This is a genomic window from Spiribacter sp. SSL99 (assembly GCF_009805925.1).
Classification (GTDB): Bacteria; Pseudomonadota; Gammaproteobacteria; order Nitrococcales; family Nitrococcaceae; genus Spiribacter; species Spiribacter roseus.
Map to the genome: position 1 here is coordinate 1 of NZ_MAOM01000016.1, position 56838 is coordinate 56838.

The 56838-nt window shown below is 64.3% G+C and carries 56 protein-coding genes, 1 other RNA gene and 1 pseudogene (1 of these 58 only partly in view); 14 read left to right on the plus strand and 44 right to left on the minus strand.

Annotated features, from left to right (window positions below):
• The 22 genes and pseudogenes from BA899_RS04760 to BA899_RS04865 all read right to left on the minus strand — a co-directional run.
• Nucleotides 1–476: helix-turn-helix domain-containing protein (locus BA899_RS04760; protein WP_159299924.1), on the minus strand; the 476-nt coding region annotated here is incomplete at its 3' end.
• Nucleotides 477–527: 51 nt separating this feature from the next.
• Nucleotides 528–1712, minus strand: a complete 1185-nt coding sequence (locus tag BA899_RS04765) for a glycosyltransferase family 4 protein (protein WP_159299925.1) — start codon at nt 1710–1712, stop codon at nt 528–530.
• 4 nt (nt 1713–1716) lie between these two features.
• Nucleotides 1717–2613, minus strand: coding sequence for a polysaccharide pyruvyl transferase family protein (locus tag BA899_RS10130; protein WP_370456320.1), 897 nt, complete (start codon nt 2611–2613; stop codon nt 1717–1719).
• A 55-nt stretch (nt 2614–2668) separates the two neighbouring features.
• A complete protein-coding gene (locus tag BA899_RS04775) occupies nt 2669–3298 on the minus strand; it encodes an IS3 family transposase (protein ID WP_159299927.1) in 630 nt (209 codons plus the stop codon).
• A 56-nt stretch (nt 3299–3354) separates the two neighbouring features.
• A complete protein-coding gene (locus tag BA899_RS04780) occupies nt 3355–3657 on the minus strand; it encodes a transposase (RefSeq protein WP_159299928.1) in 303 nt (100 codons plus the stop codon).
• 46 nt (nt 3658–3703) lie between these two features.
• Nucleotides 3704–3874: pseudogene (locus BA899_RS04785) on the minus strand (IS5/IS1182 family transposase); the annotation flags it as partial.
• Nucleotides 3875–4034: 160 nt separating this feature from the next.
• Nucleotides 4035–4991, minus strand: a complete 957-nt coding sequence (locus tag BA899_RS04790) for a glycosyltransferase (RefSeq protein ID WP_200833064.1) — start codon at nt 4989–4991, stop codon at nt 4035–4037.
• A complete protein-coding gene (locus BA899_RS04795; RefSeq protein ID WP_159299930.1) occupies nt 4988–5890 on the minus strand; it encodes a hypothetical protein in 903 nt (300 codons plus the stop codon). Before BA899_RS04795 ends, BA899_RS04790 begins: the two co-directional genes overlap by 4 nt.
• Nucleotides 5887–6981, minus strand: a complete 1095-nt coding sequence (locus tag BA899_RS04800) for a DegT/DnrJ/EryC1/StrS aminotransferase family protein (protein WP_200833065.1) — start codon at nt 6979–6981, stop codon at nt 5887–5889. The genes BA899_RS04795 and BA899_RS04800 overlap by 4 nt, the downstream gene beginning before the upstream one ends.
• 16 nt (nt 6982–6997) lie before the next feature.
• A complete protein-coding gene (locus BA899_RS04805) occupies nt 6998–7174 on the minus strand; it encodes a hypothetical protein (RefSeq protein WP_159299931.1) in 177 nt (58 codons plus the stop codon).
• Nucleotides 7175–7188: 14 nt separating this feature from the next.
• Nucleotides 7189–8295, minus strand: a complete 1107-nt coding sequence (locus tag BA899_RS04810; protein ID WP_159299932.1) for a CDP-glycerol glycerophosphotransferase family protein — start codon at nt 8293–8295, stop codon at nt 7189–7191.
• A gap of 274 nt (nt 8296–8569) precedes the next feature.
• Nucleotides 8570–9937 (minus strand): hypothetical protein, encoded by a 1368-nt coding sequence (locus BA899_RS04815; RefSeq protein ID WP_159299933.1) that lies wholly within the window; start codon nt 9935–9937, stop codon nt 8570–8572.
• Nucleotides 9934–10722 (minus strand): NTP transferase domain-containing protein, encoded by a 789-nt coding sequence (locus BA899_RS04820; protein ID WP_235013298.1) that lies wholly within the window; start codon nt 10720–10722, stop codon nt 9934–9936. Before BA899_RS04820 ends, BA899_RS04815 begins: the two co-directional genes overlap by 4 nt.
• Nucleotides 10715–11320: a gamma-glutamyl-gamma-aminobutyrate hydrolase family protein gene (locus tag BA899_RS04825; protein ID WP_200833066.1), complete on the minus strand. Its 606-nt coding sequence runs from the start codon at nt 11318–11320 to the stop codon at nt 10715–10717. Before BA899_RS04825 ends, BA899_RS04820 begins: the two co-directional genes overlap by 8 nt.
• 23 nt (nt 11321–11343) lie before the next feature.
• On the minus strand, nt 11344–14442 hold the full coding sequence (locus BA899_RS04830; protein ID WP_159299935.1) for a PEP-utilizing enzyme: 3099 nt from the start codon (nt 14440–14442) through the stop codon (nt 11344–11346).
• Between the two features lie 68 nt (nt 14443–14510).
• Nucleotides 14511–15227 carry a bifunctional 2-polyprenyl-6-hydroxyphenol methylase/3-demethylubiquinol 3-O-methyltransferase UbiG gene (locus BA899_RS04835; protein WP_159299936.1) on the minus strand — a complete coding sequence of 239 codons (717 nt, stop codon included), beginning with the start codon at nt 15225–15227 and terminating at the stop codon, nt 14511–14513.
• Nucleotides 15228–15425: 198 nt separating this feature from the next.
• Nucleotides 15426–15845, minus strand: coding sequence for an FdtA/QdtA family cupin domain-containing protein (locus tag BA899_RS04840; protein ID WP_159299937.1), 420 nt, complete (start codon nt 15843–15845; stop codon nt 15426–15428).
• Nucleotides 15846–15875: 30 nt separating this feature from the next.
• Complete coding sequence (locus BA899_RS04845) at nt 15876–16703, minus strand: formyltransferase family protein (RefSeq protein WP_159299938.1); 828 nt, start codon at nt 16701–16703, stop codon at nt 15876–15878.
• Complete coding sequence (locus BA899_RS10070) at nt 16651–17184, minus strand: acyltransferase (protein ID WP_159299939.1); 534 nt, start codon at nt 17182–17184, stop codon at nt 16651–16653. Before BA899_RS10070 ends, BA899_RS04845 begins: the two co-directional genes overlap by 53 nt.
• Before the next feature lie 3 nt (nt 17185–17187).
• Entirely contained in the window at nt 17188–18060 is an 873-nt protein-coding gene (rfbA, locus tag BA899_RS04855) for a glucose-1-phosphate thymidylyltransferase RfbA (RefSeq protein WP_159300027.1), read from the minus strand.
• Between the two features lie 366 nt (nt 18061–18426).
• The gene (locus tag BA899_RS04860) at nt 18427–18786 is read right to left on the minus strand and encodes a MarR family EPS-associated transcriptional regulator (RefSeq protein WP_235013299.1); all 360 of its coding nucleotides are present in this window, start codon (nt 18784–18786) and stop codon (nt 18427–18429) included.
• A gap of 155 nt (nt 18787–18941) precedes the next feature.
• Nucleotides 18942–20084, minus strand: a complete 1143-nt coding sequence (locus BA899_RS04865; RefSeq protein WP_159299940.1) for an ATP-binding protein — start codon at nt 20082–20084, stop codon at nt 18942–18944.
• A 230-nt stretch (nt 20085–20314) separates the two neighbouring features.
• Here BA899_RS04865 and BA899_RS04870 point away from each other — a divergent pair, with 230 nt between their 5' ends.
• Nucleotides 20315–21643 carry a tyrosine-type recombinase/integrase gene (locus BA899_RS04870; RefSeq protein WP_159299941.1) on the plus strand — a complete coding sequence of 443 codons (1329 nt, stop codon included), beginning with the start codon at nt 20315–20317 and terminating at the stop codon, nt 21641–21643.
• 13 nt (nt 21644–21656) lie between these two features.
• On the opposite strand, the gene rfaH is transcribed toward BA899_RS04870, so the two are convergent.
• Nucleotides 21657–22154 (minus strand): transcription/translation regulatory transformer protein RfaH, encoded by a 498-nt coding sequence (gene rfaH, locus BA899_RS04875; RefSeq protein WP_159299942.1) that lies wholly within the window; start codon nt 22152–22154, stop codon nt 21657–21659.
• 132 nt (nt 22155–22286) lie between these two features.
• Here rfaH and BA899_RS04880 point away from each other — a divergent pair, with 132 nt between their 5' ends.
• Nucleotides 22287–23309, plus strand: a complete 1023-nt coding sequence (locus BA899_RS04880; RefSeq protein ID WP_159299943.1) for an NAD-dependent epimerase — start codon at nt 22287–22289, stop codon at nt 23307–23309.
• On the opposite strand, the gene BA899_RS04885 is transcribed toward BA899_RS04880, so the two are convergent.
• The 5 genes from BA899_RS04885 to BA899_RS04905 are packed head-to-tail and all read right to left on the minus strand — an operon-like array spanning nt 23300 to nt 28598.
• Nucleotides 23300–25051: a phospho-sugar mutase gene (locus BA899_RS04885; RefSeq protein WP_159299944.1), complete on the minus strand. Its 1752-nt coding sequence runs from the start codon at nt 25049–25051 to the stop codon at nt 23300–23302. The genes BA899_RS04880 and BA899_RS04885 overlap by 10 nt on opposite strands.
• A 10-nt stretch (nt 25052–25061) precedes the next feature.
• Nucleotides 25062–25454: a glycine cleavage system protein GcvH gene (gene gcvH / locus BA899_RS04890; protein WP_144346832.1), complete on the minus strand. Its 393-nt coding sequence runs from the start codon at nt 25452–25454 to the stop codon at nt 25062–25064.
• A 12-nt stretch (nt 25455–25466) separates the two neighbouring features.
• On the minus strand, nt 25467–26702 hold the full coding sequence (ubiH, locus tag BA899_RS04895) for a 2-octaprenyl-6-methoxyphenyl hydroxylase (protein ID WP_159299945.1): 1236 nt from the start codon (nt 26700–26702) through the stop codon (nt 25467–25469).
• A complete protein-coding gene (locus BA899_RS04900) occupies nt 26689–27993 on the minus strand; it encodes an aminopeptidase P N-terminal domain-containing protein (protein WP_159299946.1) in 1305 nt (434 codons plus the stop codon). The genes ubiH and BA899_RS04900 overlap by 14 nt, the downstream gene beginning before the upstream one ends.
• A gap of 17 nt (nt 27994–28010) precedes the next feature.
• A complete protein-coding gene (locus BA899_RS04905) occupies nt 28011–28598 on the minus strand; it encodes a UPF0149 family protein (protein ID WP_235012747.1) in 588 nt (195 codons plus the stop codon).
• Nucleotides 28599–28654: 56 nt separating this feature from the next.
• On the opposite strand from BA899_RS04905, the gene BA899_RS04910 reads away from it, so the two are divergent.
• The 6 genes from BA899_RS04910 (at nt 28655) to BA899_RS04935 (ending at nt 31428) form a co-directional block, all read left to right on the plus strand.
• On the plus strand, nt 28655–28873 hold the full coding sequence (locus tag BA899_RS04910; protein WP_235011892.1) for a TIGR02449 family protein: 219 nt from the start codon (nt 28655–28657) through the stop codon (nt 28871–28873).
• On the plus strand, nt 28870–29184 hold the full coding sequence (locus tag BA899_RS04915) for a cell division protein ZapA (RefSeq protein WP_148122549.1): 315 nt from the start codon (nt 28870–28872) through the stop codon (nt 29182–29184). Before BA899_RS04910 ends, BA899_RS04915 begins: the two co-directional genes overlap by 4 nt.
• Nucleotides 29185–29217: 33 nt before the next feature.
• Nucleotides 29218–29405: non-coding RNA, 6S RNA (gene ssrS, locus BA899_RS04920), on the plus strand.
• Nucleotides 29392–29982, plus strand: coding sequence for a 5-formyltetrahydrofolate cyclo-ligase (locus tag BA899_RS04925; RefSeq protein ID WP_159299948.1), 591 nt, complete (start codon nt 29392–29394; stop codon nt 29980–29982). The genes ssrS and BA899_RS04925 overlap by 14 nt, the downstream gene beginning before the upstream one ends.
• 41 nt (nt 29983–30023) lie before the next feature.
• Nucleotides 30024–30506 carry an EVE domain-containing protein gene (locus BA899_RS04930; RefSeq protein ID WP_148122551.1) on the plus strand — a complete coding sequence of 161 codons (483 nt, stop codon included), beginning with the start codon at nt 30024–30026 and terminating at the stop codon, nt 30504–30506.
• A complete protein-coding gene (locus tag BA899_RS04935) occupies nt 30487–31428 on the plus strand; it encodes a glucosaminidase domain-containing protein (protein WP_159299949.1) in 942 nt (313 codons plus the stop codon). Before BA899_RS04930 ends, BA899_RS04935 begins: the two co-directional genes overlap by 20 nt.
• Here the strand turns inward: BA899_RS04935 and argA are convergent.
• Complete coding sequence (gene argA, locus BA899_RS04940) at nt 31425–32744, minus strand: amino-acid N-acetyltransferase (protein WP_159299950.1); 1320 nt, start codon at nt 32742–32744, stop codon at nt 31425–31427. The two genes, BA899_RS04935 and argA, sit on opposite strands and share 4 nt — an antisense overlap.
• Nucleotides 32745–32756: 12 nt before the next feature.
• A complete protein-coding gene (locus tag BA899_RS04945; RefSeq protein ID WP_159299951.1) occupies nt 32757–33437 on the minus strand; it encodes a TIGR04211 family SH3 domain-containing protein in 681 nt (226 codons plus the stop codon).
• A gap of 109 nt (nt 33438–33546) precedes the next feature.
• Here BA899_RS04945 and lgt point away from each other — a divergent pair, with 109 nt between their 5' ends.
• Genes lgt through BA899_RS04960 form a run of 3 tightly spaced genes read left to right on the plus strand, consistent with a single transcriptional unit; the run spans nt 33547 to nt 35673 of the window.
• Nucleotides 33547–34344: a prolipoprotein diacylglyceryl transferase gene (lgt, locus tag BA899_RS04950; RefSeq protein WP_159299952.1), complete on the plus strand. Its 798-nt coding sequence runs from the start codon at nt 33547–33549 to the stop codon at nt 34342–34344.
• A gap of 24 nt (nt 34345–34368) precedes the next feature.
• Nucleotides 34369–35163 carry a thymidylate synthase gene (locus BA899_RS04955; protein WP_148122555.1) on the plus strand — a complete coding sequence of 265 codons (795 nt, stop codon included), beginning with the start codon at nt 34369–34371 and terminating at the stop codon, nt 35161–35163.
• Between the two features lie 12 nt (nt 35164–35175).
• Entirely contained in the window at nt 35176–35673 is a 498-nt protein-coding gene (locus tag BA899_RS04960) for a dihydrofolate reductase (RefSeq protein ID WP_159299953.1), read from the plus strand.
• A 6-nt stretch (nt 35674–35679) separates the two neighbouring features.
• On the opposite strand, the gene rho is transcribed toward BA899_RS04960, so the two are convergent.
• The gene (rho, locus tag BA899_RS04965; RefSeq protein ID WP_069133754.1) at nt 35680–36936 is read right to left on the minus strand and encodes a transcription termination factor Rho; all 1257 of its coding nucleotides are present in this window, start codon (nt 36934–36936) and stop codon (nt 35680–35682) included.
• A gap of 73 nt (nt 36937–37009) precedes the next feature.
• On the minus strand, nt 37010–37336 hold the full coding sequence (trxA, locus tag BA899_RS04970; protein WP_069133756.1) for a thioredoxin TrxA: 327 nt from the start codon (nt 37334–37336) through the stop codon (nt 37010–37012).
• Nucleotides 37337–37505: 169 nt separating this feature from the next.
• Between trxA and cysQ the strand changes: the two genes are divergently transcribed.
• Nucleotides 37506–38354 carry a 3'(2'),5'-bisphosphate nucleotidase CysQ gene (gene cysQ / locus BA899_RS04975; RefSeq protein WP_159299954.1) on the plus strand — a complete coding sequence of 283 codons (849 nt, stop codon included), beginning with the start codon at nt 37506–37508 and terminating at the stop codon, nt 38352–38354.
• A gap of 172 nt (nt 38355–38526) precedes the next feature.
• Here the strand turns inward: cysQ and BA899_RS04980 are convergent, their stop codons facing one another.
• The 3 genes from BA899_RS04980 to BA899_RS04990 all read right to left on the minus strand — a co-directional run bounded on the left by BA899_RS04980 (nt 38527) and on the right by BA899_RS04990 (nt 43685).
• Nucleotides 38527–40278: an alpha/beta hydrolase gene (locus tag BA899_RS04980; RefSeq protein WP_159299955.1), complete on the minus strand. Its 1752-nt coding sequence runs from the start codon at nt 40276–40278 to the stop codon at nt 38527–38529.
• 234 nt (nt 40279–40512) lie between these two features.
• Nucleotides 40513–42990, minus strand: coding sequence for an ABC transporter permease (locus tag BA899_RS04985; protein WP_159299956.1), 2478 nt, complete (start codon nt 42988–42990; stop codon nt 40513–40515).
• Nucleotides 42990–43685 carry an ATP-binding cassette domain-containing protein gene (locus tag BA899_RS04990; RefSeq protein WP_235013300.1) on the minus strand — a complete coding sequence of 232 codons (696 nt, stop codon included), beginning with the start codon at nt 43683–43685 and terminating at the stop codon, nt 42990–42992. Before BA899_RS04990 ends, BA899_RS04985 begins: the two co-directional genes overlap by 1 nt.
• Here BA899_RS04990 and BA899_RS04995 point away from each other — a divergent pair.
• Nucleotides 43684–44346, plus strand: a complete 663-nt coding sequence (locus tag BA899_RS04995; RefSeq protein WP_304625084.1) for an arylesterase — start codon at nt 43684–43686, stop codon at nt 44344–44346. The genes BA899_RS04990 and BA899_RS04995 overlap by 2 nt on opposite strands.
• Here the strand turns inward: BA899_RS04995 and BA899_RS05000 are convergent.
• The 5 genes from BA899_RS05000 to BA899_RS05020 all read right to left on the minus strand — a co-directional run bounded on the left by BA899_RS05000 (nt 44273) and on the right by BA899_RS05020 (nt 49751).
• A complete protein-coding gene (locus BA899_RS05000; protein ID WP_235013301.1) occupies nt 44273–45082 on the minus strand; it encodes an endonuclease/exonuclease/phosphatase family protein in 810 nt (269 codons plus the stop codon). The two genes, BA899_RS04995 and BA899_RS05000, sit on opposite strands and share 74 nt — an antisense overlap.
• A 20-nt stretch (nt 45083–45102) precedes the next feature.
• The gene (locus BA899_RS05005) at nt 45103–45753 is read right to left on the minus strand and encodes a thiol:disulfide interchange protein DsbA/DsbL (protein ID WP_235013302.1); all 651 of its coding nucleotides are present in this window, start codon (nt 45751–45753) and stop codon (nt 45103–45105) included.
• Between the two features lie 36 nt (nt 45754–45789).
• Nucleotides 45790–46932 (minus strand): c-type cytochrome biogenesis protein CcsB, encoded by a 1143-nt coding sequence (gene ccsB / locus BA899_RS05010; protein ID WP_235011925.1) that lies wholly within the window; start codon nt 46930–46932, stop codon nt 45790–45792.
• Between the two features lie 28 nt (nt 46933–46960).
• Nucleotides 46961–48931, minus strand: a complete 1971-nt coding sequence (locus BA899_RS05015; RefSeq protein ID WP_159299957.1) for a cytochrome c biogenesis protein ResB — start codon at nt 48929–48931, stop codon at nt 46961–46963.
• A gap of 193 nt (nt 48932–49124) precedes the next feature.
• Nucleotides 49125–49751, minus strand: a complete 627-nt coding sequence (locus BA899_RS05020) for a cytochrome c (RefSeq protein ID WP_235013303.1) — start codon at nt 49749–49751, stop codon at nt 49125–49127.
• Between the two features lie 92 nt (nt 49752–49843).
• Here BA899_RS05020 and yihA point away from each other — a divergent pair, with 92 nt between their 5' ends.
• On the plus strand, nt 49844–50449 hold the full coding sequence (yihA, locus tag BA899_RS05025; protein ID WP_159299958.1) for a ribosome biogenesis GTP-binding protein YihA/YsxC: 606 nt from the start codon (nt 49844–49846) through the stop codon (nt 50447–50449).
• 160 nt (nt 50450–50609) lie between these two features.
• On the opposite strand, the gene polA is transcribed toward yihA, so the two are convergent.
• The 4 genes from polA to BA899_RS05045 form a co-directional block, all read right to left on the minus strand.
• Nucleotides 50610–53333 (minus strand): DNA polymerase I, encoded by a 2724-nt coding sequence (polA, locus tag BA899_RS05030; RefSeq protein ID WP_159299959.1) that lies wholly within the window; start codon nt 53331–53333, stop codon nt 50610–50612.
• A 6-nt stretch (nt 53334–53339) separates the two neighbouring features.
• Nucleotides 53340–55508, minus strand: a complete 2169-nt coding sequence (gene uvrD, locus BA899_RS05035) for a DNA helicase II (RefSeq protein ID WP_069133781.1) — start codon at nt 55506–55508, stop codon at nt 53340–53342.
• 30 nt (nt 55509–55538) lie between these two features.
• Nucleotides 55539–56456, minus strand: coding sequence for a LysR substrate-binding domain-containing protein (locus BA899_RS05040; protein WP_069133783.1), 918 nt, complete (start codon nt 56454–56456; stop codon nt 55539–55541).
• Between the two features lie 65 nt (nt 56457–56521).
• On the minus strand, nt 56522–56838 hold the 3' end of the coding sequence (locus BA899_RS05045; RefSeq protein ID WP_159299960.1) for a zinc ABC transporter substrate-binding protein. 670 nt of this gene lie beyond the right edge of the window; only the last 317 of its 987 coding nucleotides appear in the window; its start codon lies off the right edge, out of view — the gene reads right to left on this strand; the stop codon is at nt 56522–56524.

Sequence of the window (56838 nt, forward strand, 5' to 3'; positions counted from 1 at the left end):
GGGAGCCGAAGAACGGTGTGCGCAGGTACTGCTTGTCGATCTGCCACATCAGCGCAAGGTTCTCTGGCGTCTCGGCAGCCGGCGCGTAGTAATACTGCGAGCGGGGCAGGCCGATCAGATCGCACTGGCGACGAATCGAGAGCTCGGAGTGTTCCGGTTCGATCAGCCATCGGCCTACTCCTTGAGCTGGGCAGACTTTTTTTCAAAAAATCCAGTTCCACCTTGAGCCGACCGATTTCCTCGTAGAGCGGCGGCGCCACCCCCTCGGCGCTCGGCGTGCGGCGGGATCGCTCCGCTGTCGACTCAAATAGCTCAGGAACGTTATCGAGCAACTGCCGCTTCCACTGGCTGATCTGCGTCGGGTGAACCTGGAACTCCTGCGCGATCTCGCTGGCGGTCTTATGGCCCTTGGCCGCCTCGAGGGCAACGCGGGCCTTGAAGTCTGGACTGAGCCGTTTGCCTCGTCCTCGGGTCATGGTGAAGGCTGCTCTGCAATGGGCCGAGGATAGCCTCCGAATCTTTACTTCTCACCTGGTCCGAAAACCGGGGGCCACTTCACTGGAGATAGCCTCCTGAGACTGCACGCTTAGCCCCATGATCTCGCGCAAACGCGCAGCCGTGCGATCGTGAGTAAACTTTGCCTCGACCAGGTTACGGCCAGCTCGCCCCATCGCCTCGGCGCACTCTGGATCGTTCAAGAGGGAAAGCATCGCCGCGGCCATGCCGTCCACGTCGTGCTCCTCGACCAGAAGGCCTGTTTCACCATCAACGATAGTTTCGAGTATGCCGCCAGAACGTGTCGCCACCACAGGCAGGCCGGAAGCCCCCGCCTCCAACGGTGCAATTCCGAAAGATTCCGTCTGACCATCATCTGTTGTCACGGAATGCTGTACATAAATCCCGGAACGCGCCAACAACGCCGAGATGAAACCAGTTGGCTTCGCCCCATGGAATGTGATGGCACCCTGAATACCAAGATTATGGGCCAACCTAACGCACTCATCTAGCAACTCCCCTTCACCAACTACGTCAAGGTGTGCATTGGGGAATCTTTGATGCACTTGAGCGAACGCCTTTATTGTCTGTAGCGGCCCTTTCACTGGCACAAGGCGGCTGACGGTCACGATACGATGCGGGATCCGTTTTGCAGTACGAAACTGCTCCAGCTCAATGCCGTTTGGGCTCACATGTAGCTTGTCTTCGGGGCATCCGAGATCACGGACCCGGTTGCTCAGGAACTGCGATGGCACGACGACTCCGGCCGCGTCGCGAAAGAGGCTTCGGTAGTGGCGCCGCCAATGCCAATCGCGCGCCAACTTCGTTGCATCAAAACCATGGAAGTGGACGTAGAGAGGGACTCTAGCGCGAGCACAGGCATGTCGGACCAGAACGCCGTTCGGACCAAATTCCGCTAAAACAGCCTTTACACCATGTCGATGGAGAAACTTCCGCACCCGCTCCTCATTTTGTCTATTTACAGCCGGATCAATGTATCTGTGCCATCGATTAAGCAGACCGTTTTTAAATCGATCTAGAGGTTGCCGTCGCAACGACGCCGGCACAATATTCGATAGAACCGGACAACCAAACTGTCGCCCTGTTTCGCCTCCCCGACAGATCAGAACCGTCTGTCCCGGGGCAATATGAGTAATGTGCGCCCGAACGAAAGTCTCAGATGGCTTTTCGAAGCTGTCGGCGACGATGGCGAGCATTGAATTAGAGGAACGGACAGGTTTTTTTTACGTTGTCAACAAGGTGCGTTGGGTCTGGCACCGGACTATTCAAACCATGAGTCAGTAGCCGCCTAACTGATATATCAGCATCGGTCATACTTAGTGGTTTTCTAATAAAATCTTTCAGCCCAATCGCTGAAAGATGGTCAAGAAACTTAATTCCATCGCCGTCAATGACTTTCGCGCTCATCGGGCTAAATCGCACCCAACCGCATCTTATGCCGTAGGCGTGACAGATGATTATGCCATGCAGTGAACTCGAAACGACAGCTTGGCAGGAAAGGGTCTGCTTTATCACCTCTTCTATCGGTTGTGTAGGATCGATTAACCGAATTTCATCTCCGATAAAGTCACTCCCGAATAAACGCTCCACAATGCTGATTTCTTTAAAATGCGGCACAACCCCAAGGGCATATTTATTTTTTTTAGTATCGGGACGAAAGACCTCCGGGAGCATGAGCCCAGGATCTCCAAATGACTCGGGGCAGGGAATCGAACGCCCCCGAAGCACCTTCCGAGTAAGCGGCCCACGCACCATTAAAATGTCTTTTGGCCTCTCGAAATCATCATCATGCGAAATTAAACCACTTCCCCACACAAGGGCAGACCCAACTACTCTTATATGCCGGAATATACTACCAGCCCCAAAAATAGTGGAGATGTTAGTTTCTGGCGGCTGAAAAATTGGCAACCTACCTGTGGTTTTTGTATATAGGTAGGGCGTTATCCAGTCGCCAAAGTTACGGGGTATGTACTTGCTCCAAAAAAAGCCCGGGCCATTAATACCAAGCAGGGATGTTAACGCTCTCTCTGGCCGAGACGGTTGTCGATAGTAAAACGATCGATGACTAGAGACTTGATAACCTCTTTTGTGCAACATTTTGTTTTTCAAATAAACTCCGCAAGCGGTGACTTAGTCGACCCTGAACATTCCTTTACGCGGCCGCTGGCTTGAGGTTTGAGCGGGCATCCGTACCACCCTGGTCCAACAGCCGCAGGACGGCGGATAATATCCGGCGCAAAAAAACCACCAGCCACCGCATGAGCCAGCGGATGTTGAAGCCCGCCGCGGCCAAGATCGGGTTCATGACGTCACCCAGGGCGCCTTTGAGGAAGTTCCGGCGCATGCGATGGTCGGCTTTCAAGTGGCCGATGGGTGTGCACAGGTCCAGGATCACCGCGAGGTAGAGCCAGCCCTGAATGGTGCGCAGGTAGGTGATGTCACCCGCCCACTTCTCGTCTGGCCGTATCGCACTGAAGTCCTGAGCCAAGAGATTGGGCGCGACACCGAGCGAGTGACCCGAGTCGGTGGTATGCCGAAAGGGTTTGGCCGCGCGGGCCCGCGGCCCCTGCCGGCGCATACTCTCAGCCACGGTCTTACGGTTCATGGCCATGCCTTCAGCCTCCAGTTCCTCGCAAAGGCGAGGCGAGCCGTAGCGGCGCTTCTTCGCCTCAAACAGTTCGACCACTTTCGCGTCCCGCTTGGCCCGCTCGGTCAGGCGCTGAGAGGTGGTCTCCCGACGGCCCAGCCACGCATAGTAGCCACTGCGCGAGACGCCGAGCACCGCGCATTGGCGCGCGATGCTGTGGACCGATCAATGCTGATGAATGGCGGCGTACTTCAGTCCAGCTTCTTCGCGAAGTACGCCGCGGTTTTTTCCAGGATCGTGACCTCTTCGGTCTTATCGGCAAGCTGGCGCTTGAGCCGGGCATTTGCCTCGCGGAGCTGGCGCTCGCGGTCAGTGACGGACTTCTCGTGTGCTGCCTTAGCCCGCCACTGATAGATCTGCATGGCGTGCAGGCCGAGCTCACTGGCCGCGGCTGCAACACCGATGCGCTCGGCGAGTGCCAGCGCCTCGGCGCGATATTCCGCGCTGTAGCGGGCCTTCTTGCGCTTGGGCATGTCGTTGGGTGCTGTTGCCATGGTTCACCTCCAGTCTACTAACTTACTGAGGTGTCCACTGCCGGTGGGAAAGATCAGTAAGGATGGCTGTCTGCTCGAGTTGCTCGGCGAGCGTATCGCCATCATAGGAGTTACCGGGGAAGGATCGGGCGCCAACGATAAGGTCCTTATGAGCGGTGACCGCGAAGCTCGCCTTCAGCCCGAACTCATAGGGCTGGCGGGCCTTGCCATTGTTCAGTCGACCCTGAATAATTCTCAACCCTCTGATCATGCTGCATAAGTTGGCGATTTTATCTCGTAGTGATTGCAAGAAACTAAGACAATATGGCCAGTTTCCGGCAATTACTGCGAGCGCAAAGCACAGATTTATCCAATATGATCAGAGAGTTGGGTATTGTTCAGGGTCGACTAATTAATTGAATAAGCCTATATAGGACGATTTTTGTTTTTGCACGCAGACTGAGATCGGGATGCTTCATTACGAGGAGCACATCTTCTAAGCTCAACGTTTCATCAAATTGGATTTTTATCCTTAATTTCCTGAGCCTACTATCTTTATCGACCCAGTCACGCAATCTACATGCGACTGAATCCGAGATCCGATTTGATGTTATTGCCTTGTCAATGTCATCTCTATACTGACGATATATATCTTCAGTGTTCATTCGCTTTAATGAGGCGGCTCCACTCAAATTCGCTGAATGCCGCCTGTAATGTATAGCCTTGCTGCTCGAAAGAACGTTGCTTCCGCAGATTAGCGACCGCAGTAGTATGGGCGTGTCTTCTGTCGGGCAGCTTTCGTTCAGCGGCCCGAAAAAGGAATGCACGTTTCGCCTGAAAGCACGTGCGGCTCCGAATGTGACATGTCTCCATTGCAAAAGATCTTCAAGGGTCTGGATACCTTCTGCGCCGATCTCGGACCAACTTAACCGCTCTCCAATGACCTTGCCGGCATCGTCGATCACGTCTCCGGACATCAGAGCGGCTGTAGCGCGAGGATTATTTTGGAGGCATGTGACAGATATTTCTGTTCTCTCGGGCAAACTTATATCGTCGCCTGCAGCTAGTACTACAATCTCACCATTTACGTTCTCCAGCACCGCATTCACATGCGCTGCCAAACCCAGGTTCGATCCATTACGTCTCACCGCCACCCGATGCGGCCCCATATAACCTTCCGCCATCTGGCTCACAATTTGAAAGGTCCGGTCGGTCGAGCAATCGTCCGACAGGATGATCTCCAGTGGCTCGTAAGTCTGGGCGAACGCGCCCTCGACGGCCTCGCGGATGTATTGCTCTTGGTTGTAGGCAAAAAGGGCGAAGGTGACGAGGGGGCGGTCGGCAGTCTCGGTCATTGTGGCGACTCCATTGGCTGGAGGCGGGTGCGGGCGCCTGCGAGACATGTGTCCAGACGGCCCGCCGTGTGGGCGGGCAAGCGCAGTTGCCGTTCGTCGCCAGGGCGCAGGCGGATACGATCGAATGTTGCGGCCGCATGACGGCTTAGGGCCGTTCCCCTCAGGCCGGTTCGATCGAGCGAGGCGCGGACTGGCCGCATCCCGCCGATCGATTTCAGCGAGACGGGCGGCAGGGTGCGTTTGTCCGGGCCGGTCTTGGCCCCGGAATTGGCACGCCTCAGTATGAGCATGGCATCTGTGAGCGCGTCATGTCCGATTACTTGGGATAACGGGACTTCGCCTGCTGTGAGGTCGTGGAACTCAATGCCGCGGATATCGCGGAAAGCCGCTTGAATGAGGTTCTCATGGACGAAGGTGTAGTCGTAGCACCGCGCGCGTGGCCCACGGCAGAAGCGTGCAAAGCTCAGCTTCTCAGTCAGCGGAAGGCCGTTGAAAAGCTCCTGATAGAGCGAGGGCAGGCCTTCCCTTGGATCGCGCAGTGTCACTAGGACGACCGTCGGAATATCCGAAAGCAGATCACCGAGCCGCCGCAGCTTTTCCGGGAAGGGGTTGTCATGCTGTTCAACAAGGAACATCTCTTCGGAGAGGATTAGATTACCCCCCCGGAGATGTTCGCCAATCTCATCGAGCGCCGAGCGCACGTCGGCATCACCGGCGGCGAGGCGCCCGCAGCTCGCTTTGTGTGGAGTCTGCGCGGAGCTCCCGACGTTGTCTTCGCGTGGCTGAAAGGTGCCCCCGTAGTGCAGTCGCGGCAAATCGGCCTCTTGCATAGCGATCTGCAGCGAGGTCGCCGCTGTCTTCGGCGGCCCAATATGGAGATAGAGCTTGCCTGTGATCATGCTAACGCCTTTTGTACTTGCTGGGCCGCCTCCGGCGATAGATGCGGCCCCATCGGCAAGCTCAGGACCTCCCCCGCGAGCTGTTGCGCCAGGGGGAAGGCATCGGGCGCAAGATGGAGATCGGCGTAGGCCTCCTGCATGTGCGGCGGGATAGGGTAGTGAATCAACGTACCGACGCCCGCCCCGGCAAGACAGCCCTGCAGGGCATCGCGCTCGGAGCTGCGCACCACATAGAGGTGCCAGACCGGTTCCGCCCACTCGGGCACCTGCGGCAAGGTCAGGCCGGTGTCGGCCAGTGAATCCATGTAGGCAGAAGCAAGAAGGCGACGACGCTCGGTCCATTCGTCAAGATGCGCGAGCTTGACGCGCAGGATGGTGGCCTGCAGCGGATCGAGGCGAGAGTTTACGCCGCGCTCAACGTTCACGTATTTCCGGTCGGAGCCGTAGTTGCCGAGCCGGCGGACGCGCGCGGCGATTTCCGGGTCGTTGGTGGTGACCGCCCCCGCGTCGCCCATCGCGCCGAGGTTCTTGCCGGGGTAGAAGCTCCAGCAGACCGCGTCACCATGAGCCCCGATCCGCCGCCCCTTGTAGCGCGCGCCGTGCGCCTGCGCCGCGTCCTCGATCACGCGGAGGTCATGCGCGCGGGCGAGCGCGAGAATCGGGTCGAGGTCCGCAGGCTGGCCGTAGAGGTGGACGGGCATGATCGCCCGGGTCTCGGGCGTGATCGCCGCACCAATGCGAGAAGGGTCGATGTTGTACGTGACCGGGTCGGGCTCGACCGGTTGGATGATGGCGCCCACCGCGCTGACGGCGAGCCAGGTGGCGATGTAGGTGTTCGACGGCACGATCACCCCATCACCGGGTCCGATGTCGCAGGCCCGCAGCGCGAGGATGAGCGCGTCGAGACCGTTGCCGGTGCCGACGCAGTGCGCAGCGCCGCAATAGCTAGCCCATTCGGCTTCAAATGCCGCAACCTCGTCACCGCCGACATAGCGGCCGCTATTGAATACACGGTAAATGGCAGATTCGATCTCGGGTCGGAGTTCGGCGTAGCCGGCGTGTAGATCGAGGAAGTTTATCGTGCTCATCATTATAACGGCGACGGCTTCACGTCTGACGGTCGCCCTGAGTGACCATTCCTTGGAGATTGTTGGACATGCTCATCACTCCGGCACTGCTGGGCCAGATGAGGACGGTGAGCACCTGCGTCCGTTTAATCGAGATTAGGGTTTTCTGGAGCAATTCCCAGCCGACCAGGCGCATTGACTTGATCAGTTCAAGCACTTCGAAACACCCCACTAGGCCAGCTCTCTCGCGAGCAAAGATAGGATCCTTTCCGAAGGAAGTTGCTCCTCATGTAGCGGCCAAATCTCGTCTTCGAGGAACCGACGATGCATATCGGTGACGCCGACCCCCTCCTCTTTCAGGGACAAGACAAAGTTCTCTATGTCGGCGGGGGAGACGGCCTTGCGATGCGCACCGAGTGCCTTCTGACCGAAGGCGTTGATCAGGTCTTCCTGAGCTTGATCACCCAGAAGATACAGGCACGGTTTCGATACCAGCAGATACTCGACGAGGAAGGAGCTGCAGTCATGGATCATAGCGTCGGATTGCTGGAACAGCTCGACGTATCCGCCCTCATCCAGTTGGGTATGCACGGACTCTTCCCAGAACCGAAAATAACGGTCCGTACGGGCTTTGCCCCAACTCTCCTCCTGGTAGAGTTTTTCCTTCAACATTGGATGGGGCTTGAAGGACCACTGCACCTCTTCGGCGTGGCGCTGTGACAGCTCGACCATGAAATCCGCGTAAGTAAGGAAATTCGACAACCTACGGCCTTTTCGGGAGATCGTGTGGTGCGGTGCGAAGATAACCCGTTTCTTCGGGCTCGTCTGGTCTTTCCATGCCGATCGCGAGCCGACCGAGCTTTCCAACAGCGGCTCGGAGGCAGGATAACCGGTCAACACACAGTTCGAAGCATCATTGTCCGCCACCACACGAGCCTTCTCCACCGCGTCGCGGTGAGGCATGAAGATCCTCCACATAGAATTGTGGAAAGTCATGTTGTAGGCCGCATCATCCCCTGCGTGATCAGTCGCGAGAAAGTAGTAGGGCACATAACAGGAAAGATAATGGAGAAAAGCTTGCTCGTAATACTCGTCCCGGGTGACTTTGTTGGCGTTGGTGAAGAAAACGATGTCCGGACGAAGCTCATCTAGGTGAACCCATGCCAACCGCGATACGTCATAGGCGGATGTGACCGGATAACCCTGCTCTAGAAAATAGGCTTTCACGACCTCCATTCTCTCCAGCGCAGCATCCGGACTGTCGTTTTTATACGGACACACCAGAACTTGGGGGTCGAATCGAGCGTCTTTCATCATGGCTCGGAACACGGTATCCACCTTCCAGACGCTGTGGTGAGTCACCAGGAACAGGACCTTGAGTGGCGACCTTCCCACAACGCGTCGGCGCTCATGCTCATGAACCCGGGCAACGCGCCGCACAATAAATCGCTTGCGTGCTTTACCGCGCCATTTCCCGATGCGCCTTCTCAGACTAAGGATACGGTCCGCGGCCGGCGCCGGAAGAAGTCGTATCAAAACTCTATTAAGATAAACCCTGATCAATGTGCCAACTCTTAAGATGTGACCCGAATGACCAGAAGACCGCTTCCCCTCAACTGGAATGCTCGACGAGCACATCGATCGCTCGCGCCCGCAGGAGAGGGTGCATGAAGTGGTAGGCGCGTCCCCGGGGTTCTACCCCTTCCGCTCCCGTTGACGACTGGCGGATCGGTTTCCCCGGCATCTGCTCTTCGTCGAGCAGTGCATCGAGGGTCAGGGCTCTCATCCATGGATCAAAGAGACCTAGGATCGTGCGGTAGACGATTGCGTGGCGATGGCTACCAAGCTTGGCGATACGATCGACATCCATTTCAGGGCGCTCGAAGTGCTTCTCGATAAGCACCTCACCGGTGTCGATTCCGGGATCCTGATAGATCGCGGAAACACTTGGGTAACCATGCAGCAGAACGGACCAAAAAAATCCGTCTGCACCGCGAACTCCGGGAAGTCGGCCGGGATGCATATGGAGCCAGTTCCCGCCTGCTCTCTCGAACGTCTGCGGCCGGACGATCCCCCCCCCCGTAAAAAGGATTCGCTCTGGCCGACAGTCGGCGATCTCGGCAACCAGGCGTTCGTCGTTGATGTTGCCGGTCTTCACCTCCACTCGGGCGCTCCTGTTCCGGAAGGCCTGAGCAGACGATTCAGGCAGTTCCGCTGGCATTCGCCTGAAGATTTCAGGCCTCACACGCGAAGACACGGTCCTATCCCCCGAACCGAATAGACGCAGAAGTGAACGGGCGGAGGAACCGATCCGCCTCCGGACCCTGCGCTTTAACGGGATAACCGGGACCGCCCGGATGAGGCGTGCCGGCTCCAAGCCGCGGTTCTGAAGGACCGAGAGATAGGCGGCGGCCACAGGAGATTTGTTCCATGCGACGACCACCGAGTTCCAGTTTCTCATCGCGACCGCCTGATTGACCGAGGGGGTACGTTGGTCAGTTCCCCCATCGCGGACACGTCGCGATGCATCCACGACATTGAGCAGGCCGCCGGAATCGGCGAGCTGCGGTAGCCCGATAGAAGCGACTAAGGATTTAACCCACTCGACTTCGGTTGCGCTCGCTGGGGATGGCGCGTCCCGCAGGTGCCCGTCCGCCAGCTTAAGGAACGTGTTGACTGCCTTGATATCGCGATCTGCCTCGATCCGGTCCAACAGCCAGGTGGTGACCGCTCTCAGCGTTCGTGCGCTCACAACTACGTCGCCATCCGCCGCTCTGGCTATCAATCGCTGGTCCGTGTAGCGGTCCTGCAGCCTGCGCTGAACATCGATCAGAAAGCAGATGCGGTCCAGCAGGTCCCGGTCGGAATGTCGATAATCCTGCGCTAGCAGATCCTCGAGAAAGACCGTCATCTTTTCTGTATTTTTTGGTGAAGCATTTGAGCTTATTGCCGAATCGGGCTGCTGCCAGCGTGCGATCAATCCAGCCTGATTAGTTCGGTGAGTTTTCCCTGTTGCTGCAGTGCGGAGAAGAGCTCCAGTTCCTCGGCCGTGTCGATCTCCACCCATCCCCCATCGGTAAATGCAGCGCGCGCATCCCAGCCGGAGTCAATCAAGTGCTGGAGAAAGCTAGTCATGTACATGTTGTCGAAGTCCTTTCCGTCATAGAGTGCATCGCGATCCATGGCATGCCAAGCATCGAGGAAGGCACGAACCTGATCACCCCGCACCTTAATAAGCCCCATGTACTGCCCCTGCACGTCCTCGTACCCTTCCGGCTTCTTACCGAGCTCGACGATCCGGTCTCCCTCCAGGAGCTTGAGCGTTTCCGCATCTTCGAGGGGCTCTTCCATGCGCGCTTCCCACAGACGACGCCACTGCCGATCCACGGCAATGGCTAGGGGTGCCCGGCTCTGGAGAACGGCCTCCAGGACTCTCGGCTCGTAGACAATATCCCCGTAGGCCACAATGAGGTCCTCGCCCGGATTCATCTGCGACTCGGCACAGAACAAGGTCGTTACCATGTTTGTCGTCGCGTAGCGCGGATTCTCGACCACAGTGATGCCACGGACATGCAGCCGATCCGCGCGATAGCCGCTAACGAGAGCGATGTTCTTCAGTCCTGCAATGCGTAGGACGTCGAGCTGCCGATGCAGCATGGGCCTACCGCATAACTCGACCATGCACTTAGGACGGTCCGCCGTGTACGGGCGCAGACGAGTCCCCTTTCCAGCCGCCAGGATGATCACATTGACCATCTCAGTCATTGAGTAATCTCCCGATTAGCGTGAGATCAGCCTCCGCAAATGGCGTCTCTCGTTCCGGATGCCACATGATCGCCAGCCAAGGAAGCCTTTTGTGCACCGCCGCCTCGATGCAGCAGTCCTCCGACCAGGCAAGCGGTCGGAGGCTGGCAGCAAGGTCGCAGGCGGGAATGCCCCAGTCATGGAAACTGTTCACTTCCCAATGGGTGGCGAGAAGCCTGTCATCGCCTGCGGTCTGCAGCGGATGTCGCGTGGCCACATGACCGTCGACTGGCACCAGGCGCCCGCCACAATGGTGATTGATCATCTGCAGGCCGCGACAGACTCCGAGAACCGGCATTCCTGCCGCGGCCGTCCACTCCAACAGTGCGGTCTCGGTCCGGTCGCGCTCTGGTGCGGGCCATCTGGCGTCCACCATGTGCGCGATGTCATTACCTCCGGTAAGGATCAATCCGGAAAGACCCTGCCGTTCTCCCCAGTCCGCGGGATTCGACAGGCCGTTGGGAATCGGAACCGGATCCAGCTCAAGAGCTTCCAGCAGCGGGATCCACCTCTGGTCGAGGCAGTCGCGGCGTTCGCCGTGCTCGGCGATTGCCTTCACCCGCTGCGTCAGACCGATCCGCCTCACTGGACGACGTGGATCTGTTGATTGCCGGCATGCAGCTCTAGCACGCTGGCTCCGGAGAGGGCCTTGTAGCGCGTCTCGCCGACGCCGATGGCGGCTGGCAGACCGAACTCGGCAGCACGGATCGCCATGTGAGAGTTAGCACCGCCGTAGAGGGTGATCAGTCCTGCAATCTCTTTTCCAAACAGCCAGTCATAGCCCGGATCGGCCTGAGGAATCAGGGCGATCTTGCCAGTGAGATCGGGGTCGTCCGCACTGGCTGCAAGATCGACACAGGGCGCAACCACCCGGCCGCTGCCGATGAAGTTCGCCTGGCTGCTCGGATAGGTGAATATCGAGAAATCTCCTCGTTCGCGAATCAGCGGGGGCAACTCAATGACAGCCGATCGATGACGCCAGGCAGCCCCTTCGTCCGCCCGTCCGCGCAGCCAACTGCCAGGCTCCTCGACCAGGGCGGCACCGGTGCGGAGCTCGAGGAGGTCCTCGATGCCGATCTGGCTCAGTGCGTCACGGTCGACGCCATGCTCTCGGCCCCAAGTCTGTAGGGCATCTAGTCCAAGAGAGAGATTGCGGCTAAACGCGAACTTCGCGTATTCGCGACCCTCTATGGCCTCGCGCATGAATTGCTCGATGCGTTCCGGATCGTCCTCTAGCCCCGCCTGCCCTAGAGCCTCCGCAAAGCGCGATCGAACCCGCTGCCATAGCCGGCCTGGCTGTGGGCCCGAACCGCCCGCGGGCTCCCTCTGCGCCCGGGCGACGATAGGCCGCAGATAGCGCTCCGGATCCGCCGCATAGCTGCTGGAGGTGATGTCATAGGTCCCCGGCCTCAAATGACCATAGCGAGCGACGAACGCATCCCAGTGCAGCTCCCCTACAGCCGTCGCCCGGGCGTCCGCAGTGAGACCATGGCTGACCGTGCGAATGCTGGCTAGAAAGTCGTCCATATGCGACTGATTGATGACCCCTTGATAAACAGCCGAACGCAGCAGCGTGACCGCAACAAACGCATTCCGGGCTAGGTGAGCGAATGCCAGCGTTCCACGGGCACGGCAATCCTCCAGCAGCAGGTAGGCCTGTTCTAGAGGAGGAAGGTCCGCACTCCGCAGTTGCTCGAATCGGGTCTCGAGTACGGCGATGCTGTCCAGATCCCCTACATTGCGGGTCATTCCCTCCCGCGTGAGCGTGCGCAGCCCCTCTCGCAGCTCGCCGATTTCCTGACTGGTGAATGCTCCATGTTCGGCCAGCCGCTGCTCCCATCGCCCGAAATCCAGGGCGAAGCAGGTCGGCACAACCTCGAATTCGACCTTGTCGTGCAGATCCGGATGCCGGGCAAGCCAATCCTGATAGAAGTCCACGAGACGACCGGCGAGCCGATCCTCTAAGGCCGCAGGCACCAGGGAATTAAAGCTGGCACGAACGTCGACGTAGGGACGGCCAGCAAAGGTCACCAGCAGCGGCTGCGGGCGCACGTCACGATACCCGTATTCCGCCCGTTGGGTCGCCCATACCTCATCCATGATCAGCCGACGATATAGACTCATCGCCAGGCGACCCGGCTTGGTACCGATGATCTCTGCGGGGTTCCAATCCGGCATCACACCGAACAGGGTCCTGCGACCGACGACGAAGGGAGATGGCCTCTGCAGGGCCTCGAATCTGCGTTCAGATTCCGCCAGCAAGCCATAGACTGCTTTATCTTCCACGTCCCAGCTCGAATGCTCGACGGCAATGGGGCGCACTTGAAGGATGTGAATGCTGCCGGATGCGCTCATTGCGAACTCCACATCCAAAGCATCGTAGTCGACGAGCAACTCAATCTCTTCTAGCGCAGGGACCAGTGCCTCGAGACCCGCGGGAAGGCTCGGCAGGTCACGGCCACGGTCGCGCCGGATCACCAGCGTCTTGTGCTCCTCGCTGCTACCGCTGGTGATGGTCTCAGTGCTCCCAGAGATGTCGTCGTAATTGACGGCGTAGTAAGGGGCGCCATGCGCCAGCGTGCGCGTGAATACAACTCCGCTAAGGGTGACATCCGCGACCATGGGCTGCACCAAGACCTGATTGTCCGGATTTCCGTCCGCATAAGACGCAACAACTTGCTCGATCGCCGCCCGGAGCTCGTGATTGGCTTCTCGCGGGACACTCAGAACCGAAGTGTATGCGCCGGCGTTGGCGCAGGTGAAGCCGTCTTCGCTCAATGCGCTGCTGCGCACGACCAGAAGGGGATCGGCAAACGCCCTTTGGATTCGCGCGAGGATGGAATCCGAACCTCGCTCCCAATCGGTGACAGTGAACGCCACTTGATCCTCGATCTGACTGTGACGGACAAGACCGCGCAGCCGATCCAATGTCTCGGCCTTAGTACCGAGCACAAAATGCGCCAGATCGCGGGGCTCATTGAGCTCTGCCCATCCCCCAGCGACATCCACAGCTTGCACAGATAAGCCGCGCACGCGAAGCCATTCAATCAGCTCGGAGAGATTCGCCCGCGCGAGCATCGTGGGCAAGGAATCACGCAGGTGACCCAACGCCGCAATGCCGTCACCGGAAAAGCGCACGAGTCCGATGAACTCGGCGTCCGCCAGATCCGGGTCAATCGATACGCCTAGGCGAGTGATCGCTCCATCCGCTAGATTGACTTTTTCGCAGTCCAGAATATCTTCGGCCGGTCGCCCCCGATAACGATCCTTCCAGCGACTGTCCACCGCCACGGTAACCGGCGCGTCGCTTGCCCCCAACGCGGCAACCGCGTCACTTCTGTAGAGTATGTCGCTGTAGGAGACGAACAGGGATCGCAAGTCCGCCATATCCGCCCGTAGAAGTGATGCTGCCGAACCAGTCTCCTCCCACTTTGGATTCTCGATATAGCGGAAATCCGGATAGCGCTCTGCGATGGCTTCCAACTGATAGCCACCAACAAACTGGACCTCCAGTTCCCGGCCAGCGAAAGCCTGTAACAGCCAGTCCATCACCCGGGCTCCAGTGCCCGCCTCACGCAGGGCACTGTGCGTATCGCCCCGCTGCGGGCGCCCTGCCCCCAGAAAGACAAGCGCCTCAGTAGAGGTCGGCGCGCCTATGCCTGTTTCACCCGCCTCAGGCATCGTAGAACTCCATGGGTAGAAGTCAGAACATTGCATCTACATCGATCGAACTTTTCCGTTTGCAGGAATCATTCGTCTCGAGAGGGCGTGGTCCAGGAGTAGTCCTGTCGAGCAACGGCCAAGTCGAACTTAATCGGCATCGCTACCGGTGATTTCCGGGCGACAATGAAAAGCTTATCAACGTCCGAATACCTCAAGAACTTTCGCACCATTTTATACCTTTCAATCTTGAAATAATTCGACATGATTCGAATCTTCTTATCCATATCCCCGTCGTCGCCTGTCCCGCCATCGCCTCGACCAAAGACATTGTGACTTTCGAATAGCATATATCCATCTACCTCAAGCAGGTTCGAGATACGCTGCATATGCTTCTCGAATCCAAGGTTAAGATTCCCGTCGATTGTGTGATGATTAGACAGTGAGAGAATGACGTCGAATTTTCTATCACTATCAAACTCCTCAAAACCCTCCTCGCAGAATGCGACATTAAGAATCGAAAGGTGATCCGCAGCCTCTCTCGCGATCTTGTTAAGATACGGATTTAGTTCTATACCAGTAACGGATTTTGCAAGCTTCGCGCACCAAATGGCCACGAAACCAGTATTACTTCCGATATCAAGAACATTCGAGCCTTTCAATATTTCATCAACATCATATTGAGCAAATCGAAAACCTGTAGGCTTTGCGCCGGAAATACCCAAACACTCCAATCCCTGATAGAAGTATCCTTGAACATATGCACCAGCCCAGTTCTCTTTCTGATCTTGTAGGTGCGCAATCATTCGACGATGAAGCTACTTTTTCCCTACTCTGTAGCTGGTGACGCTATCCCTCAAACGTAAAAAATAGATCTCAAGACGCCGCATCACAGAGCGCCTAATCAGATTTTGGATCCGCATATTGAAAGGCCTAAATTAATTTCCGCGTGATCTTGCTGCGACCCTAGTGCGTCGCATAATGTTTGAAGTCGACGAAAGGGATCAGGGGATGACTCCTGCCGTGATGGCAGCAGTGAACTCGTCATAATCCCGAATATAATCCGCCTCGTCGTATGGCTGTGACGCCAGCACCATGCAGACGGCGCCTTGACTGAAGGCATCGATTTCGCGCCAGATTAGGCGGTTGATATAAAGGCCACCGCGTGGGTCGCGCAGCCAGTGTTCACGGCGCTCGCGTCCGTCGTCAACAGTGATCCGGAAGCTGCCCGAGAGGGCAAATATGACCTGCTCGAGGTCATGGTGCGCGTGCCCGCCGCGCTCTGAGTCAACCGGGACATTGTAGAGGTAATAGACTCGGCGGATTTGGAACGGTACGTGATTGCCACCCTCGACGAAGGTCAGATCGCCTCGGGGATCGCTCACCGCAGGTAAGTCAATTAACTTGCAGTCTTCAATCGACATATTCGCTCAGATTAAGCATGCTTAGGTGAACTAGTGCTGATATTTCACTAACTCAACGTCATAATCGATTGTAGAAACCATCACGCTCTTATCTTTTTTCGAGACGATCGTGCCTGGCAATAGACATGATCTGCGATCGGTAATGCGACAACGCATGATCGCATCACTGCAATACGTGGCCGTCTGATATACCGGAAAAAATAATGCTCTCACCTGTTTCTTAATCTGAAACGCCGTCTGGTGGGGGCTTATCTCTCTGGGAATCGAAGCAAGGCTCTTACGGGAAAAGTATGTTGAGCCAATCGCGCTTTGCTCAACTACCTCTAAATCATTTTTTTGAAATATTAAAATATCATCCTTTAATAGCGCTGCGCCTTCCTTTTGATAGACGTCATAGAGCTCAATTGCCGTAATCTCATTATGGAGGTCAAATCTACGCTGGTCGACAATTGGTCCAGTATCGATACCTTTGTCGATTTTATGCAGCGTCACACCTGAAACAGATTCTTCATTGAGTATCGGCCAAATAGAGGTAAAGCAGCCTTTGTAAGCCGGCAAGTATGAAAAATGAATATTGAATAAATTCGCATTCGCAAACCGGTCAATATCAATTATCTTGTCGTACTCCAGCGATAAAAAAATCAGTCCTGCAACTTTTTGCGCTTCCTCTAGACTGACAATTCGACAACCAAGCTGCTTCACGAACTTTCGCAATGATGGCTGCCAGCTATCGTGACCACTGTCAGAAGCAACCGGGCAGACCATTACGTCATACAGTGGAGAATTAATGAACAAATTCAACGCATCAACCGCTATCCGGTTTTTGCCTGCAATGCACAACGGTCGCTTGATGGTCATTACCGCCTTCCCGCGGCGGCATTACGACTGCCGGATTGCCAACCACGGTGGCACCGTCCGGCACGCAGCAAGTGACCACCGCACCTGCTCCAACCATCGCGCCCTCGCCGATCGTAAGCCCTGGCAGGATCACTGCCCCCCCCCCGATCGATGCGCGGGCTTTAACGCGCACCCCGAGGAAACGCTCTGGGTACTGCTTACTGCGCGGAAACTTGTCGTTGGTGAAGGTGACGTTTGGCCCGATGAAAACGTCATCTTCAAGGCAGACGCCGTCCCAAAGCTGGACGCCGGACTTTACCGTCACGCGATCACCGACCACGACATCGCCCTCAATGAACACCTGCTCGCAGATATTGCAGTCGGCACCGATACGACTCCCACTAAGGATATGAGTAAAACCCCATACCCGAGTGTTCGCCCCGATCGTGGCGTCGGGCTCCACCCGTGCGTATTCGTCGATGGAGGCGGTTGGATCAATCATCTTTTAATGGGTATCCAGCGCGAGATCGGTGAGATACTGGCCATAGGTCGTCTTTTCGAGCCTGCTGGCTCTCTCAGCGATATCCTCCGGGCTTAGCCACCCGTTATTCAGCGCGATCTCTTCAAGACAAGCGATCTTGTAGCCCTGCCTCAGCTCAATGGTCTCGACGAAAGACGCCGCAGCCAGCAGCGATTCATGCGTCCCGGTATCCAGCCAGGCAAACCCGCGGCCCAGCGGTTCGACGCTAAGGCATTGATCATCCAGATACGCCTGCATGAGGCTGGTGATCTCCAGCTCACCACGACCGGAGGGCTCGACCTGCTTCGCGAGCTCCACCACCCGGTTATCGTAGAAGTAGAGTCCGGTGATGGCGTAGTGACTGCGCGGTCTGGCGGGCTTTTCTTCGATGGCCTTAACGCGTCTGTGCGCATCAAACTCCACCACCCCGAAGCGTTCGGGGTCCTTCACCTGATAGGCAAAGACCGTCGCCCCATGCGACTGCTCGGCCGCGCGGCGGAGCATCGGCGTGAACCCCTGCCCGTAGAAGATGTTATCGCCAAGGACGAGGCACACCCGATCATTTCCGATGAACTCCTCGCCAATGATGAAGGCCTGCGCCAACCCGTCCGGCCTCGGCTGCACGGCATACTGCAACCGGATCCCGAACTGACTGCCATCGCCGAGCAGGTTCTGATACTGCGCCTGATCCTGCGGCGTGGTGATGATCAGGATATCCCGAATGCCGGCGAGCATGAGCACGCTGATCGGGTAGTAGATCATCGGCTTGTCGTAGATTGGCAGGAGCTGCTTGGACACACCGAGCGTGACCGGGTGCAGCCGCGTGCCCGCGCCGCCGGCGAGGACGATGCCTTTAATGCCTTGAGCTTCGCGCATTATGAGGAAGTCGGACAACCGAGGAGCGCGACGGCCCGCATGGCGCCGTGCTCGCGCTCGGGGCGAGTCGAGCGGTTTGGGTGTTGGTCAATCATGCTTTGCGTTGGAGGCTTTGGACGGGTGGATTGGGGTTGTAGGACAGCGGATTTGCCCAATCCTCTCCGGCATTGCCGGTCCAATCCCCTCAAATCCCACGCCCCCCACTCGAGGGTGATCGAGCCGGCATCGCCGGGTCTTGGCTTATCTTGGGGTCGCTGAGACGGAATCCACGACCCTTGAGTCAGCCGGAGCGTGACCTTTGGCGCGGCCTGTGGGCCCTTGCCGGCAATCCCGAACATTTTACCGTCATCATCGCCGCTCGACCTCCGCATCTGCTGCTACACGCCGTCGCAGCTCCGCGATCTCGGCCTGCAGCGCCTCGTACTCCGCCTCCTTGCGGCGTAGAAACCGCCAGGTCATACGGGTTTTCTCCTCGATGCCCTGGGGCGTGAGCAGATAGGCGTAGCGCATCTTGCGCGGGTTGTGCTGGAAGTTCTGGAGCTTGACCAGCCCCTTGTCCATCAGCGCATGCAGGCAATAGTTGGTCCGGCCCAGGCTCACACTCAGCTCGCGGGCCAGGGCGCGCTGGCTCAGGTTGGGATTGGACTCAAGCGCCTGGAGCGCCCGCAGGGACAGCGCATCGTCGAGCGAAGCGGTCTTGTTAGTCACTGTTTTTACTAACTTTTCTGGGGTGGAGGCGGGTAGTCAGGCACGCTACCGCCGTGTCGCGCTCATCGTTTTTTTGAGGCAACAGTTCAGAGTTTGAACGAAGTCACAGGCTCGAGTCAAAGGCCTACGCCACCGGTGCTTGAGCGTGGTGCATGCTAACCGCCAACGCGCTCGAGAAACCCCAGCGGGTCTGCCGAAAACATGCCGAAATGCTCCGGGGTGAGAATGACGGGCACGGCGCCGGGGGTTTGTTCAACAAAGGCGCTGAGGCCCTTGCGGGATTTTCGCCGCCCGGATTTGACTTCAATGGCATAGAGCGCGCCGCGGTATGCATAGACGAAGTCCACCTCGGCCTTGCCCTCGCGCCAGTAGTACAGAGCCCCGGGCTGCTGGGCGAGCTCAGCGCCGACGGCCAGTTCGAAGACCCGGCCGCGCTGCTCGGGGTCGTCCAGTATCCGAGCGCTTTGGTGCATGGCGTAGAGCGCGGGGCAGGCGGGCAGCATTTTCGGGCTGGAGCTGCGGCTCCGCCAGGCCTTCGCTGAGTACTTGGCCAGCGCATGAAACATGAACGCACTCTCGTAGAGGCTGATGTAGTGCTTGATGAGATCGGTATTGCCACGATCCTGGAGCTGGCCGAGCAGTTTGGTGTAGCTGATCTCCTGGGCGGGGTAGTGGCAGAGGATCTCAAAGGCCTGCCGGAAGAGCGCCGGCTTGCCGACGCGCTCGAACTGCAGAATGTCCTTGCCGATCACCGTCTCCACGATGGCGTCTTTTAGGTAGGCATACCAGCGATCGTGATCTCCCTCGAAGGCGACGGCGCCGGGGTAGCCCCCATAGGCGAGATAGTGCTCGAGGTCATAACCGAAGGCGGTCTCCAGCTCGTAAAAGCGCCAATGGCCAAGGCGCGTTAACTCAAAGCGCCCGGCAAGGGACTCTGTCACGCCGTCCTGTATTTGTACGGCGCTTGAGCCGAGCAGCACGACCCGCAGGCGCTCCTCCGGTGCTCGGCGGGCCTCGGCGTCCCAGAGCGCTTTCACCGTCTCGGGCCAGTTGGGGATTTTCTGAATCTCATCGATGGCGAGTAGCGCGTTAGGCCCAAGAAGTCGCGCGTGCTGCCATTGCTCGCGCAGCCACTGGCTATCGCCTGCAAGCAAATCATCGGCACTGGCGTAGTGTGCCGGCGCCGTACGCTGATCGATAAGCTGTTGGATGCCCGTGGTCTTACCCACCTGACGCGGGCCAACGACAACCTGGATTAGGGGAGCAGCCTCATCGAGACGATCGGTCAGCTCAGTCACAAAGCGCCTTCTGTAATGCACCGGTACAGACCCATTGCAATAGATTGGTCTATTAATTTTAATAGATCGAGCTAGCAAAACAACCCAGCTCGGCGCGGCTCAACCAGCACCTCGGTTGAGTCTATACGCAACTTTACCGGCCAGCGGATAGCTGCCAGGTCCGCTGTTCGCGGACCCACTGCGACGGCGCTCACAACATCGACCTCAGGCGCTCGCGCATGCTGGGCGACATGGCGTCATTCGTGGTCCGGCCCAACGGCATCCTGCAGTACGATATGTTCATCAACGGCAAGCGCTTCCGTGAAGGCACCGGGCTGCCCGACACGCCGGCCAACCGTCAGCGCATGCGGCGCAACGTCCGCCGCCTCAACGCCGAGCTCGAGACGGGGGCGTTCAACTACGCGAAGTGGTTCCCCAACAGCAAAAAGATCGAGGCCGCCGAGCGGCTGCTGCGTGAGAACCGCAGCGATGACCCGGGCCAGCGCTTCGGCCGCTATGCCTGGAGCTGGTACGAGATGTGTAAAGGCGACTGGAAGCCCGCCTATCGCACCCGGGTCGCCCGCAATCTGCGGGGCCACATCGTGCCCTTCCTGGGCGACCACCCGGTGGACCAGATCGATGAGCGCGCCCTGCGGCTTTTCCGGCAGAGTCTGCTGGCCGAGACGCGCCCCAACGGCCGACGGGCGTTCAGCAACAGCCGCATCACCAACCTGATGGCGCACCTCTCGGCCATCCTCAACCTCGCCGAGCGCGAGCTCGACATCGATAACCCGATCAAATATCTGCCCCCGCTGCCCGACGACCGCAAGGACCCCAGACCGCTCACCGTGGATCAGGTGCATGCGTTCCTGCGGGCGGTCGATCCGCGCATGCGGCTGTACTTTGAGGTGCGCTTCTATACCGGACTTCGCACCGGCGAGGTCAACGGCCTGCGGCTGCGCGATCTCGATCTGCCCCGCAACCGGCTGCGCATTCGCGTGGCCCTGACCGACGGCATGCTGCAGATGCTCAAGACCCGGCGGTCACGCCGCAACATCCAGCTCTCCTCACGACTGGGTAAGGCACTGGCGGATTACGTGGCTGAGCATCATGGTCCAGCCATGCTCGCGCTCCTGCGCGGCGGTGTCCCCGAGCAGCCCGAAGGGGTCGAGCCCGGTACCACGGAAGTGCGTGACCGCGCCCGCCGGCATCGCGACCCGCACGACCCGGGAGATTTCGCGGATGATCCACGGCTGGTGGTTCCCGATGCGAGCCAGCCCGAGCATCCCCTCGATGCCCTGCTCTTCACCGACTCTGAGGGCCGGCCCCTCGACCCGTCACGCGTGTCGAAGGAATTCTGGCTGCCGACACTGAAGTGCCTCGGGCTGGAGCGGCGTCGCGTCTACGAAACCCGTCACACCGCCGCCGTGCTGCATCTGGCCGCCGGCGAGAATCCACTCTTTGTCTCCCGCCTGCTTGGCCACGCGGACTCGGCGATGCTTTTCAATGTGTACGCGCCTTTCGTCCCCAATATCATGGGCCGGGACGGCGAGGCGTTCGAGGCGTTGATGGCGCGTTGAACGGGACCTCCTGCTAGCCCCGCGCCACCGACGCCTCCGGAAAGACCATGGTCTGCGGCTGTTTCATGACCTCAAGCAGCAGCATGACCCGATCCTCACCACGCCGGCCGTAGAAAAGCCCTTCATGACCCGTGAACGCCCCTTCCTGGATCACCAGCCGATCACCTTTCTGATAGTCGGCCTGGGGCGTCGGGATACAGCCCACTTCGTCGACGTTGCGGCGCAGGCAGTCAATGACCGGCTCTGGAACCGGCGGGACGTGATCGCCCCAGCGGACCATGCCGGCCACGCCCCGCGTCGAGCGGATGGGCGCCCAGTTCTGGGTGACGTCATCAAGGTGGATGAACAGATAGCGCGGGAACAGCGACTCGATGAGGGTCGTCATCGCCCCCCGGCGCTTGCGCCGCACACGGTGCTTGGGCCGGAATACCTCAAACGCCTGATGGTCGAGGTGCAGTTCGGCGCGCTCATCCTCGCGCGGTTTACAGTAGATGGCATACCAGCGTTTCACGCGTGCCTCCTCGTTCAGTCCGTGAACATGTCGAGACACGAATATGCCCACCGACGAGCGGTATAACAACCCCTGCGTATGACAGGTGTATGTCACTGGCGGGAGAGATCATCACCGGGTATCGTTTCGGCCATGAAGATTCTTGTGACCGGCGCCGCGGGATTCATCGGCTATCACACCTGCGAACAGCTCCTTGCCCGCGGCGATACCGTGGTGGGGCTCGACAACCTCAATGATTACTACGATGTCAGCCTTAAAAAGGCGCGCCTGGCGCGTCTGATGGCCCACGAGGGCGACGGGCCCGGCGGTTTCCGGTTTGAGCGGCTGGATCTGGCCGATGCGCCGGGCATGCGGGCGCTGTTCGAGCGCGAGGGCTTTGATCGGGTCATCAACCTGGCCGCCCAGGCGGGGGTGCGCTACTCGCTGGACAACCCCCAGGCCTATGTCGACAGCAACGTGACCGGGTTCGTCAACGTGCTTGAGGGCTGTCGGCACACCGGCGTCGGGCACCTGGTCTATGCCTCCACCAGCTCAGTCTACGGCGCCAACACCCACATGCCGTTCACCGAGCATGAGCCCGCCGACCATCCGCTGGCCATTTACGGCGCGACCAAGCGCGCCAACGAGCTGATGAGCCACAGCTACGCGCACCTCTTTGGCCTGCCCTGCACCGGGCTGCGGTTCTTTACCGTCTATGGCCCCTGGGGCCGACCGGACATGGCGTTGTTCCTGTTCACCCGAAAGATCCTCGCCGGCGAGCCCATCGAGGTGTTCAACCACGGCCACCACCAGCGCGACTTCACCTTTGTCGAGGACATTGCCGAGGGCGTGATCCGCGCCTGCGACCAGCCGGCCACCGGCAACCCGGACTGGGACAGCAACGCCCCTGACCCGGCCACCAGCGCCGCGCCCTGGCGGCTGTTCAATATCGGCAACAACCAGCCGGTGCAGCTGCTCGACTACATCCGCGTCCTCGAGGAGTGCCTCGGCCGACGCGCCGAGATGCAGATGCGCCCACTCCAACCCGGCGACGTGCCCGACACCTGGGCGAGCGCCGACGACCTCAAGGACGCCGTCGGCTATCAGCCCTCTACCCCGGTGGAGACCGGGGTACGCCGCTTCGTGGACTGGTACCGGGACTACTATCAGGTCTGATCCGTCAGCATACTTTCCAGATCGGTGCCAATCCCTTCCAACCGCTCCACCGCCTGCGCCTGCTCGGCGGCCAGATCGTCGCTACCCGGCGCGCCCAGATACTCCAGATAGATCTTGAGCTTGGGCTCGGTGCCGCTCGGCCGGATGCTGACGTGGCACCCGCCGGCCAGATCCAGCTGAATCAGATCCGATGCCGGCAGCGGAATGGGCTCGGCATCACGGCCGTCCGGGGCATAACGCTCGGCGGCCCGATAGTCGTGCACGCGCTCCACCGCCAGGCCGGCCACCGCGGCCGGTGGCTCGCGGCGCAGGACCTGCAGGTGGCCGTTCATGCGCTCGCGGGCATCATCGCCACTGAGCTTCAGGCTGACCTGGCGGTTCACTGACAGCCCATGGCGGCGGTAGAGGCCCTGAAGCTGGGCATGCAGCGTGGTCCCGGCGGCCTTGGCGGCGCGGGCCATTTCGGTGACCACCGCCGCCGTGGCGATGCCGTCCTTGTCGCGCACCCGCCGGGTGGGGCAGAAGCCGATGGCATCCTCGTAGGCGAACAGCAGGTGATCGCCGTCCTGCTCACGTTCCAGCGCCCGCTTCCACAGCCACTTGAACCCGGTCAGCGTCTGCTCGTAGCCCACGCCATGGTGGGCGGCCAGACGCCCCAGCAGGCGCGAGCTGACCACGGTGTTCATGACAAAGCCGCGGGCCGCGTCGGCCTGGCGCATCAGGTAATCCCCCATTAACGCGCCGGTCTGATCCCCCATCAGCACCTGCCAGTCGCCGTGCCCGTCGGGCAGGGCCACGGCCAGCCGGTCGCCATCGGGGTCGGTGGCAAGCGCCACATCCGCATCGACGGCCGCGGCCCGGGCGGTCAGCTGATCCAGCGCCCCGGGCTCTTCCGGGTTGGGAAAGCGCACGGTGGGGAAGTCGCCATCCGGCGCGGCCTGAGCCTCGACCTCCGCCAGCTCAATCCCGCCCTGATCGGCCAGCACGCCGCGGACCAGATCACCGGCCACCCCGTGCATGGCGCTGTAGGCCACCCGCAGCGGCGGAGTCGGGTCGGCCACGGGCCGGGCGACGGCCTGCCGGTAGGCAGCGCGCAGGGTATCGCCGTGCACCCGCCAGTAGGGGCAGACCTCGCTGGTCTCGGCTTCAGCCGCGGTGATCTGCGGGATCTCGACCCCGGCGGGCAGGGCGCCCAGGGCCTGAGCGATGCGCTCGTCGGTGGGCGAGACGATCTGTACCCCCCGCGCGCCATAGACCTTGTAGCCCAGATACTCCGGCGGGTTATGGCTGGCGGTCAGCACCAGCCCGGCGGCGGTCTGCAGCTCAAGCGCGGCGAACGCCACCAGCGGCGTCGGCGCATAGGTGTCAAACACATGCACCCCGAGCCCGGCCCCGGCAATGGTCTGCGCCGCGGTTTCCGCCAGCGCGGCCGAGCCGTGGCGCGCGTCATAACCAATCACCACACCCCGCTCGGCGGCGTCGGGCACCTCGGCGCGCAGCAGATCCGCCAGCACCGCGGTCACCCGCTGGATCAGGCGGTGGTTCATATGCGCCGGGCCGGGGCCGGCCAGGCCGCGCAGCCCCGCGGTGCCAAAGCCAAGCGGCGGGTCAAAGCAGTCGCGCACGTCACCGCGCTGGATGCGGGCGTCCAGCTCGGCCCGGGTCTGCGGGTCGGGGTCGGCATCGCGCCAGGCCCGGGCCCGGTCGAGCAGGGAAGGGGGGTTGTGGCCGTCCGTGGTCATGGTGTTTCGGTTATCCCGCCTCGTCGATCAGCTCAGCATAGCCGTCGGCGTCCAGCAGTTCATCCAGCGCGGCCTGATCCACCACGCGCAGGCGGAACAGCCACCCCTCGCCATAGGGGTCGGTGTTGACCTGCTCGGGGTCGTCCGCCAGTTCGTCGTGGGTGGCGACGATCTCGCCATCCAGCGGCGCATAGATGTCCGAGGCGGCCTTCACCGACTCCACCACGGCGCAGGCCGCACCGGCCTCGACGGCGCCTTCCTCGCCGGGCAGCTGGATGAACACCAGGTCCCCGAGTTCGGCCTGGGCGTGATCGGTGATGCCGACGGTGACCATGCCGTCGCCATCATCGCGCACCCATTCGTGGCTGCTGGCATACCGCAGGTCGGCAGGAATCTCGCTCATGATGATCGCCTCTTAGTCCTGACACAGCGGCGGGACATCGCCGGCCGCTCCGGTCCCCTGTTTGAGTAGCAGCCGCCGGGCCGGGGGGAACAGGTCCAGCGCGGTCAGGCCGATATTGCGGATCGCCGCCAGTGGCGGCCAGTCATTGGTGAAAAGCCGCACCAGCCCGTCGGTGAAGGCATAGGTGCGCCGGTAATCGCCCTCGCGCGAGCGGGCATAGGCACTCAGCACATCGGCATCGCCGGGGTCGGGGGCCTCGCGCAGGGCCTCGACCAGGGCCGCGACATCGCGCAGGGCCAGGTTCAGGCCCTGGCCACCCACCGGGTGCAGGGCGTGTGCGGCATTGCCGAGCACCACCGCGCGGTCGGCCGCGAAGTCGGTGGCGGTGACCGCGGTCAGCGGGTAGAGCGCCCGACTACCCACCGCCTCCAGTCGGCCCAGGCGCCAGCCGAAGGTCGACTGCAGGCGTGCCAGGAAGGTCGCGTCACTGGTATCAAAGGCCATCCACTCGGCGGTCTCGGTGGGCAGCGGCCAGACCACCGAGACCGCCCCGTCGGCGGCCGGCAGCACGGCCAGCGGTCCTTCGGGCGTAAACCGCTCATAGGCCATACCATTGTGGGCCCGTTCGGCCCGCACATTGGCGATGATCGCACTCTGGCCATAATCGCGCTCGCGGGTGTCGATGCCCAACGCCTCGCGCGTCGCCGAGCGCATGCCATCCGCCACCACCAGCAGCCGTGTGGTCAGGGTGTATTCACCCCGGTCATCGGCGATGCGCACCCGACGGCCCACCAGCCGGGCGGGCTGGTCACTGCCGTCGCCCGCGTACTGGGGGTACGTGTCGATGATGCGGGCCGGGCAGTGAACCGTCGCGGCGGCGGCCATCGCCGGGCGCAGCGCCTGTCCCAGCACCCGGTTGGGGGCGACATGCCCCAGCGCCGGCAGCCCCTCGGCCTCGGCGGTCAGGCGGGTGAAGCCGCCATGGCCACGGTCGGAGACATGGATGCGGCGGATGGGCTCGGCACCGGCCTCGATGGCGGGCCACAACCCCAGGTGGGTGAAGAACCGCCGTGACGTGGGCGCCAGCGCGGTGTGGCGCTCGTCAAAGCTCGGCTGTCCGTCGGCTTTGGCCGGTACCGGCTCGATCACCGCCACCGACCGGCCGCTGTCGCGCAGGGCCACCGCCAGGCTGGCGCCCACCAGGCCGCCACCGGCGATCAGCACATCAAAGGTGTCATCCGTTGTCATGGGCCATGGCCGCCTCAATCGCCTCGACGGTCTTCGGCACCGCCGCGGTCAGGTTGTCGTGGCCACTGTCGGTGACCACACAGTCGTCCTCGATTCTCACACCAATGCCCTGCCAGCGGGTGTCCACCGGGCTGCCCGGCGGGATGTAGAGCCCCGGCTCCACCGTGACCACCATGCCCGGCTGCAGGGTGCGCCAGTCGCCGTCCACTTTATAGGGCCCGACATCATGCACGTCCATGCCCAGCCAGTGCCCGGTGCGGTGCATGAAATAGCGCCGGTAGTCCCCCGAGTCGATCAACGCCTCAACATCGCCGGTCAGAAGACCCAGGTCCACCATGCCCTCGACCAGTACCCGGGTGGCGGCCTGGTGGGCGGCATTGAATGACTCGCCCGGGCCCACCCGCTCGAGGGCCGCCTGCTGGGCGGCCAGCACCACCTCGTAGACGGCGCGCTGCTCGGCGCTGAAGCGGCCGTTGACCGGTAGCGTGCGGGTGATGTCGGCGGCATAGCCCGAGAGCTCCACCCCGGCGTCCACCAGCAGCAGGTCGCCGTCACGCAGCGCGTCCTGGTTGGCGATGTAGTGCAGCACGCAGGCGTTGGCGCCCCCACCGGCGATGATCGGGTACGCCGGCTCGCCATTGTGACGGCGAAAGTCGTAGAGCAGTTCCGCCTCGACCTGATACTCCATCATCCCGGGCTTTATCGTGGCCATGAGCCGGGTGTGCGCATCCGCCGAAATCCGGGCGGCGGCGCGCATCTGCTCCACCTCGGCCGGGGACTTGATCAGGCGCTCGGCATGCAGGAGTGGGGCCAGCGCCTCCACCGCCTGCGGGGCGCGCTCACCCACCTGGGCGCGGGCCTGACTCAGCCAGGCGATCAGCCGCTGATCGAACGTCTCATCGGCCCCCAGGTCACCGACCAGCGAGCGCCGGTCGGCCAGCAGCCCGGGCATCATCGCATCGAGTTCATCGATGGGGTAGGCGGCATCGGCGCCGTAGTCCGACTGCGCGGCGGCCTGGCCGATGGTGCGGCCCTCCCAGGTCTCGCGCAGCGGGTCGCGTTCGCGCGAGAACAGAATGAACGCGCCCTCGGCCCGTCCCGGGGCCAGCACCGCCACGGCATCCGGCTCGATGAAGCCGGTCAGATAGCGGAAGTCGCTCGACTGGCGGAATGGATAGTCCACGTCGCGGTTGCGGGGACACTCGCCGGCCCCGGCGATCACGGCGATGGCGTCATCGCCCATGCGGCTCATCAGGGCGTCGCGGCGGCGGGCGTATTCAGTGGCATCCATGGCGTGGCCGGCTCCGCTCAATGCAGCACATCGGGGTCGGCGCGATCCCCGGCGACCGCCGGCTGGGCCGAGGAGGGCAGTGCGGTGTGCTCGCGCACCAGCAGGGTGGCCGCGCGCAGGTACTCCACCAGCTCGGTGTAGGCGATCTCGTTGTCCTCGTCCAGCTCGGCCTCGGGGTCGATGCGGGCGATCTCGGTGAGGTCGTTGATCACCTCGTTGGCCTCGCGCGGCAGCTTGGCCGGGTCGTGGCTGCCCGCCACGCCGATGCCAAACAGAAACCCCTCGCACCAGTGGCCGAGGGCCGTGGCGCGGTCGCTGAGGGGCGCGTCGTCATCGGGCAGCAGCGGCTCAAACTCGAGGCTGTCGTTCTCCAGCCGGTCGCGGGTGTCCTGATAGAGCGCGCTCAGCGCCTCGAGCACCTCGCGGGCCGGCTCGCCCTTGGGCGACAGGCCATCGAGCACCTGGGCGATCCACTGCGCCGGCTCGGGCGTTTCGGTGCTGCAGAAAAGACCGCAGAGCATGCCCTGCGCCTCGGCGGCGGAAACCTCGGCCTCGACGCCCGCCAGCGCCGCGACCACATCGGTATAGCGTTCGGATTCATTCATGGGCATCAGTCTAGCATTGCTGCTAGACTCAGCGGCAGTCTAAAAGGATGGGACAAGTGGTTGATTCCGTTAGCGAACAGGCAGCACAACTCGAGCGCCGCGTGGAGCGCCTGATTCAGCTCTGCGAGCAGCTGCGCGACGAGAACCGCGTGCTGCTGCGCGCCCAGGAGTCCCTCAATGCCGAGCGCGCCGCCCTGCTCGAGAAAAACGAGACCGCCCGCGCCCGCATCGAGGCCATGATCAGCCGCCTCAAGACCCTGGAGCAGGACGGATGAGCGAGCCGGTCAAGGTCAGCATTCTCGATCGCGACTTCATGGTCGCCGCCCCGCCCGAGCAGCAGGCCGACCTGCATGAATCGGCCCGGCAGCTGGATGCCCGCATGCGCGAGATCCGCGACAGCGGCCGGGTGGTGGGCACCGATCGCATCGCCATTATGGCCGCGCTCAACCTCATGCATGAGCTGCTCGAGGCGCAGAGCCAGGTCCACCACGACACCGCAACGGCCGAGCGGTTGCAGGCGCTGGATGCCCGCATCAGCGACTACCTGGCCGATGTCGACATCCCCGCCGAGCTGCGCCGGCGCTAGACGCGGCCCGACCCGGTAGGCAGACTGGGCATCGGGTTCCTGTGATGTTCGACACCGGGCTTTTGCATTCTTGACCCTACAATCATGCGCCTCAGGGGAGGTGGCGTAATGCCGTTGGTGTGCAGGTCCGCCCCGGGCGGAAAGCCTAAGACGTCATTCGACCTCCCCGACCTGAACCAAAGGGTTCAAGGGCGTTGCCCGAACGGCATGATGGGGACCCACCCTGACACCAAGTCGGACCTGCGCCGCCGGTTGCGGGCCCGACGCCGTCGCCAGCGCGGCCGGGCCGCCCGCCGGGCCGCCGCGCTGGCCACCCGGCGGCTGACCGCCCTCGACCGGTGGCAGCGCGCCCGGCACATCGGCATCTACTGGCCCGCGGACGGCGAAATCGACACCCGCCCCCTGATCGCGGCCGCCACCCGGGCCGGCAAGCGCGTCTATCTGCCGGTGATCCGCTCATCCAACGGGGATCTGGCCTTCCGCCGCCATCGGCCCGGCGACCCCCTGCAACGCGGCCGCTTCGGCCTGCCGATCCCGCCCCGCGCCGGGGCCCCACAACGCCGGCTGGCCGGACTCGACCTGCTGATCATGCCGCTGGTGGGCTTTGATGCCGCCGGCCATCGGCTGGGCATGGGCGGCGGCTTTTACGACCGCACACTGGCGGGGCGCGGCCGGTGCCGGCGCCCGCTGCGGGTGGGCCTGGCCTATGCCTGCCAGCAGCATCCGGCCATCCCCTATGACCGGTGGGACCAGCGCCTCGATCGGGTCGTCACGGATCGCACGGTGCATGTCTGGTAGCATGTGCGATTAAACGTTGAACATTGCGGATGGACGCAGCAATGGCTTACTGGCTCATGAAATCGGAACCGGATGTCTATGGCATCGATCACCTCGCCGCCGAGCCGGACGGGGTCGAGCACTGGGACGGCATCCGCAACTATCAGGTCCGCAACCTGTTCCGCGATCAGTTCCAGCCCGGCGATCTCGCGTTTTTCTATCACTCCAACACCAAGGTGCCGGGCATCGTCGGTGTGATGGAAGTGGTGAGCGGGGCGTACCCGGACCACACCGCCTTTGACCCCGACGAAAAGTACTACGACCCCAAAAGTGACCCCGACAACCCGCGCTGGCTGATGGTGGATGTGCGCTATGTGCGCCACCTCGACCGGCTGATTTCGCTGGCCGAGCTCAAGGCCGACCCGGCACTCGCCGACATGCGGCTCGTCCAGCGCGGCAACCGCCTGTCCGTGATGCCGGTCACCGAGGCGCAGTGGCAGCATATCCTTGAAATGGAAAAGCAGGATGACCCCAGCAACCGATAACGCCCCCACCTTCGTTAGTCGGGGGCGCGCCCTGATCGATGCCCTGCCGCTGACCGCCGCACTGTTCGGCGTGGCGCTGGCATGGCTGAGCTGGCCGGATGTGGCCAACAGCGATGGCGAGGTGCCGCCGCTGCAGCCCATCGAGACCCGCACCGCGGTGGCGCTTGAGCGCGCCTTCACCGGTTATGGCTATGGCTGGCCGGCGCAGCAGGTGCCGCCGGTCAGCGTCCAGGCCTTCCCCCCGGATCTGGCCGAGACCGTCACCGACACCAAAAAGTCGCTGTTCTTTCGCACCCTGCTGCCGCTGGTGCTGGCGGAAAACGCCCGCATCGAGGCGCAGCGCGAGGATCTGGCCCGGGCCGCGCAGTCGGGCCTGCCGGACGAGCGCCGGCGCGAGATCCTGAGCCGGCTTGCCGACGAGTACGGGGTCGAGGGGGATCCACTGGCCGATGCCACTGCAGCCGCGCTGAAATCCCGGGTCAACACCGTACCGCCGGCCCTGGCCCTGGCGCAGGCGGCCAAGGAAAGCGGCTGGGGCACGTCGCGCTTCGCCCGTCAGGGCAATAACCTGTTCGGCGAGTGGACCTGGGATGCCAGCCAGGGCATGACACCGCGCGACGCCGCCGCTGACGCCGATCACTATGTGCGGCGGTTCACCAACCTGCGCGCCTCGGTGCGCAGCTACCTGAACAACCTCAACACCCACGACGCCTATGCCCGGTTCCGCTCACTGCGCGCCCGGGCGCGGGCGGCGGGTCGCGCGATGACGCCGACGGAGATGACCGGCGGGCTCGAGAAGTACTCGCAGCGTGGCTGGGATTACGTCAGGGAAGTGCGCGCCATGATCACCACCAATCAGCTCAGCCAGCGGGTGGCCAATGTGCGCCTCACGCCCCTGGCCGAGCGGGTGGCGCAGCGCTAGGCGAGGGCCTTGACCAGCACCTTGGAGCCCCGACTCAGGTTGTAGAACGCGCGCCGCTCCGCCGGCAGCGACTCGGTCGCCGTCGGCGCAAAGCCCTGTTCCCTGAACCAGTGCGCGGTCCGGGTGGTCAGCACAAACAGCCGGTCACAGCCCGCCGCCAGGGCATCCCGCTCAAGACGGGCGAGCAGCTGACGGCCGCGGTGGCCGTCGCGATAGTCCGGGTGCACCACCAGGCAGGCGATCTCGGCGGCGCTCGTCCCGTCAATGCGGTGCAGTGCCGCACAGGCCACCACCGTGCCCTCGCGATCCATCACGGTGAAATCGTCGATCTCGGTCTCCAGCCGCTCGCGGGTGCGCCGCACCAGGGTGCCATCCGCCTCCAGCGGCGCGATCAGCGCCAGGATCCCGCTGATGTCGTCGATGCCGGCGGCGCGCAGGCGCTCAAAGGCCTGGGGCATGATCAGTGTGCCCACGCCATCGCGTGAGAACAGCTCCCCCAGCAGGGCGCCGTCACGCTGGCGGGGCAGCAGATGCACCCGCGGCACCCCACCCCGACACGCGGCGATGGCCCGGTTGACCTGGGCGTGAAGCGGCCCGGCATCGGCCGGAGCGGCCTCGAAGCGCTCGCGGGCCTCGTCCAGGGTCAGTTCCCCCAGTGGCGTGCCGTCGGCATTCATCAGCCCCTCGCCCTCGTGCAGGAACAGCAACTTGTCGGCCTGCAGCCCCCGGGCCGCCGCCACCGCCACGTCCTCGGCATACAGGTTGAACTGCTCGCCGGTGGGGGAGACGCCCAGCGGGCTCATCAGCACCACCGCGCCGTCATCCAGGCGCTGGCGCACGGCGGCGGTATCAATGCGCCGCACCTCGCCGGTGTGCAGATGATCGACCCCCGCGCGCACCCCCAGCGGCCGGGCGGTGACGAAGTTGCCACTCGCCACCTGCAGTCGCAGTCCGGCCATGGGCGAGTTGGCGAGGCCCATTGAGAACAGCGCCTCGATGGCCAGACGCACGCTGCCCACGGCGTCCACCACCGCATCCAGCGCTTCGGCGTCGGTCACGCGCAGGCCGTTGGCGTAGCGGATGGCCGCGCCGCGGGCGTTGAGCCGTTCCTCGACCTGCGGGCGGGCGCCGGGCACCAGCACCAGGCGGATCCCCAGGCCGTTGAGCAAGGCCAGATCGTGGACCAGCGCCGCCGCGGTGCCCTCGCTGAGGGCTTCGCCGCCGACGCTGATGACGAACGTGCGGCCCCGGTGCGCGTGAATGAACGGCGAGCTCTGGCGGAACCAGTCCACCCAGGCGTCAAGGCGGTCGGTCATGATCGGCGCCCCCTAGAGCTCGCTCCAGTTGCTGCGCCGCCGCCAGCGGATGCGGGTGACGAGGATGCCCAGCAGCATGCCAAAGACGATCACACCGGCCCCGGCGATGAACCAGTCGCGGCTTTCCTGATCGGCGGCCCGGTTGGCCTCGCGGCTCAGGTCGTTGACCTGGCGCTCAAGATCGAGGACTTCCTTGCGCAGGGCCTGGTTTTCGTCGGCCAGCTGCAGGCCTTCGTCGGCCTCCTGCAGGCGCTCGGTCATGCGCTGGTTGTCCTCGCGCAGCCGCTCGTTCTCGCTGCTCAGGTTCTCGACCTGCGACTCGAGGGCGGCGACCTGTTCGCTCAGGTCCTGGTTTTCGTCGCGCAGCGCGTCGCGCTGGCTCACCGCCCGCTCAAGCCGCGCGGCGGCGCCGGGCTCGGCATCCAGGTAGACGCTGCGCACCCAGCCCTGGTCGTTGCCGGCGCGCACCCGGGTCCAGGTCTCGCCGCGCTGCAGCACCTCCAGCTGTTCGCCGGACTCGAGCAGGCGCAGGATGCGGTAGTCATTGCCCTGGCCGCTGCGCAGGGTGATCTCGAGGGCGTCGGTTACATAGGCGGTGGTCTGCGCCAGCGCCATGCCGCCGCCGGCGATGGCCGCGGCGATCAGCCCACCCAGCGCCAGCGCCCTGCCCATTGCCCGTTTCGAATGCCGCACCCAAGCCTCCCTGGTTCAATCAATCATCAGACCGGCAGTCTAGCTGACGCCTTGGCCACGGGACACCCGGCGCCTTTGCCATTGCCGCCGGCTGGGTCACAATGCGCGCATGATCCGTTATCCCGCCATCGATCCGATCGTCATCTCGCTGGGGCCGCTGGATATCCACTGGTATGGGGTGATGTATGCCATCGGCTTTGGTCTGGCCTGGTGGCTGGGCCGGCGTCGCGCGACCCGCCCCGACAGCCCCGTCGCCCCGGCGCAGATGGACGACCTGCTGCTGTTCGGCGCCATTGGCGTGGTCGTCGGCGGGCGCATGGGCTATGCGCTGTTCTACAGCGGCGGCGATCTGCTGGCTGATCCGCTGTCGCTGCTGCGCCTGTGGGAAGGCGGCATGGCCTTTCACGGCGGGCTGATCGGGGTCATCGTGATGATGGCGGTCTATGCCTGGCGCCACCGCATCGCGCCGCTGGCGCTGGGGGACTTCGTCGCGCCCCTGATCCCTCCGGGACTCGCCGCCGGGCGGCTCGGCAATTTCATTAATGGCGAACTCTGGGGCGCGCCCACTACCCTGCCCTGGGGCATGGTCTACCCACCGCTCGGCCCCGAGCCCCGTCATCCCTCGCAGCTCTATGAGTTGGCCCTCGAGGGACTGGTGCTGTTTGCGGTGGTCTGGATTTACTCGCGCCGGCCGCGGCCCATGGGCGCGGTCACCGGGCTGTTCCTAGCCGGCTATGGCGTCGCCCGGCTGGCGGTGGAGTTCATCCGCCTGCCCGATGCGCACATCGGTTATCTGTGGGGCGGGTGGCTGACCATGGGTCAGCTGCTCTCGCTGCCCATGATCATCGCCGGCCTCGCACTGCTGGCCTGGGCCTGGCGCCGCCCGGCCGCCTCCCCCTCGTCCTAGCCCAACCCGGAGCCCATCACCGCCATGCAGCAGTATCTCGACCTCCTCCGCCACGTCCGCGACCATGGTGTCGAAAAATCCGACCGCACCGGCGTGGGCACGCGCTCGGTGTTTGGCGGGCAGATGCGCTTTGACCTGGCCGACGGCTTCCCCATGGTGACCACCAAAAAGCTGCACCTGCGCGCCATCATCCACGAGCTGCTGTGGTTTCTGGCGGGCGAGAGCAACATCCGCTATCTCAAGGACAACGACGTCCACATCTGGGACGAGTGGGCCGACGCCAACGGCGATCTGGGCCCCATCTATGGCGTGCAGTGGCGCTCGTGGCCGACCCCCGATGGCGGGCAGATCGACCAGATCGCCCGGGTGGTCGAGCAGATCCGGCACAACCCCGACTCGCGCCGGCATATCGTCACCGCCTGGAACCCGGCCGAGGTGGATCGCATGGGACTGCCGCCCTGCCACGTCCTGTTCCAGTTCTATGTGGCCGAGGGGCGGCTGTCCTGCCAGCTCTATCAGCGCAGCGCGGATCTGTTCCTGGGCGTGCCGTTCAACATCGCCTCCTATGCGCTGCTCACCCACATGGTAGCGCAGGTCACCGGGCTCAGGCCCGGGTCGTTCATCCATACCCTGGGGGACGCGCATCTCTACCTGAATCATCTCGAGCAGGCCGACACGCAGCTCGCCCGCGAGCCGTTGCCGCTGCCCACCCTCGAGCTCAACCCGGCGGTGGATGATCTCTTCGACTTCCGCTTCGAGGACATCCACGTCTCCGGCTATCAGTCGCACCCGCGCATTGCCGCGCCCATCGCCGTCTAGGAGCGTTCAGCCATGCAGATAACCCTGGTGGTCGCCATGACCGAAAACCGCGTCATCGGCCGGAACAACGACCTGCCCTGGCGGCTGCCCGATGACATGCGCCATTTCGTGGCGCTGACGCGGGGCAAGCCGATCGTCATGGGCCGCCGCAACTACGCCTCCATCGGCCGGCCGCTGCCGCGCCGTCAGAACATCGTCATGACCCGCCAGCCGGACTGGTCGGCGGAAGGAGTCGAGGCGGTGCATTCGGTGGAAGCCGCCATCGCGGCGGCGGGGGATGTGCCCGAGCTGATGGTGATCGGCGGGGCCGACATCTATGCGGCGTTCCTGCCGCGGGCCGATCGCATTGAGTTGACCCGGGTGCGCACCGAGCTGGAGGGCGATACCTGGCTGCCGGTGTTCGAGGGCCCGGAGTGGACCCGGACCGCCCTCACCCATCACCCGGTGGATGCCGAGCATGCCTGGGCGATGGACTTTGAAGTCTGGGAGCGCCAGCCCGCGGCTGACTAGCGCTTTCTAGCGCTTCATGGCCTGGAAGAACTCGTTGTTGGTCTTGGTGTCCTTGAGCTTGTCGAGCAGGAACTCGATGGCCGCCAGCTCATCCATCGGATGCAGCAGCTTGCGCAGGATCCAGACCTTCTGGAGCTCGTCCGGGGTCATCAGCAGCTCTTCGCGGCGGGTGCCGGAGCGGTTGATGTTGATCGCCGGGTAGATGCGCTTCTCGGCGATGCGCCGGTCCAGGTGCACCTCCATGTTACCGGTGCCCTTGAACTCCTCGTAGATCACGTCGTCCATGCGCGAGCCGGTCTCGATCAGCGAGGTGGCGATGATGCTCAGGCTGCCGCCTTCCTCGATGTTGCGCGCGGCACCAAAAAAGCGCTTCGGGCGATGCAGGGCATTGGCGTCGACACCACCGGTCAGCACCTTGCCGGAGCTGGGCACCACGGTGTTGTAGGCCCGCGCCAGCCGGGTGATGGAGTCGAGCATGATCACCACGTCGCGCTTGTGCTCAACGAGGCGCTTGGCTTTTTCGATGACCATCTCGGCCACCTGCACATGGCGGCTCGCCGGCTCGTCGAAGGTCGACGACACCACCTCGCCCCGCACCGTGCGCTCCATCTCGGTCACCTCTTCGGGGCGCTCATCGATGAGGAGGACGATGACGTAGGCTTCGGGGTTGTTGGAGGTGATGGACTGGGCGATGTTCTGCAGCAGCATGGTCTTGCCGGCCTTGGGCGGCGAGACGATCAGCGCCCGCTGGCCCTTGCCGATGGGCGCGCTCAGATCGATCACCCGGGCGGTCAGGTCCTCGGTGGACCCGTTGCCGCGCTCCAGCGTCATACGCTCCTTGGGGAACAGCGGCGTGAGATTCTCGAACAGGACCTTGTGCTTGGCCGATTCGGGTTTCTCGAAGTTGATCTGATCGACCTTGAGCAGCGCGAAGTAGCGCTCGCCATCCTTGGGCGGGCGGATCTTGCCCGAGATGGTGTCGCCGGTACGCAGGCTGAAGCGCCGGATCTGACTGGGCGAGACGTAGATGTCGTCGGGCCCGGCCATGTACGAGCTGGTGGCGGTCCGCAGGAAGCCGAAGCCGTCCTGGAGGATTTCGAGGACGCCGTCGCCCCAGATGTCCTCGCCCTTTTTGGCGTGCGCCTTGAGCAGGGAGAAGATGACGTCCTGCTTGCGCGAACGGGCCATGTTTTCGATGCCGAGGGACTGCGCCAGCTCGACAAGCTCGGCGGCGCGCTTATGCTTGAGTTCGGTGAGATTCATTTTTGCTTGAGGGGCCGCCCGACGGACGGCCGCTGCCTTGGTGGGAGGGGCGCACCCGAGGGGGTCCCGCAGGTTAAAGGTTGCTGTCGATGAACGCGGAGAGCTGCGCCTTCGACAGGGCGCCCACCTTGGTGGCCTCGACCCCGCCGTTTTTGAACAGCATCAGCGTCGGAATACCGCGGATCCCGTACTTGGGCGGGGTCTCGGGATTCTCGTCGATGTTGAGCTTGGCGATTCGAAGCTTGCCCTCGTAGCTACCGGCAATCTCCTCGAGAATCGGGCCGATCATCTTGCAGGGGCCGCACCACTCCGCCCAGTAGTCCACAAGGACCGGCTGGTCGGCATTGACGACTTCGGATTCAAAATTGGCGTCGGACACGTGGACGATATTGTCGCTCACGGAGCATTCCTCCAAAGGGATATCGGTCGCTGATCGAGATCGGGCCGGTCGAACGGATCGCCCGTCAAATCAATGAAAATGGCTAAGGGGACATCGCCCGAAAAGGCTTGTACGTCGAAGGCTAGTCCCCTGATTCGCCGGTGTCAAATGACGTGTATATTGGGGCGTCATGGACACTCAGACACTGCCCCGCCTGGCCGAACAGGCCGTCGCCATCGCCGAGTCCGCGGGCCGCACGATCCTTGGCATCTACGCCAACGGCTTCGACGTGCAGGCCAAGGCCGACGACTCGCCGCTGACCACCGCCGACAACGCCGCCCACGAGCTGATCGCGGAACGCCTGAAGGCGCTGACCCCCGACATTCCGATGGTCTCCGAAGAAGGCGGCCTGCCCGACTATGCCGAGCGTCAGGGCTGGACCACCTACTGGCTGGTGGACCCGCTGGACGGCACCCGCGAGTTCGTCAAGCGCAATGGCGAGTTCACCGTCAACATCGCCCTCATCGAAGCCGGCCGCCCCATCTTCGGCGTGGTCCACGCGCCAGTGCTTGAATGCACGTGGGAGGCCGTCCACCGCCCGGCCCGTGACGGCGAAACCGCCCTAGGCTGGGCGCGGCGCCACGACGCTGACGGTCAGCACGCCATCCAGACCCGGCGCACCCCACCCACCGACCTGACCCTGGTGGTCAGTCGTTCGCACCGCCACCCGCAGGTCGAGGCCCTGCTCCAGCGCCTGCCCGCCTATCAGACCCGCTCCATGGGCAGCTCCATCAAGTTCTGCCTGGTCGCCGAGGGCGAGGCGGACTGCTATCCGCGCTTCGGCCCCACCTCGGAGTGGGACAGCGCGGCCGCCCAGTGCATCGTCGAGGCCGCCGGCGGCGCCGTCATCCGCCCCGATGGCACGCCGCTGCGCTACAACACCAAAGCGTCGACGCTTAATCCCAACTTCGTGGTCATCGGCGACCCGCAGTGGCCCTGGGCGGATGCGCTTGACGGGTTGCCGGTGGAGGAGCGGTAGACGGCGTCCCGAGGTCGCCCGATCCAGGGCAACGGGATCGCCAATGCAGGGCGCGCCACCGGATCCGGGGATTGCCGATTCCGTCCCCTTTCACCGTGCGATCTCGAGGCGCCCCGCATCGTGTGAGCGCGGGGAAAGGGGATGGAAGCGGCACACCGCCACCCCGACGGTGTTACGGCATCAACACATACTCACCCGGCGCCTCGACATCCGGGGCGTAGCCCTGACTCGGCGCGCCGAGGCTCGGCGGTGCCACGGCCTGCCCTGAGCGCTGCGCCAGCCAGTCCTGCCAGGCCGGCCACCACGAGCCTTCCTGCTGCGGCGTCTCGCGCTCGAAGCGCTCCGCCGGATAGGCGGGCTCCAGCGGCTTGAAGTGCGTGATCTGATAGTGCCTGCGCGGATGACCCGGCTCGCTGACAATGCCGGCGTTGTGCCCGCCCCGGGTCAGCAGGAAGGTCACGTCGGTGCGCGCCAGGCGGGTGATCTTGTACACCGAATGCCACGGGGCGATGTGGTCCTTCTGGGTGGCCACCGAGAAGATCGGGATATCGATGTCGGCGACGGAGACCGGCTGCCCGTCGATGTCGTAACGGCCCTCCACCAGATCGTTATGCAGGAACAGACTGCGCAGGTATTCGCTGTGCATGCGATAGGGCAGGCGCGTGGCGTCGGCGTTCCAGGCCATCAGATCAAACGTCGACTCGCGCTCGCCCATCAGGTAGTGGCGTATCATCCGCGACCACACCAGATCTTGGGAGCGCAGCAGGTGGAAGGCGCCGGCCATGCGGTCCCGGCCCAGGTAGCCGCGCGCCCACATCACATCCTCGAGGAACGAGACCTGGGATTCGTCGATGAACAGATCCAGCTCACCCGGCTCGGTGAAGTCGGTCTGCGTCGCCAGCAGTGACAGCGTGGCCAGCCGGTCGTCGCCGTCGCGGGCCATGGCCGCCGCCGCCAGGGTCAGCAGCGTGCCGCCCAGGCAGTAACCCACGCCGTGCACCTTCTGATCGGGGACGATGTGGTTGACCGCGTCCAGCGGGTCGTTCACGCCCAGACGCCGATAGTCGGCCATCCCCATGCCGCGGTCCTCGGGCCCCGGGTTTTTCCACGACACCACGAACACCGTGTGACCCTGACCGACCAGATATTCGATCAGTGAGCGGCCCGGCTGCAGATCGAGGATGTAGTACTTCATGATCCAGGCCGGCACGATCAGCACCGGCTCGGGGTGGACCGTATCGGTGGTGGGCTCGTACTGGATCAGCTCCATCAACGCGTTGCGATGGACCACCTTGCCCGGCGTCACGGCCAGATCGCGGCCGACCTGATAATCCTCGTCGCTTGCCTGCGGCCGCCCGGCGAGCTCGCGCTGCACGTCCTCAAGCCAGTTCGAGCCGCCGCGGAGCAGGTTGGCACCGCGCTCGTTGACGGTCCGCTCGAGGACTTCCGGGTTGGTGGGCAGAAAATTCGACGGCGAGACCATATCCAGCATCTGCCGGACGGTGAAGTTGACCACCTCCTCGTGATGCGGATTCACGCCCGGCACCCCGGTGGTCGCCACATGCCACCACTGCTGCTGGAGCAGGAATGCCTGGTGGATGAACGAAAACGGCCAGTTCCCCCAGGCCGGCGCCTCGAACCGCTGGTCATCGGGCAATGGCTCGATACAGCGGGTCTGCTCATCATCGGCAAGGCAGTGACCGGAATAGGCGGCAAGCCGCAGCGCCTTGCGCAGGGCCTTTTCCTGAAGCGCGCCCTGGCGGCCGGGGTTGAGCGCGAGATGCCCGGCCCAGTCAAAAAAGGCCAGCTGCAGGGCGGTCGGCGAAATCCCGCCGGTCATGCGCCCGATCATGGCGTGCAGCAGTCGATCCCAGGCCACAGGGTCGGTGACCTGCTCGGAGAAGGCGTGGTCCAGTCGTGTCATATCGCTTCCCTTCGTGCGGCTCTACACCATTGGGCTCGGGGGAGCGGCAGTACGTTCCATTCGTCGGTGTGGTGGTGTGCGGTGGCGCACCCCGCATTGGCGATCCCGTTGCCCTGGATCGGGCGACCTCGGGACGCCGTGGTGTGTGGGATCCACTGCGTGAATCGCCGCGCGTCCCGCGCGAGCCCGATTCAGGGTAATGGGAGCGCCACCGCTACCGCCCCGCGCGGTGTTTCATCCCCCTTCCCGCAATAACCGCATGGGCGACGCCCGATAGTAGCGCCGCGCCCCCAGAGCGCCGGCGGCCCAGACGGTGACCAGTCCCACCAGCGCGCCCACCACCAGGGTCAGCGGCCGGAACGGGTAGTCCAGGCTGAACAGCACCTCGGCGACCACCATGCCGGCGGCCGTGGCGGCCAGGCCGGCCAGACTGCCGGCCACCAGGCCCACCAGCCAGAACTCCAGCCGTGCCATGCGCCGGATGCGCCGGCCGCTGGCGCCGAGGGCCCGCAGCAGGGCGCTCTCAAAGCGGCGCTGCTCGCCGGTGATCTGCAGGGCCGCCAGCAGCACCAGCACGCCCGCCGCCAGGGTCAGCAGGGCCATGAGCTCCACCACGCTCGATCCCTGATCGATGATGGTGCGCACGATGCGCAGCACGCTGCTCACATCGATCGGTGTCACGCTGGGATAGGTCCGGACCAGGTCGTTGAGGACCTGCCCCTGGTCCGACGGCAGATGAAAACTGGTCAGCCAGGTCGCCGGCAGGTCGTCGAAGGTCCCGGGCGAGGCCAGCACGAAGAAGTTGACGTTGAAGCTCTCCCAGCGCACCTCGCGCAGGCTGGTGACCCGGGCGGTGACGCGCTGGCCGCCGGAGCTGAAGGTCATGCGATCGCCCAGCTCGACACCGATTTCCTCGGCAAAATCGGTTTCCACGGACAGCTGCGGCGACGGGTCGTCGACATCACCCCACCACTCGCCGGCGACGATGCGGTTGTCCGACTGCAGCTCGGTGGTCCACGACAGGTTGAACTCGCGCCGCGCCAGGCGGCGGGCCTGGGCGCTGTCGTAGTCGCCGGCCTGTACCGCCGCGTCGTTCAGTCCGGTCAGCCGCGCCCGAACCATGGGGTAGAAGCGCGTGTCGATCTGCGCCTCGGCCAGCCGCGAGCGGACGCCGTCCAGCTCATCGGGCTGGATGTTGATCAGGAACTGGTTGGGGGCATCGGCGGGGATTTCGCTCTCCCAGGCGCTCAGCAGGTCGTTGCGCACCACCGCCAGCAAAAAGAGGCTCATCAGGCCCACGCCCACCGCCACGATCTGGATGACCGCGGTCACTGGCCGGCGGGTGAAGCCGGTCAGCCACAGCAGGCGTCGATTGCCACCGCGCCGGGACCAGGCCCGGGCGCCGTAGACCACCGCCGCGGCCACCGCGGTCAGCAGGGCCAGGGTGGCGGTCACCGCGCCCAGCACACTCAGCGTCACCCGCGGATCGCCGGCCTGCCAGGCCATCAGCGCGATGATGACGCCGGCCGCCGCCAGCAGCGGCACGCCGGCGCCCAGCAGCCCGCTGCCCAGGTCCTGGCGCAGCACCCGCATGGGCGGGGCATTGCGCAGGCGCGCCAGGGTGGGCAGGGCGAACCCCACCAGCGCCGCGGCGGCAGTCAGCCAGCCGGTGGCCAGCGGCTGCCAGCCCGCCGGCGGCAGTCGGGTGTCGAGCAGTTCGGCCACCAGCGCCAGCATGCCCAGGTGCAGCAGATAGCCCAGCCCGGCGCCGATGGCGCCGGCGAACAGTCCCAGCCACAGCAACTTGCCGATCATCAGCGCCAGCACCTGTCGCCGGGTGGCACCTATGGCGCGCATCACGGCCACGCCGGTGATCTGGCGCTCGGCATAGTGGCGCACGGTCAGCAGCACCGCCACGCCGGCCACGATCACCGTCAGCAGCGCCGCCAGGCCCAAAAAGCGCTTGGCCTGCTCGATGATCTCCGAGGCACCGCGGCCCTGCTCGCTGGGGCGCTCGATCTCCACGGCATTGCCCTCGCGGGCCACCAGCTGATCGGTGAACCCGTCGAGCGCCGGGCGGGGACCCGCAAGCAGCAGTTTATGCCGGACCCGGCTGCCCTCACCGATCAGCTCGGTGGCGGCCAGATCGGCGTGGTTGAACATCAGCCGCGGCGCCAGCCCGCCAAAGCCCTGACCGCGATCGGGCTCAAAACTGAGGATCCCTGCCACCTCCAGGGTCTGGGCGCCGATTTCGAGGGTATCGCCCACCGAGACATCCAGCAGCCCCAGCAGGCGCGACTCGATCCAGGCCGTGCCCGGGGCGGGAATGCCATCGGGGACGACCTCTTCAGCCCCCGCCCGGGGCTGGATGCGCAAGCTGCCGCGCAGGGGATAGCGGTCACTGACGGCCTTGGCCGAGACCAGCCGGCTGGCGGCATCATTGAGGACCACGGTGGGGAAGACCGCCGTGCGCGCCGTGGTCAGGCCCCGGGATTCGGCGTCGGCCTGCCAGTCATCGGGGATGCTGCGCGGATATTCCACCGCCCGGTCGGCGGCCAGCATGTCGGCGGCGCGGGCCTCGGTGGCGCCGGCCACCCGGTCAGCCAGCCACGACACGCCGGTGACGGCGGCCACGGCAATGATCAGCGCCAGCGCCAGCAGGCGCAGTTCGCCGCCGCGCCAGTCCCGGTAGAGCAGCCGCAGCGCCAGCATCAGCCGGCCTCCGTGGCGAGCGCGCCATCGCGCAGGTAGCGCACCCGGGCGCAGCGCGCGGCGACGGCATGGTCGTGGGTGACCAGGATCAGGGTAGTGCCGTAGTCGCGATTGAGGGCGAACAGCAGATCAATGACCTGCTCGCCGGTGTGATGATCGAGGTTGCCGGTGGGCTCATCGGCAAACAGGATCTGCGGGCGGCTGACGAACGCCCGGGCCAGGGCCACGCGCTGCTGCTCGCCGCCCGACAGCTGGGCGGGGTAGTGGGCGGTGCGATCGGCCAGGCCCACCCGCTCCAGGGCGGCGGCGGCCTGCGGGCGGGCCTGGCGCTCGCCGGCCAGCTCCGCGGGCAGCATGACGTTTTCAAGGGCGGTCAGGCCGGGCAGCAGGTGGAAGGCCTGAAACACGAATCCGACCCGGCCGCTGCGCAGAGCGGCGCGCTGGTCCTCGTCCAGCTCGGTGAGATCCTCTCCGGCCAGGCTGACCCGGCCGCCGCTCGGCAGGTCGAGTCCCGCGAGCAGGCCCAGCAGGGTCGACTTGCCCGAGCCCGATGTCCCCAGAATCGCCAGGGAGTCGCCGGCATCAATGCTAAGATCAAGGTTTTCGAACAGGCTGATCCGGCCTTCCGGGGCCTCGAAGCGCATCGCCAGGGCGTTCGCTTCAAGCATCGGCGGGTCTTGACGGGAGGATTCCATGGGTTGGGGCATACGCGGTCGACTCCTGCATGCGTCGTGTTTACTGTGGCTGACCCTGCTGGTGATGGGGCCGGCCATGGGCGCCGGCGCCGCTGATGAGCGGGTCCTGGTCCTGGGCGACAGCCTTTCGGCCGCCTATAACATGCCCACCGAATCGGGCTGGGTGGCGCAGCTGTCCGAGCGCCTCGGCCCCGAAGGGCGCGTCATCAACGCGGCGATCAGCGGCGAGACCACCGCCGGCGCCCGGGCCCGTCTGCCCGCGGCCCTCGAGCGCCACGAGCCGTCCATCGTCATCATCGCCCTCGGCGGCAACGACGGCCTGCGCGGCATCTCGCCCGTCGCCATGCGCGACAACCTGCTCGCGATGATCGAGCGCTCGCGGGCGGCCGGCGCCCGGGTGCTGCTGGCCGGCGTGCGCCTGCCTGCCAATTATGGCACCGCATTCATCGAGCGGTTCCGCCAAGTCTACCGCGATGTCGCCGAGCGCACCGGCGTGCGCCTGATTCCGATGCTGCTCGACGGCGTGGCCGAGGACCCGTCACTGATGCAGTCGGACGGCATTCACCCCAATGCAAAGGCCCAGCCGATCATCCTTCAGACGGTATGGTCGGGGCTCGCCCCGCTGCTTGAATCGGACCCTGAAGGCTCGCCGGCAGACTGACCGTCATGGTCATCGGCAGATGATCGGACAGCGGGGCGTCCAGCACTTCGACCGCCTCCACCGCCAGACTGGGGGTGACCAGGATATGGTCGATATTGCGGGCCGGCCGCCAGCTGGGATAGGTGGGCTCGGTGCTGGCCGGTTCGCGCAGGCCCGTCTCGGCGCATAGATAGCGCAGCTCGGGACTGCTCGAGTGGCAGTTCAGATCCCCCATGACGATGGCATGTGACTCATCGGCGATGCACTCGGCGATGTAGGCCAGCTGATTGAGCCGCGCGCGCTGGCTCAGCGCCAGGTGCAGCAGCACCACCAGCAGATCATCCCGCGCGGTGGAAAAGCGCACCATCAACGCCCCGCGGCCGGGGATCCGCCCCGGCAGGCGGTGCTCGCTCACCGTGGTCGCCGGGCAGCGCGCGAGCAGGCCATTGCTGTGCTGGGCGAGCCGCCCCAGCGGCCGGTTGGTCTGGATATAGCGATGCGGAAAGGCCGCGGTCTCGGCCAGGAATGCGGTCTGATCGACGAAGCCGCTGCGCAGGCTGCCGGCGTCCAGTTCCTGGAGGCCCACCAGGTCAAAGCCGCGGATGGTCTCGGCGATGCGCCGCAGGTTGGGCATGCGCGCGGTATCCGGCAGCACATGACGCCAGCCGCGGGTGAAATACTGGTGGTAGTAACGCGTCTCGATGCCGGCCTGGATGTTGAAGCTCATCAGCCGCAGCCGGGCCGGCAATCGATCCATGGTCTCGGGCCCCGGGGGGTTCAGCCCTCACCCGCTTCGTCGGCCACCAGCGAATCGGCCACGTCCAGCATGCCCCGCTGGCCACCAGCCTGGCGCACATCCACGAAGTACTGCCCGGCCACGCCCAGCGACGGCGTCCCGCGTACCCCGTAGGCACCGGCCAGACGCTCGGCGCGGTTGAGGCTGGAGCTGACCGCGAACGAGTTCAGCGCATCCATCACCTCGGACTCGGTCACGTCGGCCACGCTGGCATAAAAGGCCGCCACATCAGCATGGTTCTGAAACTGGCGACCCTGCTCGTGGATCGCATCAAACATGGCCCGATGGGTCTGATCGAGGATGCCCAGCGCATCGGCGGCGTAGTAGGCCCGGGCCAGCACGGCCCAGCTGTCGCGGCCGAAGGTGATGGGCGTGTGCACCAGATCGACGCGTCCTTCGTTCTCCGCCACCCAGGCGCTGAGGACCGGCTCGAAGTCGGCGCAGTGCGGACAGCCATACGAGAAGAACTCGCGCACCTGCACGGCGTCGCCCGTGCTGTCGGTGGGCTGGGGGTTGTCGAGCACCGAATAGCCCTGCTGGGCGGCGGCCGGCCCGGTGATCAGTGCGGCCGCCAGGCCAAACAGCAGCAGCGCTGCCGGGGCCCAACGGCCCATCGAGAAAATCAGTCGCATGAATCGGCTCCGTTGAAAGTCATGACGTCCATCATCCTACAGTTCGCCGTAGGAGTGCAGTCCCGAGAGGAACATGTTGACCCCCAGAAAGGCGAAGGTGGTGACGAACAGCCCGATCACCGCCCACCAGGCCATGGGCGTGCCGCGCAGGCCCTTGGTATAGCGCAGATGCAGCCAGGCCGCGTAGTTGAGCCAGACGATCAGCGCCCAGGTCTCCTTGGGGTCCCACGACCAGTAGGCGCCCCAGGCCTCGGCCGCCCACAGGGCGCCGAGGATGGTGGCCACCGTGAAAAACGCGAAGCCCAGGGCGATGCTGCGATAGCTGACATCGTCGATCTGCTTGAGGGTGGGCAGCCGGTCGGCCCATTTGCTGTCGTCGGGCACCCGTGCGCGGATCAGATACGCCACACCCAGCATCGCGGCGATGGCAAAGCAGCCATAGCCGATGAAGTTGGTGGGCACGTGGATCTTCATCCAGTAGCTTTTCAGCGCCGGGACCAGCGGTTCGATCTGCGAGGCGCCCCGGTCAAAGTGGTACCAGAGCAGGAAACCCACCGAGGCGGTGATCACCAGCAGCACGAAAAACCCCATGGAATAGGTCTGCTGGGCCTTTTCGTAGTAGAGGTAGATCAGCGCGGTGATGACCGCGAACAGCACGAACACTTCGTAGAGGTTGCTGACCGGGATATAGCCGATGCCCCCGGCGAACAGATGGGTCTCGTGCCAGCGCACCAGCAGGCCCACCAGCCCGGCGCCGGCGCCGAACCAGGTCAGCGTCGAGGCCACCTGGCCGGTGAAGCGGTGGCCGGTGAACAGCGAGACGCCATAGACCAGTGTCGCGGCCGGGAACAGCGCGCTCATCCACATGATCGCGGACTGGCTGGAGAGCAGGTACTGCAGGAAGAAATCCGTCTGTGCGGCCCCCAGCGCCGGGTAGCGCATGACCGCGAACAGGCTCAGCAGGCAGACCGCGGCCATGTAGATCTTTGACTCGCCCCAGTGCCAGCCGATGCCGATCATCACCCCGGCGGTGAACAGGGTGATCACCACCTCGTAGCCGTTCATGACATCGCCCAGCACCTGGAAGGTGCCGGCGGTGGCCACCGCGACCAGGGCCGCCCAGGCCCAGTCACTCACCGTCAGCCGCTGCCACAGGGACGGGCGGCGCATCTGACGCATCATTTCTTCGCGGGACGCTACCATTTCCTTAACCTCGATCCGTGTTGTCGCGCTCGAGCTGTTGGTCGACCGCATCCGCCAGTTCTCCAAACTCCTTCGCAAAGGCCTCGGGCTGGCGCTGATTGGCACCGGCCATCAACAGGTCGGCGCCACCGTTGTCCCGCGGGGTGATCAGCGCCCAGACGCGCCGATGCGAGACATAAAAAAGCAGAAACACCCCGATCGTGAGCATTGCCGAGCCGGCATAGACCACATTCTTGCCCGGAGCGCGGGTGATTTGAAGGCCCGTGGCCTGACGGTGATCAAAGTGATCGATACTAAAGATCACCGGCGCGCCATAATCCGAGACGGTGGAGACCGCGTTCATGGCGTCCTCGAAGAATGCCCGCTGATCGGCATCGGTCTGCACCATCGACAGCTGCACACCCTCGCGCGCGGCGAGCACCTCGCGGTAGATCTCGAACAGGGTGCGCTGAAGCACCGAGCGGGAGAACTCCAGCAGCATCTCAGGGCGGTTGGAGCCGGCCACACGGTCTTCGAGCTGTCGGTTGACGGCACCGAAGCCCCCGTCCAGCAGGGTCGCGATCATGTCATCGGCGGTGCCCGCCACCCGCGCACCCAGCTCGGGGTTGGCCACGCCCATCTGCGCCAGCAGCCCATCGGCGGCCCGCTGCGAGGCCTGTTTCACGCGGTTGGGATCGTCCAGTGCGGCGTAGAAGTCGAGAAAGGTCTTCATCGAGGCGTCGTCATCGGCCGGCACATGCAGGTACTGGAACGGCTGCCCGGGGCTGCTGCGCACGCCGTGCAGGTAGTACCAGCGCCCGTCGATTTCCACCGGCGCCATGTAGGTATGAAACTCGCGCGCCTGGCCGGCGTCGTCGCGCATGGTGTAGTTGAACGACGGCCCGACGTTACGGAACTCGTCCCGGGCGCCGGTCCGCTCGACGGCCCGCGGGTCCGGATTGACGTTGAAAAGCTGGAAGTCGTCGATCTCGAGGGTGCGCTCGATGCCGCCCAGCTGCAGGCGCAGGTTCTCGAACACCCGGCCGTCCACGGGCATGGAGGCGCCGGAGCCATCGAGGATGTGTCCGGTCAGGTCCAGCGCCGTGCCGCCATCGGTGAACGAGGCCTGGTAGAGCGTATGGCCGCGGTGGGTGAGCGGCTCATTGACCGAGATGGTCTTGCGGATGGGGTCTTCGAGGGTGGGGTCATGGATGACCAGGTCACTCTCGTAACTGCTCGGCATGCCATTGGGGTAATGGTCGATGCGAAAGTCCTCGAGATAGATCTCGAATGGCAGTTCCTGGACGAGATAACCGTCGCGGACCTGGAGGAAGGTCACGCTGCTGTTGCTGTCCTCGGGGATGGTGATGTTGCCGCGGAACGAGCCACTCTCGGGCGGCAGCCAGCTCTCACCGGGCACCTGGGAGACCGGCAGATCGCGGGTCTCGATGGCCAGATCGCCAGTCATCTCGCGGATCTTGAGGTTGATGTTGCCGTCGATCAGCGCGCCCACGGCGATCACCACCACGGCGACATGGGTGAGCACATAGCCCGCCCGGGTGGCGCCACCCTTCATCCCGGCCAGGATCACCGTGTCACCGCGCACCTCGCGCCGGGTGCGGTAGCCATAGCCGCGGAACGCCGAATCGGCGAGCATCTCCGCGGATTCCGCATCGGCCCCGACCTGCCAGCGCCGGTGGTTGGAGAGCGCCAGCAGCGAGCGCTCGCGCACATGGGTGCGATAGCGGGTGACTTCGCGCCAGACGCCGGGAATATGCCGGCTGACACAGACCCCGGTGGACAGGATGAGAAAGCCGAGAATGCCCAGAAACCACCACGCCGAGTACACGTCGTAGAGGTTGAGCATGCGGAAGACCTCGAACCAGAAGGGTCCGAACTGGATGAGGTATTCGTTATAGGGGTTGTTCTGGGGCAGGACGGTGCCGATGATCGAAGCGATGCTGACCACCACCAGCAGGGTGATCGCGAGGTTCATCGACCCCAGGAACTCAAGCCAAATACTGCCGGAGCGCCGCCTGTCGCGTCGCTTTCCGCCCGTAGGGCTATCTGTCACTGTCGCAGCATTCTGGACCATTGAATGCCCACCTGTTCGCTATCGACGTTATATTACCGCGCGTCGGCGGTGGGTTTAACCATCCGCCAACGGGGGATTTGCCATCGGTCGCGAACTATTCGGCTGCAATATCCGTCGGGTAGAGGCCGCGCACATAGTTAGCGACAGCCTGGATCTCTTCGTCATCGAGCTTCGAGGCGATGTCGTTCATCAGCCCGGCCTGACCATAGCCCGAACGTTTGCCGGACTGGTACAGCCCGAGCTGCTCGATGGTGTATTCGACCTTCTGGCCGCTCAGCCGCGGATAGCCGCTGCTGGGCACGCCCATGCCCCCGGGGCCGTGACAGCTGACACAGGCCGGCACGCCCTTCTCGGCGATGCCACCCATGTAGATGCTGCGCCCGGTGCTGAGCAGCTCTTCGGGGGTCTCACCCAGCTCGGCGTCGAGCTCCGAGAAGTAGACCGCCAGATCGGCCATGGTCTGCTTGTCGAGCCCGGCCGCCTGGCCCAGCATGATCGCGTTCTCGCGCTCGCCGGATTTGTAGAACTGCAGGTGCTCGTAGATGTAGTCCGCGTGCTGCCCGGCCAGGTTGGGGTAGTTGGGCACGACACTGTTGCCATCCGCCCCGTGGCAGGCGACACAGGTGGCTGAGGCGGCCTCACCGCGTTTCGGGTCGGCGTTTTCGAGCTGGGCCTGGGCCGCCCCGCTCATCAGGCACAGCGCGGCGAGCGCGGATAACAACTTAACGATCATGATGTCCGACAGTTCTTGGATAGAATGGCTTTATACCAACGCCCCCCGAAGGGGTCAATTCAGCGGTCTTGGTTGAGACAATGACACTAGATTACCGCCGTGCGCAATTCCTTCTGTCCGCTGCACAGCTCGAGCAACTGCCCCCCGACCAGGGCGCCGAGGTAGCCTTCGCCGGGCGCTCGAACGCCGGCAAGTCCAGCGCACTCAACGCCATCACCGACCAGAAGCAGCTCGCCCGGGTCAGCAAGACGCCCGGGCGGACCCAGCAGATCAACGTCTTCCCGCTGACCGACGATGTCACGGCGACGCGCCTCATGGATCTGCCCGGCTATGGCTACGCCAAAGCGCCGCCCTCGGTCCGTAACCACTGGCAGCAGGTGCTGCCGCAGTATCTCGAAGGTCGCGAGAGCCTCCGCGGTCTGGTGCTGATCATGGATATCCGCCACCCGCTGGGCCCGCTGGATCAGCAGATGCTGGCCTGGTGCGATGCCGCCGGGCTGCCCGCGCATATCCTGCTCAGCAAGGCCGACAAGCTGCGCCGCGGCGCGGCGGGCAACACCCTGCAGGCGGTCCGACGTGACGCCGGCGGGCACTGCGCCATGGCGACGGTGCAGCTGTTCTCGGCACAGACGCGCCAGGGTGTGGACGCCGCCCGTGAGCAGCTCGACCGCTGGTTGCAGACATAAAAAACCCCGGCATCCAGGGGGGGGGTGGATGCCGGGGACGTTTGGCCCGGTCATAGGGGGGTGAATGACCGGGCCAGACTGACCCGCGCTCAAGGGAGGGAGTCGCGGGCCGCGCCGGGCACTGACGCATCTATAATGACAGCGCCGGTCACGGCGAAGTTCAGTGCGCGGTGTCCCAGTCGTCGCCGACTCCGACCTCCACCTCCAGCGCCACGTCGAGATCCGCCGCATCGGCCATGAAACCGCGGATCCGCTCGCCGATCGCGGCTTCCTCGCCCGCCGGCACTTCCAGCACCAGCTCGTCGTGAACCTGCATGACCAGCGTCGCGTCGGGCTGCTCGCGGGTGATCCAGTCGTCCACCGCAATCATGGCGCGCTTGATGATGTCGGCGGCCGTCCCCTGCATGGGGGCGTTGATGGCGGTGCGCTCGGCATACTGACGGCGCTGGTTGTTGCGGCTGTTGATCTCGGGCAGGTAGAGCCGCCGGCCATAGACCGTCTCGACATAGCCCTGCTCGTGGGCCCGGGCGCGGGTCGCATCCATGAACGCGCGGACACCCGGGTAGCGCTCGAAATAGCGATCGACGTAGCTCTGCGCCTCACCGCGCTCGATGCCCAGCTGGCGGGCGAGCCCCCAGGCCGACATGCCGTAGATGAGGCCAAAGTTGATGGCCTTGGCGGCGCGGCGCTGGTCGTCGCTGACCGCCGCGGCCTCACCCCCGAACACCTCGGCGGCGGTGGCGGCATGGATATCCAGGCCCTCGGCAAACGCCCGGCGCAGTCCGTTGTCGCCGGACAGATGCGCCATGATGCGCAGCTCGACCTGCGAGTAGTCCGCCGCCATCAGCCGATAGCCCGGCGTGGGCACGAAGGCGCGGCGGATGCGCCGGCCCTCGGGCGTGCGGATGGGGATGTTCTGCAGGTTGGGATCCGAAGATGACAGCCGCCCGGTGGCCGCCACCGCCTGATGGTAGGAGGTATGCACCCGCCCGGTTCCGGGGTTGATCAGCCCGGGCAGCTTTTCGGTGTAGGTCGAGCGCAGCTTCGAGACGCCGCGATAGTCGAGGATCAGGCGCGGCAGGTCATGACCCTGGGCGGCGAGCTCCTCGAGGACCGACTCGGCGGTGGAGGGGGAGCCCTTGGGGGTCTTGGCCAGCACCGGCAGGCCCTGGCGCTCGTAGAGGATCTCCTGGATCTGCTTGGGCGAGCCGAGGTTGAAGGGCCCGCCGGCGGCTTCATGGGCCTGCGACTCGAGCCGCTGCATGGTCTCCGCGAGCTCGCGGCTCTGGGTGGCCAGCAGTCCGGCATCCACCCGCACGCCGGTGCGCTCGATGCGCGAGAGCACCGGCAGCAGCGGCAGCTCGATGGTCTCGTAGACCGATCGCGGCCCGCTGCGCTCGGCCAGCGACGGCCACAGCGACTCGTGCAGGCGCAGGCTGATGTCGGCGTCCTCGGCGGCATAATCCACCGCCTGATCCAGGCCGACCTGATCGAAGGTGATCTGCCGGGCGCCCTTGCCGGCCACCGCCTCATAGCCGATGGGCCGATAGTTGAGGTATTTCTGCGCCAGCGAGTCCATGTCGTGGCGCGCCGCCGTGGCATCCAGGCAGTACGACTCGAGCATGGTGTCGTGGACCACGCCACGCAGGGTGATGCCGTGATTGGCGAGCACGCTCATGTCGTATTTGAGGTTCTGCCCCAGCTTGCCGGCCTCGGGGTCCTCAAGCAGCGGTCTGAGCCGCTCAAGCGTAGCCTCACGATCCAGCTGACGGGGCTGATCCGGGCCGGTGTGCGCCAGCGGCAGATAGGCCGCCTCGCCGGCGGTGACGGCAAACGACACACCGACGATGCGGGCACGCATGTAATCAAGGCTGTCGGTCTCCAGATCCAGGGCAAAGCAGGGTGCCGCCGCCAGCCGCTCCAGCCACTCGTCAAGGCGGTCCTCATCCTGGATGCACTCGTAGTCCGCCTGGGGGTCGGCCGGATCATGCCGGGTGACCGCCGGCGGCGGGTCGTCGCCATCGCCATCGGCTTCGACCTCGCGCAGCCAGGTGTTGAACCCGAGATGGCGGTAGCGGCGGGCCAGTTCGTCGCGATCCGGGTCCGCCAGCCGGATGGCGAGTGGCTCAAGCGGCAGATCGACGTCGCAGTCAATGGTCGCCAGCTGCCGCGAGAGGTCCAGCTCGTCGAGGTGCTCGCGCAGGCTCTCGCCCACCTTGCCGCCGATCTCCCCGGCATGGGCACGGATGCCATCGATGGACTGGTACTGGGTCAGCCACTTGGCGGCGGTCTTGGGCCCCACCTTGGGGACGCCCGGGATGTTGTCCGAGGTATCGCCCACCAGGGCCAGATAATCGATGATCTGCTCGGGCGGCACGCCGAACTTGTCGATGACCGCGTCGCGGTCGAGGGTGGTGTTGGACATGGTGTTGAGCAGGGTGACCGCGCCGTTGACCAGCTGCGCCATGTCCTTGTCACCGGTGGAGATCAGCAGCGTCAGCCCCTCATCCCGGCCGCGCACGGCGAGGGTGCCGATGACGTCGTCCGCCTCGACGCCGCCGACTTCGATCAGTGGCAGGCCCATGGCCCGCACCACCGCCTTGAGGGGCTCGAGCTGGGCGGCCAGATCATCCGGCATGGGCGGGCGGTTGGCCTTGTACTCGGCGAACAGTTCGTCACGGAATGTCCGGCCCGGGGCGTCAAAGACGACCCCCATGTGCACCGGGCGATAGTCCTCGATCAGTCGGCGCAGCATGCTGATCACCCCATAGACGGCGCCGGTGGGCTCGCCCGCGCTATTGGTCAGCGGCGGCAGGGCGTGATAGGCGCGGTACAGATAGGACGAGCCGTCCACCAGCAGCAGGCGCTTGTCGGGGTCACTCATGGCAGTCTAGATCCGTTCGAGGTTGGCATAGGCGGCGACGAGCCACTTGGTGCCCGCATCGTTGAAGTTGACCTGGATGCGGGCGTTGGGGCCGTTGCCCTCGCAGTCGAGGACCACGCCTTCACCGAAGCGGCTGTGCTGGACCCGTTCCCCCAGGCCGAACTCGGCCTGGGTGGCGGGGCTCTCGCCCAGGCCGCTGCCCGCGGCATCCGGGCCGGTCACCGAGAAGCGCGCCCGCACCTCGTCCACCAGCGCCGGGGGCAGCTCGCGGATGAACCGCGAGGCAATAGCGAAGTCGTCACGACCATGCAGGCGGCGGCGCTCGGCATAGGTGATCAGCAGGCGCTGACGCGCCCGGGTGATGCCGACGTAGGCCAGCCGGCGCTCCTCTTCGAGCCGGCCGGGTTCCTCCACCGACATGCGATGCGGGAACAGCCCCTCCTCGAGCCCGGCCAGGAACACCACCGGAAACTCCAGGCCCTTGGCCGAGTGCAGGGTCATCAGCTGCACGCAGTCCTCCCAGGCACCGGCCTGGCCTTCCCCGGCCTCCAGCGCGGCGTGGGCGAGGAACGCGGTCAGCGGATCCATCTCGGCCTCGGCGGTGTTGTCCTGCTCGAAGTTGCCGGCCGCAGTGATCAGTTCGTCGAGGTTTTCAAGCTTGTCCTGGGCCCGATCAGATCCGTCCTTGCCCAGATGCCCGCGCAGCCCGGTCCGGGTGATGACGGTCTCGATGCGGTCGGCCAGGGCGGCGTCGGCGGTCTCGCGGTCGAGGCCGTCGATCAGCTCGACGAAAGCGCGCAGGGCGTTGCCGGCCCGGGCCGGCAGCCCGCCGGGCCGGCTCACCAGTTCGCGGGCGGCGGCCCACAGGCTGACCCCCTGATCGCGGGCGGTCAGGCGCAGGGTCTCGACCGTGCGGTTGCCGATGCCACGGGTGGGGGTGTTGATGATGCGCTCCAGCGCGGCACTGTCATCGCGATTGGCGAGCAGGCGCAGATAGGCCAGGGCGTCCTTGATCTCGGCGCGCTCGAAAAACCGCAGCCCACCGTAGACCCGGTAGGGGATGCGGCGCGCCATCAGGGCTTCCTCAAACGTGCGCGACTGGGCGTTGGAGCGGTAGAGGATGGCGACGTCGCTGCGCGCCAGGCCCTGTTCCTCGACCATCGCCATGAGCCGCTCGACCACGAACCGGGCCTCGTCCTGCTCGTTGAACGCGGCGTACAGGGCGATGGGCTCGCCGGCCTCGCCTTCGGTCCAGAGCTTTTTGCCCAGCCGGTCGCTGTTGCGCGCGATCAGGGTGTTGGCGGCGTCGAGGATGGTGCGGGTCGAGCGGTAGTTCTGCTCAAGCCGCAGCACCCGGGTGTGCGAGTAGTCGTTGCGGAAGCGCTCGAGGTTCTCCACCCGCGCGCCACGCCAGCCATAGATCGACTGATCGTCGTCACCGACGATGAACACGTCCGACTCGGGCCCGGCGAGCAGCTTGAGCCACTCGTACTGAATGCCATTGGTGTCCTGGAACTCGTCCACCAGCACATGGCGGAAACGCCGCCGGTAGTGGCCCAGCAGCTCGAGGTGGTTCTGGAGCATTTCCACCGTGCGCAGCATCAGCTCGGCGAAGTCCACCACCCCGGCGCTGCGGCAGGCCTGTTCGTAGGCGGCGTAGACCCGCGCCATCTCGCCACTGTAGGGATCGGCACTGTCCAGGTCCTCGGCCCGCTCGCCGGCGTCCTTGCGGGCATTGATGAAGCCCTGTAGCTGACGCACCGGCCAGCGGTTTTCATCGACTTCAAGATCGCGCATGACGCGCTTGACCAGACGCCGCTGGTCCTCGCTGTCGAGGATCTGGAAGCCCTGGGGCAGGCCCGCTTCCTGCCAGTGCAGGCGCAGCAGCCGGTGACTGAGGCCGTGGAAGGTGCCCACCCACAGGCCCGAGCCATTGATGCCGAGCAGCGACTCGATGCGCGCGCGCATCTCGGCGGCGGCCTTGTTGGTGAAGGTGACGGCCAGCAGGTTCCACGGGGTGGCACCCTCGACCCGCACCAGCCAGGCGGCGCGGTGGGTCAGGACCCGGGTCTTGCCGCTGCCCGCGCCGGCCAGCACCAGGGCATGCCCCTGCGGGGCGGTGACGGCCTCGCGCTGGGCGGGGTTGAGCGGATCGATGAGATCAGAAACATCCATGCCGCCGGAGTATATCAGCGCGCCCGGTGACTAGGGGGTCGGCAGCGCCCTGACCGGCGGCAGATCACGGATGAGCTCGGCGAGCGCACTGACCACCGGTTCGCGGGCACAGCCACGGCGGCGATAGATGGCCAGCTCGCGCACCGGCGGGCTGCCGGCGAAGGGCCGCACCGCCAGCCCGTCGGTGGCATTGCCCGCCGCCTGCACCGCCAGGGTGGGCAGCAGCGTCACGCCGGCACCGGTGGCGACCATCTGGCGCAGGGTCTCGAGACTGGTGGCGCGGAAGTCCTGATGCTGCTGGGCGCCCACCCGCGAGCAGAAGTCGAGGGCCTGATCGCGCATGCAGTGGCCTTCCTCGAGCAGCAGCATGGGCGTGGCGTCCAGGTCGTCCCGGCTGATCTCGGCCCGGGCGGCCAGCGGATGCGACTCCGGCAGCGCCACCTCGAACGGCTCCCTGAAAAGCGGCTGCGCGATCAGCCCCTCGTCAGGCACCGGCGCGCCCATGATGGCGGCGTCGAGGGTGCCCTCGCGCAGCCGGTCGATGAGCCCGCGGGTGCGTTCCTCATGGAGCAGCAGCCGCAGCTTGGGATAGCGCGCCTGCAGGATCGGGAACAGATGCGGGATCAGATAGGGCCCCAGGGTGGGGATGATGCCGATGCGCAGATCCCCGCTCATCGGGTCCCCCGCGGCGCGGGCGACGCTGACCAGATCGTCCACCTCGTCGAGGATCTGCCGCGCCCGCTCGGTGATCATGCGGCCGATGGGCGTGACCAGCACCCGCTTGCTGGTGCGCTCCACCAGCTGCACCTCGAGATAGGCCTCGAGCTTCTTGATCTGGGTGCTCAGGGTGGGCTGGCTGACGAAACACGCCGCCGACGCCCGGCCAAAATGCTGATGGTCGGCGACGGCGACGAGATAGCGCAGATCGCGAAAGTTGACGTGGTTCATGGGCGCATCCCGAGGGATATCCGGAAAACCCCTATTCTAGCGCGGGATTACCCCGGATGCGCGAATCAGCCCGCCGACAGGCAGGTCACCAGGCGCTCGCTGAGCTGATTGATCAGCGTCGTGTAGTAATCCCCGTCCGCGGGGATCTCGCTGCCCAGCGGATCCAGCACGCCGGTGCGGGCATCGGTGCCACTCAGCACGGTGTCCACCATGGCCGGGTTGAACTGCGGCTCGGCGAACACGCACTGCACGTCCCGCTCGGCGACGATGTCGCGGATCTCGGCGATGTGCGCCGGGCCCGGATCGCGGGCGTCACTGAGTGAGATGGCGCCGACGGTGTTCAGGTCAAAGCGGCGCTCGTAGTACTGATAGGCGTCGTGGA

Bases quoted from the DNA above. Each gene is read 5' to 3' on its own strand.
- BA899_RS04765 (WP_159299925.1), bottom strand. From the start codon at position 1,712: ATGCTCGCCATCGTCGCCGACAGCTTCGAAAAGCCATCTGAGACTTTC.
- BA899_RS10130 (WP_370456320.1), bottom strand. From the start codon at position 2,613: ATGTTGCACAAAAGAGGTTATCAAGTCTCTAGTCATCGATCGTTTTAC.
- BA899_RS04780 (WP_159299928.1), bottom strand. From the start codon at position 3,657: ATGGCAACAGCACCCAACGACATGCCCAAGCGCAAGAAGGCCCGCTAC.
- BA899_RS04790 (WP_200833064.1), bottom strand. From the start codon at position 4,991: ATGACCGAGACTGCCGACCGCCCCCTCGTCACCTTCGCCCTTTTTGCC.
- BA899_RS04795 (WP_159299930.1), bottom strand. From the start codon at position 5,890: ATGATCACAGGCAAGCTCTATCTCCATATTGGGCCGCCGAAGACAGCG.
- BA899_RS04800 (WP_200833065.1), bottom strand. From the start codon at position 6,981: ATGATGAGCACGATAAACTTCCTCGATCTACACGCCGGCTACGCCGAA.
- BA899_RS04820 (WP_235013298.1), bottom strand. From the start codon at position 10,722: ATGACTGAGATGGTCAATGTGATCATCCTGGCGGCTGGAAAGGGGACT.
- BA899_RS04830 (WP_159299935.1), bottom strand. From the start codon at position 14,442: ATGCCTGAGGCGGGTGAAACAGGCATAGGCGCGCCGACCTCTACTGAG.
- BA899_RS04835 (WP_159299936.1), bottom strand. From the start codon at position 15,227: ATGATTGCGCACCTACAAGATCAGAAAGAGAACTGGGCTGGTGCATAT.
- BA899_RS04840 (WP_159299937.1), bottom strand. From the start codon at position 15,845: ATGTCGATTGAAGACTGCAAGTTAATTGACTTACCTGCGGTGAGCGAT.
- BA899_RS04845 (WP_159299938.1), bottom strand. From the start codon at position 16,703: ATGACCATCAAGCGACCGTTGTGCATTGCAGGCAAAAACCGGATAGCG.
- BA899_RS10070 (WP_159299939.1), bottom strand. From the start codon at position 17,184: ATGATTGATCCAACCGCCTCCATCGACGAATACGCACGGGTGGAGCCC.
- BA899_RS04870 (WP_159299941.1), top strand. From the start codon at position 20,315: ATGGCGTCATTCGTGGTCCGGCCCAACGGCATCCTGCAGTACGATATG.
- BA899_RS04880 (WP_159299943.1), top strand. From the start codon at position 22,287: ATGAAGATTCTTGTGACCGGCGCCGCGGGATTCATCGGCTATCACACC.
- BA899_RS04885 (WP_159299944.1), bottom strand. From the start codon at position 25,051: ATGACCACGGACGGCCACAACCCCCCTTCCCTGCTCGACCGGGCCCGG.
- gcvH (WP_144346832.1), bottom strand. From the start codon at position 25,454: ATGAGCGAGATTCCTGCCGACCTGCGGTATGCCAGCAGCCACGAATGG.
- ubiH (WP_159299945.1), bottom strand. From the start codon at position 26,702: ATGACAACGGATGACACCTTTGATGTGCTGATCGCCGGTGGCGGCCTG.
- BA899_RS04900 (WP_159299946.1), bottom strand. From the start codon at position 27,993: ATGGATGCCACTGAATACGCCCGCCGCCGCGACGCCCTGATGAGCCGC.
- BA899_RS04905 (WP_235012747.1), bottom strand. From the start codon at position 28,598: ATGAATGAATCCGAACGCTATACCGATGTGGTCGCGGCGCTGGCGGGC.
- BA899_RS04915 (WP_148122549.1), top strand. From the start codon at position 28,870: ATGAGCGAGCCGGTCAAGGTCAGCATTCTCGATCGCGACTTCATGGTC.
- BA899_RS04925 (WP_159299948.1), top strand. From the start codon at position 29,392: ATGATGGGGACCCACCCTGACACCAAGTCGGACCTGCGCCGCCGGTTG.
- BA899_RS04930 (WP_148122551.1), top strand. From the start codon at position 30,024: ATGGCTTACTGGCTCATGAAATCGGAACCGGATGTCTATGGCATCGAT.
- BA899_RS04935 (WP_159299949.1), top strand. From the start codon at position 30,487: ATGACCCCAGCAACCGATAACGCCCCCACCTTCGTTAGTCGGGGGCGC.
- argA (WP_159299950.1), bottom strand. From the start codon at position 32,744: ATGACCGACCGCCTTGACGCCTGGGTGGACTGGTTCCGCCAGAGCTCG.
- lgt (WP_159299952.1), top strand. From the start codon at position 33,547: ATGATCCGTTATCCCGCCATCGATCCGATCGTCATCTCGCTGGGGCCG.
- BA899_RS04955 (WP_148122555.1), top strand. From the start codon at position 34,369: ATGCAGCAGTATCTCGACCTCCTCCGCCACGTCCGCGACCATGGTGTC.
- BA899_RS04960 (WP_159299953.1), top strand. From the start codon at position 35,176: ATGCAGATAACCCTGGTGGTCGCCATGACCGAAAACCGCGTCATCGGC.
- rho (WP_069133754.1), bottom strand. From the start codon at position 36,936: ATGAATCTCACCGAACTCAAGCATAAGCGCGCCGCCGAGCTTGTCGAG.
- cysQ (WP_159299954.1), top strand. From the start codon at position 37,506: ATGGACACTCAGACACTGCCCCGCCTGGCCGAACAGGCCGTCGCCATC.
- BA899_RS04980 (WP_159299955.1), bottom strand. From the start codon at position 40,278: ATGACACGACTGGACCACGCCTTCTCCGAGCAGGTCACCGACCCTGTG.
- BA899_RS04985 (WP_159299956.1), bottom strand. From the start codon at position 42,990: ATGCTGGCGCTGCGGCTGCTCTACCGGGACTGGCGCGGCGGCGAACTG.
- BA899_RS04995 (WP_304625084.1), top strand. From the start codon at position 43,684: ATGGGTTGGGGCATACGCGGTCGACTCCTGCATGCGTCGTGTTTACTG.
- BA899_RS04990 (WP_235013300.1), bottom strand. From the start codon at position 43,685: ATGGAATCCTCCCGTCAAGACCCGCCGATGCTTGAAGCGAACGCCCTG.
- BA899_RS05000 (WP_235013301.1), bottom strand. From the start codon at position 45,082: ATGGATCGATTGCCGGCCCGGCTGCGGCTGATGAGCTTCAACATCCAG.
- BA899_RS05005 (WP_235013302.1), bottom strand. From the start codon at position 45,753: ATGCGACTGATTTTCTCGATGGGCCGTTGGGCCCCGGCAGCGCTGCTG.
- ccsB (WP_235011925.1), bottom strand. From the start codon at position 46,932: ATGCGTCAGATGCGCCGCCCGTCCCTGTGGCAGCGGCTGACGGTGAGT.
- BA899_RS05015 (WP_159299957.1), bottom strand. From the start codon at position 48,931: ATGAACCTCGCGATCACCCTGCTGGTGGTGGTCAGCATCGCTTCGATC.
- yihA (WP_159299958.1), top strand. From the start codon at position 49,844: ATGACACTAGATTACCGCCGTGCGCAATTCCTTCTGTCCGCTGCACAG.
- polA (WP_159299959.1), bottom strand. From the start codon at position 53,333: ATGAGTGACCCCGACAAGCGCCTGCTGCTGGTGGACGGCTCGTCCTAT.
- uvrD (WP_069133781.1), bottom strand. From the start codon at position 55,508: ATGGATGTTTCTGATCTCATCGATCCGCTCAACCCCGCCCAGCGCGAG.
- BA899_RS05040 (WP_069133783.1), bottom strand. From the start codon at position 56,456: ATGAACCACGTCAACTTTCGCGATCTGCGCTATCTCGTCGCCGTCGCC.